This window comes from Streptomyces sp. NPDC043176, from assembly GCF_056436715.1.
The window spans coordinates 280,299-336,370 of sequence record NZ_JBWKCA010000003.1 but is presented as its reverse complement, the minus strand read 5'-3'; the positions used below and the strand labels follow the sequence as shown (position 1 = coordinate 336,370).

The window sequence follows — 56,072 nt, the reverse complement described above, 5'->3', positions numbered from 1 at the left end:
GCCCTCATCTTCACCAAGTACGTCTTCGCCTTCGAGATCACCGGCGCGCTCCTCATCACCGCCGCCGTCGGCGCGATGGTGCTCACCCACCGCGAGCGCACCGAGCGGGCCCGCACCCAGCGCGAGCTCTCCGAGCAGCGCGTGCGGGAAGGCAAGCACCTGCCGCCGCTGCCCGCGCCCGGCGTCTACGCCCGGCACAACGCCGTGGACATCGCCGGTCTGCTGCCCGACGGCACCCCGTCGGAGCTCACCGTCATCTCGACCCTGCGCAAGCGGGGCCAGGTCCGGGACGTGTCCACCGAGGCGATGGCCGACCTCAAGGCCATCGAGCAGCGCTCCGAGGAGCGGCTCGGCCGGGACCGGGACGAAGAGGAGGCCACCCGGTGAATCCCGTCAACTACCTGTACCTCGCGGCCCTGCTGTTCACCATCGGTGCGGCCGGGGTGCTGATCCGGCGCAACGCGATCGTGGTGTTCATGTGCGTCGAGCTCATGCTCAACGCCTGCAACCTCGCGTTCGTCACCTTCTCCCGCATGCACGGCAACCTCGACGGCCAGATCATCGCGTTCTTCACGATGGTCGTCGCCGCCGCGGAGGTCGTCGTCGGGCTCGCGATCATCGTGTCCGTCTTCCGTGCCCGCCACTCGGCCTCGGTCGACGACGCCAGCCTGATGAAGCTGTGAGGGGCTGACCGTGGAAAATCTCATTGCGCTGCTCGTCGGCGTGCCCCTGCTCGGAGCGGCGGTCCTGCTCTGCGGCGGCCGCCGGCTCGACAAGTCCGGGCACTGGCTCGGCACGCTGCTCGCGGCCGTCTCCTTCCTCATCGGCCTGGCGCTCTTCGCCGACATGCTCGGCAAGAGCGCCGACGACCGGGCCATGCACCAGCGGCTCTACACCTGGATCCCCGTCGAGGGCTTCCAGGCGGACGTCGCCTTCCAGCTCGACCAGCTGTCGATGACGTTCGTCCTGCTGATCACCGGGGTCGGCACGCTCATCCACGTGTACTCCATCGGCTACATGGAGCACGACGAGCGCCGCCGCCGCTTCTTCGGCTACCTCAACCTGTTCGTCGCGGCCATGCTCCTGCTGGTCCTCGCCGACAACTACCTGCTGCTGTACTTCGGCTGGGAGGGCGTCGGCCTCGCCTCGTACCTCCTGATCGGCTTCTGGCAGCACAAGCCCGCCGCGGCCACCGCCGCGAAGAAGGCGTTCCTGGTCAACCGGGTCGGCGACATCGGCCTCTCGGTCGCCATCATGATCATGTTCACCACCTTCGGCACCTTCGCCTTCGGCCCGGTCTTCGCGGAGACCGACAAGGCGGGCCAGGGCACGCTGACCGCGATCGGCCTGATGCTGCTCCTCGCGGCCTGCGGCAAGTCGGCCCAGGTGCCGCTGCAGTCCTGGCTCGGGGACGCGATGGAGGGCCCGACCCCGGTCTCGGCCCTCATCCACGCGGCCACCATGGTCACCGCCGGCGTCTACCTGATCGTCCGTTCGGCCGACATCTTCAACGCCGCCCCGGACGCCCAGCTGGTCGTCACCGTGGTCGGCGCCGTCACGCTCCTCTTCGGTGCGATCGTCGGTTGCGCCAAGGACGACATCAAGAAGGCGCTCGCCGGTTCGACGATGTCGCAGATCGGCTACATGATCCTGGCGGCCGGCCTCGGCCCCATCGGCTACGCCTTCGCGATCATGCACCTGGTCACCCACGGCTTCTTCAAGGCCGGTCTGTTCCTCGGCGCCGGTTCGGTCATGCACGGCATGAACGACGAGGTCGACATGCGGAAGTACGGCGGCCTGCGGACGTACATGCCGGTCACCTTCGCCACCTTCGGCCTCGGCTACCTCGCGATCATCGGCTTCCCCGGCCTGTCCGGCTTCTTCTCCAAGGACATGATCATCGAGGCGGCCTTCGCCAAGGGCGGCACCGAGGGCTGGATCCTCGGCTCGGTCACCCTGCTCGGCGCGGCCATCACCGCGTACTACATGACCCGCGTGATGCTCATGACCTTCTTCGGCGAGAAGCGCTGGCAGCCCGACGCCGAGGGGCACGCCCCCCACCCGCACGAGTCGCCCAGGTCCATGACGGTCCCGATGGTCCTGCTGGCCTTCGGCTCGGTCTTCGCGGGCGCCTTCTTCGGGATCGGCGACCGGTTCGTCACCTGGCTGGAGCCGGTGACGAGCTTCGAGCACGGCCACCCGCCGATCGGCGCCGGGGTCATCACCACCGCCACCGTCACCGTCATGGTGATCGGCGTCGGCATCGCCTACCTCCAGTACGGCCGCCGGCCCGTCCCGGTGGTCGCTCCCCGGGGTTCGCTGCTCACCCGCGCCGCCCGCCGCGACCTCCTCCAGGACGACTTCAACCACGCCGTGTTCGTCACGGGCGGCACGCACCTCACCCGCTCGCTCGTGTACGTCGACCACAGCCTGGTCGACGGCGTCGTCAACGGCACCGCGGCCTCCGTCGGCGGACTCTCCGGCCGGCTGCGCAAGCTCCAGAACGGCTACGCCCGCACGTACGCGGTCTCCATGTTCGGAGGTACTGCGGTGCTGATCGCCGCGACCCTGCTGATGAGGGCGGTGTAACTGACATGTCCTTCCCGCTCCTTACGGTCACGGCAGCGGTTCCGGCGGTCGGTGCCATCCTCACCGCCGCCGTCCCCGCCGCCCGCCGCACCGCCGCCAAGTGGCTGGCGCTGCTGGTCTCGCTCGCCACGCTGGTGCTCGCCGGCGTCGTCTTCGCCCGGTTCGAGCCCGGCGGCGAGCGGTACCAGCTCACCGAGTCGCACTCCTGGATCAAGGACTTCGGCGTCCGCTACGAACTGGGCGTGGACGGCATCGGGGTGGCGCTCATCGCGCTCACCGCCCTGCTGATCCCCTTCGTCGTCCTGGCCGGCTGGCACGACGCCGATCCCCTGGAGACGAAGTCCTCCCGCTGGCGCCCGACCCAGGGCTTCTTCGCCCTGATCCTCATGGTCGAGGCGATGGTGATCCTCTCCTTCGAGGCCACCGACGTCTTCCTCTTCTACATCCTCTTCGAAGCCATGCTCATCCCGATGTACTTCCTCATCGGCGGCTTCGGCGACCGCGCCCACTCGGGCTCCGACGAGAACGCGGCGGCCCAGCGCTCGTACGCGGCAGTCAAGTTCCTGCTGTACAACCTGGTCGGCGGCCTCATCATGCTGGCCGCCGTCATCGGGCTCTACGTGGTCGCGGGGAACTTCTCGCTCACGGAGATCGCCGAGGCGCGGGCCAACGGCTCGCTCGACATGGCGACCAACACCGAGCGGTGGCTCTTCCTCGGCTTCTTCTTCGCCTTCGCGGTGAAGGCGCCGCTCTGGCCGCTGCACACCTGGCTGCCGAACGCGATGGGGGAGGCGACCGCCCCGGTCGCCGTCCTCATCACCGCCGTCGTCGACAAGGTCGGCACCTTCGCGATGCTCCGCTTCTGCCTCGGGCTCTTCCCCGAGGCGAGCAAGTGGGCCACTCCGGCGATCGTCGTCCTCGCGCTGATCAGCATCGTCTACGGCGCGCTGCTCGCCGTCGGCCAGCGGGACATCAAGCGCCTGGTGGCCTACGCGTCGATCTCGCACTTCGGCTTCATCATCCTGGGCATCTTCGCGATGACCACCCAGGGCCAGTCCGGAGCCACGCTCTACATGGTCAACCACGGCATCTCGACGGCCGCGCTGATGCTCGTCGCCGGCTTCCTGATCTCCCGGCGCGGCTCGCGGCTCATCGCCGACTACGGGGGCGTGCAGAAGGTCGCCCCGGTGCTCGCCGGCACGTTCCTGATCGGCGGCCTCGCGACCCTGTCGCTGCCCGGACTCGCCCCGTTCGTCAGCGAGTTCCTGGTCCTGGTCGGCACGTACGCCCGGTACCCGGTGGCCGGTGTCATCGCCACCACCGGCATCGTCCTCGCCGCGCTCTACACCCTCGTCCTGTACCAGCGGACGATGACCGGGCCGGTGAAGGAGGAGGTCCGGACGCTGCCGGACCTGCGGCCGCGCGAACTGGCGGTGGTCATCCCGCTCATCGCCCTGCTGATCTTCCTCGGGATCTTCCCGAAGCCGCTGACGGATGTCGTCAACCCGGCGGTGCAGCACACCATGTCCGACGTCCAGCAGAAGGACCCGCAGCCCGAAGTGGAGGCCGCCAAGTGAGTTCCATGGCTGTCCACAGCTTGTGGACGACAGCGGCCGACCCGCTGACCAAGATCCCGGCCCCGCACATCGAGTACACGCAGCTCGCGCCCGTGCTCATCGTGATCGGCGCCGCGATCCTCAGCGTCCTCGTCGAGGCCTTCGTGCCCCGCAAGGGCCGCTACCTCGGCCAGGTCTTCCTGTCCGTCCTCGCCCTCGCCGCCGCCTTCGCCGCCGTCGTCGGCCTGGCGGCGGGCGGCTACGGCTCCACCAAGGCCCACATCGCGGCCATGGGCGCCATCGCCGTCGACGGTCCCGCCCTCTTCCTCCAGGGCACCATTCTCCTCGCCTCGATCGTCGCGATCTTCACCTTCGCCGAGCGCAGGCTCGACCCGGCCGACCACGGCCACAAGGTCGACTCCTTCGCCGCCGAGGCCGCCGCGGTCCCCGGCAGCGAGCAGGAGAAGGCGGCCGTCAAGGCGGGCTTCACCACCACCGAGGTCTTCCCGCTCGCGCTGTTCGCGATCGCCGGCATGCTGGTCTTCCCGGCGGCCAACGACCTCCTGACGCTGTTCGTCGCCCTGGAGGTCTTCTCCCTCCCGCTGTACCTGCTCTGCGCCGTCGCACGCCGCAAGCGGCTGATGTCGCAGGAGGCGGCCGTCAAGTACTTCCTGCTCGGCGCCTTCTCGTCGGCCTTCCTGCTCTTCGGGATCGCCCTGCTCTACGGCTACGCGGGCTCCGTCTCGTACGCCACCATCGCCGACGTCGTGGACGGCACGGTCGCCTCCGTCGACCCGGCGCTCGCCGACACCATGGGCAACGACGCGCTGCTCCTCATCGGCTTCGCCATGGTCCTCATGGGGCTGCTCTTCAAGGTCGGCGCCGTGCCGTTCCACATGTGGACCCCGGACGTCTACCAGGGCGCCCCGACCCCCGTCACCGGCTTCATGGCCGCCGCGACCAAGGTCGCCGCGTTCGGCGCGCTGCTCCGCCTGCTGTACGTGGTGCTGCCGGGCCTCACCTGGGACTGGCGGCCGGTCATGTGGGGCGTCGCGATCGTCACCATGCTGGGCGGTGCGATCGTCGCCATCACCCAGACCGACATCAAGCGGCTCCTGGCGTACTCGTCGATCGCGCACGCGGGCTTCCTGCTCGCCGGCGTCATCGCGGCCACGCCGACGGGCATCTCGTCCGTCCTCTTCTACCTGGGGGCGTACTCCTTCGTGACGATCGGCGCGTTCGCCGTCGTCACCCTCGTCAGGGACGCGGGCGGCGAGGCCACCCACCTCTCCAAGTGGGCCGGCCTCGGACGGCGTTCGCCGCTGGTCGCGGCGGTCTTCGCGGTCTTCCTGCTCGCCTTCGCCGGCATTCCGCTGACCTCCGGGTTCTCCGGCAAGTTCGCGGTCTTCAAGGCGGCGGCGGAGGGCGGCGCGGGCGCGCTCGTCGTGGTCGGTGTGATCTCCTCGGCGATCGCCGCGTTCTTCTACATCCGGGTGATCGTGCTCATGTTCTTCAGCGAGCCGAAGGCGGACGGCCCCACGGTCGCCGTGCCGTCGGCGCTGACGACGCTCACCATCACCGTGGGCGTGGCGGTCACGCTGGTGCTCGGCCTCGCGCCGCAGTACTTCCTCGACCTGGCGAACCAGGCGAGCGTGTTCGTCCGGTAGCGGCGGTCGTCCGCGTGAGGGGCCCGGCTCGCTGCGAGCCGGGCCCCTCCGTCGTGTCCGGGGGGCAGGTCGCCTCCGGGCCGTAGCGGGCGAGGAGACCGTCCGGATGCTTCCCGGAGAGCCGGACGTGCCGCACGCGGGGGTGACCCGTCGGAGGTGCCGTGCCATCGTGGAGACCGCCCCGAATGGTCTGTACCAGTAGTCGAGAGGGAAGCGGCACGATGCGTGGCACCACCGTCTTACCCGGCACCCCCTGCGCCGCCCCGAAGGCCGGCGAGCCGCCCATGCACCGCCTGGAGATCCGGCTGCCCGACGACGTGCCCTTCGCCGCCGGCAGCTTCGACGCCGTCGGCCCGCTGTCCCGGGCCGCGTTCCCGCACCGGCACACCTTCCACGAGATCGTCCACGTCACCTCCGGCACCGGCACCCACGTGGTCGACCTGGCCCGCCTGCCGCTGAGCCCGCCCCACCTGGGCGTCATCCTGCCCGGCCAGGTGCACCGCTGGGAGGACGCCCGGGGCCTGGACGGCACCGTCGTCCTCTTCGCCGAGGACTTCCTCCTCGACCACCCCGGCGACCGGGAGCTCCTCCGCCGCCTCGGCGAGCGCCCCTGGCACACCCTCGACGGCCCCACGCACGCGCGTACCGCCCGCCTGATGGCCGAACTCGTCGAGGAGTACCGGCACGGCGCCGACGGCTTCGCGACCGTGCTGCGGTCCCTGCTGCACGTCCTCCTGGTCCGTACGGCACGGCTGCCGGGCCACGGGGCGGACGACGCACCGGCCTCCGGCCCGCCGCGGGGCAGGACCGCGGCCGTCGCCGAGGAGTTCGCCCGCCTGACCGCCCGGACCGGAGCGGACGGCAGGACCGTACGCGAGTGCGCCGAGCTGATCGGCGTCACCCCCGGTTACCTCACCGAGGCCGTCCGGGCGGCCACCGGCCGCACCCCCGGCGACCTGCTGCGCGCGGCCCGCACCCGCGAGGCCCAACGGCTCCTGGTCGGAACCCGCCTGTCGATCCGTCAGGTGGCGTCCAGGGTCGGCTTCGACGATCCCGCCTACTTCTGCCGCTTCTTCCGCCGCGAGACCGGACGGAGCCCCGGGGACTTCCGAAAACACCACGACCGCCGCGCTCCGTCCCTCGAAGGCGACGGCCCCCGCGCCTAGGTTCGTGCCGATCCCGCAGCCCCCCACCTCCGAGGAGCAGGCATGGACAACGAGACCGGCACCGGGCACGTCACCCGCAAGGCGGTGCTGCGCGCCGCGTTCGCGGCCGGCATCGCGGCCCCCGCGGTCCTCATGGGCGTCCCCGCGCTCGCCCGCACCCTGACCACGGCCGACGCGCCGCCCGCGCTCACCCCCGCGTGCGACGACGGCGACGACCCCACCCCGCCGCAGACCGAGGGCCCGTACTTCAAGCCCCACTCGCCGCTGCGGACCAGCCTGGTGGACGCCGGCACCCCCGGCGTCCGGCTCACCGTCAGCGGCTACGTCTTCGGTCGTGCCTGCAAGCCGGTGTCCGGCGTCCTGCTGGACTTCTGGCAGGCCGACACCAACGGCGCCTACGACAACACCGGATTCCGCTTCCGCGGCCACCAGTTCACCGACGCGGGCGGCGCCTTCGGGCTGACCACGATCGTGCCCGGCCTCTACCCCGGCCGCACCCGGCACCTCCACGTCAAGCTCCAGGCCCCCGGCCGGCCGGTGCTCACCACCCAGCTGTACTTCCCGAACGAGCCCCGCAACAACACCGACACCCTCTTCGACCCGCGGCTGCTCATGACCGTCCGGGACACGGGCGGCGGCCGGGAGGCCGCCTTCGACTTCGTCCTCGACGTGCCGCAGGACCCGGGGCCGACCCCGACGCCCACGGGCGCCCCCGGCGGCACCTGGGCCGCCGGGACCGCCTACCGGGCGGGCGACACCGTCACGTACGGCGGCCTGGGCTATGCGTGCCTCCAGGCGCACACGGCCCAGGCCGGCTGGGAGCCGCCGAACGTCCCCGCCCTCTGGCGGGTCCGGTAGCTACGCGGACGGAAGGATCCGGCCCCGGACCTCGCCCAGCGCCACGCGGGTGCCGTCCGGGCCCGGAGCCCAGGCCGTCAGGACGACCTCGTCGCCGTCCTCCAGGAACGTCCGCTTGCCGCCGGACAGTTCGAGCGCGTCCCGGCCGTTCCAGGTGAGCTCCAGGAGCGAGCCGCGCTGGTTCGCCCCGGGCCCGGAGACGGTGCCGGAGCCGTACAGGTCACCGGTCCGCAGCGAGGCGCCGTTGACCGTCATGTGGGCCAGCTGCTGGGCCGCCGTCCAGTACATGGAGGAGAACGGCGGCTCGGAGACGACCTCGCCGTTGATCTCCACCGTGATCCGCAGGTCGAAGCCGCCCTGCTCCTCCGCGTCCGCGTCGTCCAGGTAGGGGAGCAGCGGCAGGTCCCGAGCGGGCGGCGCGGTCCGGGCGGCGTCCAGCGCCTCCAGGGGCGTCACCCAGGCCGAGACCGAGGTCTGGAACGACTTGCCGAGGAACGGGCCGAGCGGCACGTACTCCCAGGCCTGCACGTCCCGCGCCGACCAGTCGTTGAGCAGCGTCAGACCGAAGACGTGCTCCCGGAAGTCGCCGAGTGCCACCGGACGGCCGAGCTCCGAGGGGGTGCCGACGAGGAAGCCGACCTCCGCCTCGATGTCCAGCTTGATCGACGGGCCGAACACCGGGGCCGGGTCGGACGGCGCCTTGCGCTGGCCCGAGGGGCGTACGACGTCGGTGCCGGAGACCACGACCGTGCCCGCGCGACCGTGGTAACCGATCGGCAGGTGCTTCCAGTTGGGGGTCAGCGCGTCGCCGTCCGGGCGGAAGATCCGGCCGACGTTCGTCGCGTGGTGCTCGCTCGCGTAGAAGTCGACGTAGTCCGCGACCTCGTACGGCAGGTGCAGCGTCACCGCGTCCAGCGGGTGCAGCAGCGGCTCGACGTCCGCCCGGTGCGCGGGCACGGTCACCCACGCCGTGAGGGCCCGGCGCACATCGCGCCAGGCGGTCCGCCCGGCCGCCAGCAGCGGGTTCAGGGACGGCTGCGCGAGCAGGCTCGCGTACGGGGAGCCGAGGGCGTGGGCCGCGGCGCCCGCGTCCAGCACGTACCCGCCGATCCGGACGCCGAGCCGGCGCCGGCCGGGCTCGTCGGCGGTGGAGAAGACGCCGTACGGGAGGTTGTGCGGGCCGAAGGGATCGCCCTCGGCCAGGTCGAGCGGGCTGTGCTCGGACATCGGTGCGTGCCTCGCTTTCCAGGTGTGTGGGGGACACGTTACGGGCCGGGCCGCCGGGCGCGGATGACATGGATCACACGGAAACCGCGGCCTCCGTGGGCAACTGTGCCCCTTCGTCCCGTATATGCCCGAGGTGCGTGGTGAACCAGGCCGTGAGCTGCGGAAACAGGAACCCGACGAGGTCTCCCGAGCCCTACGATCGCGGTGGCGTCGCGCCGCGTGAAGTCCCCGCAGGCGCACGCCCGCCACCACACTTCGCACTCTTTCTCTGACCAGGAAAAGGTCCGCAACGTGAAGATCCGCCGTATTCTCGCGACCGCCGTGGCCGCCGCCGTGACCACCCCGGTGGTGTTCCTCTTTGCCGCCCCCGCGTTCGCCGACACCAAGCCGGCCGCGCCGCAGTCGCAGAAGCCCTCGTCCCACGAGGACGACATCGACGACGAGATGCCGTCCATCGACGAGCTGAAGGCCGCCGTCGCCGCGGCGCAGAAGGAGTACGACGAGGCCGTCGCGGACCTCGCCAAGGCCAAGGACGACGTGAAGGCCCTCGACAAGGCCGACCACCCGCTCGTGGTGAAGGTCGCCGAGGCCAAGGCGGCCGCCGCCGCGGCCGCGGCGGCCGGGACCGCCGCCGACACGAAGCTGGCCGAGGCCGTGCAGGCCGAGAAGGACGTGCAGGCGAGGCCCGACGCCACCGAGCAGGAGAAGGCGACCGCCGCCGCCGCCGTCACCGCCGCCAAGACCGCCGCCGGCGAGGCCGCCACGGCCAGGACCGCCGCCGACGCGAAGGTGACGGAGGCCGCGGCCGCCCTCACCGCCGCCAAGGACGCCGCCTCCCGCGTGGTCAAGCTCGCCGAGAAGGTGAAGAAGACCGCCAAGCAGGACCTCGACGACGCCAAGGAGGCCCTGGAGGTCGCCGAGGAGATCGAGGCGGAGTGCAAGGTGGACGACGCCGTCAAGCTCACGCTGACCGGCCCGAAGACCGTCACCGCCGGTGAGGCCGCCGTCTTCTCGCTGCGCCTCACCAACAGGTCCGACCACGCCCTGGACGTCGTCGACGCCTTCGCGAACGCCGTGCGCCTGCCCCAGCCCGGCGAGGACATCGACGACGAGACGGCCCTCGAAGGCCGCCTCATCCCGATCGAGTGGTCGTCCTCCGACGTCCTGGAGTGGACGCCGATCACCGAGAAGTTCGAGTCCATCGAGGTCGGCAAGCTCGCCAAGGGCGCCTCGTACGACGTGAAGCTGCGCCTCACGGTCGACGCCGAGGCGCCCGCCGGCCGGGGTGTCGCCTTCGCCTACGCCGAGTACGAGGACGCCGACGGCGCGTGCGGCATGAGCGCGGACTACCCGGACGTCGACTTCGCCATCGTCGCCGCCGACAAGGGCGCCAAGCCGACGCCGACCCCGTCGACCTCGACCCCGTCGCCGAGCGCCACCACCGGCGGCAACCACACCACCCAGCAGGGCGGTTACTCGAACACCCCGGTGAAGGGCTCCCTCGCCGCCACCGGCGCGAACGACGCCCTGCCGCAGCTCGGCCTCGCCGCCGGCGCCGCCGTCGTGCTCGGTGCCGGCGCGCTGGTCGTCGCCCGCCGCCGCAAGGCCGGCGCGGACGCGTAGGCAGCCGCGTGAGGAAGGGCCCGCACCCCGGGGAGGGGTGCGGGCCCTTCCGCGCGTTCAGCCCGCCGTGCGCGGGATCCGTTTCTCCCAGGTGCGGTGGAAGACGACCTCGCCGCCCTCCTTGCAGACCAGCTCGTTCACGGTGAAGAAGGCGTCCGCGTCGCAGGAGATCTCCGAGCGGGTGTCGACGGTGCAGTCCCAGGCGGGTTCGGGCCGGTGCAGCCGGATCGACCACTCCGAGCGGGTACGGGCGGACAGCGGGCCGCTCTCGTCGATCGTGTACGTCTCCACGGCGTCCTCGGTGTACTCCAGGCCGTCGGGGTACACGCGCGTGCCGCCGTACTTCGGGTCGACGTCGAGCCGCCACTCGCCCTTGGCGACGTCCCGGACCACCACCCGCTCGGGGCGCGGCTCCTCCAGGGTGCTCGGGAAGACGACGCCGAGCGGCTCGGACTGCTCCGGCTCCTCCCACTCGACGGCGTCCTCGGTGTGCGCGCGCACCGGCAGGGTGAGGCCGGAGCCCGCCGGGTCGAGGGTGAAGCCCGCCGCGTCCGGCTGCGGCCAGATCCACGGCCAGTACGTGGAGGAGACGGCGAGACGGACCCGGTGGCCGGGCGGGAAGGTGTGCCCGATGCCGTTCAGCTCGAAGACGAAGCTCTCCGTCTCGCCGATCTGGGCCTCCACGGCCCGGTCGCGGCCGTAGCGGGCGGAGAAGTTCAGCGCGCCGCGGGTGACGAGGGTGGAGGAGCCGTCCGGGGCGATGTCGCAGAGCCGGGCGATCACCTGCCCGGTGGGGGCGTCCGTGCGCAGGACCAGGCTGACGGACGGGCGGCCGAGGATCTCGATCGGGTCGCCGTCCTCGGGCACGGGGAAGTCGAAGCACGCCGAGTGGGCGTCCTCGTCGCGCTGGTCGGGCGGCAGGTCGGCGTCGTTGCCGAAGGGGAAGAAGCGGCCCGCGTCCAGCCCGGTCTGCTGGGGCGAGTCGACGACCACGGGCGCGCCCTGGAAGCCGTACGTGACGGGGGTGACGTGGGGGGAGGGCCAGGAGGGGTCGGCGACCCAGCGGCCGGGGAGCTCCTCGTAGACGGTGGCGGGCCGGTGCGACCCGCTGATCCAGGAGCGCAGCAGCGGCTCGGCCATCACGTCGTTCGCGACGCCCCTGAGGTGGTGGTCCCACCAGCGCAGGGTCTCCTGGAGGAAGCCGATGGCGGGGCCCGGCGGCAGGCCGCGGTCCGGGTACTGGTGGGACCAGGGGCCGATGATCCCGCGCACCCGGTCCTGGGGGAGGTGCCGGGCGAGCCGCAGGACGGTGTCCCGGTACGGGTCGTGCCAGCCGCCCACGGCGAGGACGGCGGCGCGGATCGCCCCGTAGTCCTCGCAGACGCTGCCGTGCCTCCAGTACGCGTCCCTGGTCTGGTGGCCGAGCCAGGTGTGGACGAGGGGCTCGACGGCCTCCAGGCGCTTCAGCCACATCGCGCGCCACTCCTCGCCGGCGTACCGGGGGTCCGGGGGGCGGGCGACGAAGGCGAGCATGGTGGCGGCCCAGGCGTGCATGTCGACGCCGAGGACCGAGCCGCCCATGTAGTGGACGTCGTTGTCGTAGCGGTCGTCGGTGGAGCAGACGGTGACGACGGCCTTGAGGGGCTCGGGGGCGAGGGCGGCGATCTGGAGCGCGTTGCAGCCGCCCCAGGCGATGCCGAACATGCCGACCTTCCCGGTGCACCAGGGCTGTTCGGCGAGCCAGTTCACCACCGCCACGCCGTCGGCGAGCTCGACGGCGTCGTACTCGTCGCCGGGCAGGCCCTCGCTGTTGCCGTGGCCGCGGACGTCGACGCGCACGGAGGCGTAGCCGTGTCCCGCGTACCAGGGGTGGCGCTGCCGGTCGCGGGGCGCGGTCCAGTCGGTGAGGCGGTGCGGCAGGTACTCCAGAAGGGCCGGTACGGGGTCGTCGGTGACCGGGCGCCACACGCGCGCGTACAGCCGGGTGCCGTCCGGGAGGGGGATGCGGACGTCCTCGTGGCGGGTCTCGTACGGGAAGTCGGTACGGATCTTCATCACGGCTCCCTGGTGGACGGGCGGTGTCGATCACTGTTCGGGATGTAACGCCTACTTCTGGCTATATCGGCTGATCACGAACATACCGGGGGTGACGGGAAGGCGCCCACGGTGATCGAAAGGTGACCGGATACGCTGGCTTGAGTGCATCCGGCGACACATCGACAATCCATGTGATCGTCAGCAGGCGTCAGCAGACAGGAGACCCCCTCGTGACCGTCGTCGGGCCGTTCGGTCTTAGCGTGCGGGACCAGGCTCTTGAGGCCGATGTCCAGACCGGTTTGGCGGCTGTGGAGGCGGGCCTCCTGGACGCCACCAAGAGCGATGTCCCCTTCATCACCGAGGCCGCGCAGCACCTCGTGCTCGCCGGCGGCAAGCGGTTCCGCCCGCTGCTCGTGATGCTCGCCGCCCAGTTCGGCGACCCCTACGCGCCGGGCGTCGTGCCGTCCGCCGTGGTCGTCGAGCTCACCCACCTGGCCACGCTCTACCACGACGACGTCATGGACGAGGCCGACGTCCGGCGCGGCGTCGACAGCGCCAACACCCGCTGGGGCAACTCGATCGCCGTCCTCACGGGTGACTTCCTCTTCGCCCGCGCCTCGCACACGCTCGCGGATCTCGGCCCCGAGGCCGTACGGATCCAGTCCGAGGCGTTCGAACGCCTCGTGACCGGCCAGATCCTCGAGACGGCCGGTCCGACGGACGGCCGCGACCCCGTCGACCACTACCTCGACGTCCTCGGCGGCAAGACCGGCTCCCTCGTCGCCGTCTCCTGCCGCTTCGGCGCCATGATGTCCGGCGCCGACGACAGCGTCGTCGACACCCTCACCCAGTACGGCGAGCGGCTCGGCGTCGCCTTCCAGCTCGCCGACGACGTCCTCGACATCGCCTCCGACTCCCACGAGTCCGGCAAGACCCCCGGCACCGACCTCCGCGAGGGCATCCCGACCCTGCCCGTCCTGCACCTGCGGGCCGCGGCCGCCGCCCACGGACGCCCCGAGGACGTCGAGCTCGTCGCGCTCGTCGACGGCGACCTCACCGACGACGACCGGCACGCCGAGGTCCTCCGCCGGCTGCGCGCCCACCCCGCCCTGGAGCAGGCCCGCCGCGACACCGTCCGGTACGCCGAGGAGGCCCGCGCCATGCTCGCGCCCCTCCCCGACGGCTACGCCAAGGCGGCCCTGGCCGAGATGTGCGACGCCGTGGTCCACCGCGCGGGGTAGCGCGTCTCAGGGTCGGGTCATCCCGAAGCAGTACGCCAGGTTGATCCCGGGGGCTGACGATTCCGCGCTCCCGGTTTGGTCTGATGGGGACATCGACCACACCAGGGCGCACGGAGGTAGCGGAGACCATGGCAGCGAACGAAGCCCGTAGCGAGACCCGTCGCAAGGCGAGCCGGTACGTCGTCCCGGTCGCGGTGGCGGGGGTGGCCGCGGCGACCATCGGCCTCGTCCCGGCGCTCGCGGCGTCCGGCGACCCGGACCTGCCGGAGATCACGGCCCAGCAGCTCATCGAGAAGATCGCCGCCTCGGACACCCAGACCCTGTCCGGCACGGTCAGGATCTCCACCGACCTCGGCCTGCCGTCCCTCGGCGGCCTGGCCGGCCTCGGCGGCGGCTCGGGCTCCGGCTCGGCCGACCCCACGGAGAAGCTCACCGAGCTCGTCTCCGGCACCCACACGCTGCGCGTCGCGGCGGACGGCCCCGAGCGCCAGCGGCTCACCCTGCTCGACGGCTCCGACGAGTACAGCCTGATCCACAACGGCGACGACGTCTGGGGCTACGACAGCAAGTCGAACGAGGTCTTCCACGAGAAGGACGCGTCCGGCGCCCCCGAGGCGGACGCGCAGCTCCCCGGCACGCCCAAGGAGCTCGCGGACGAGGTCCTGAAGGCCGCCGGCGACACCACCTCCATCACCGTCGGCGGGACGGCGAAGGTGGCCGGCCGGGACGCGTACCAGCTGGTGATCAAGCCGAAGCAGGCCGGTTCCACGGTCGAGTCGGTGAAGATCGCGGTGGACGCGGCGAACGGCACCCCGCTGAAGTTCACCCTCTCCTCGGTCCAGGGCGGCAAGCCGGTCGTCGACGCGGGCTTCACGAAGGTCGACTTCGCCAAGCCGGCCGCCTCGGAGTTCACCTTCAAGGCGCCGGAGGGCGCGAAGGTGACCGAGGGCGCGGCGGAGAAGGGCGCGGGCGCCGCCGCTCCGGGCGAACTGCCGGAGGGCTTCGAGGGCTTCGAAGGTGTCCTCCCCGGCCTCGGCGGTGGCGAGGGCAACGGGGTGAACGTCATCGGCGAGGGCTGGACGACGATCGCGAAGCTCGACACGGGCGCGCCGGCGCCCAGGACCGACGGAGCGCCGAAGGAGGTCCAGGGCTTCCTGGACTCCCTCGGCGACAAGGTCACCGGAAAGTTCGGCTCCGGCACCGTCTTCAAGACGAAGCTGGTGAACGCGCTCCTCACCGACGACGGCAAGGTCTACGTCGGCGCGGTCACCCAGGACGCGCTGGTGGCCGCGGCCGACGCCGGCAAGTAGCGGCCGGGTTGGGACCCCGGGCGGGTCGGGGGCGATGGTCACCGACCCACCCGGGAGCTTTCGCGTTACGGGAACGTCAGCTTGAAGTTGTTGATGTAGCCCGTGTCGATCGAGGCCTTGTCCTGGACGCGGAGCTTCCAGGCGCCGTTGGCGACCTCGGAGGAGGCGTTCACGGTGAACGTCTGCTGGATGTTGTCGGCGCTGCCGCCGGAGCGGTTGGAGAGGCTGTAGACCGAGCCGTCGGGGGCGATGAGGTCGACGACGAGGTCACCGCGGTAGGTGTGGACGATGTCCACGCCGACGGCGAGGTTGCTCGGGGCGTTGCCGGTGCGGCCGGTGACGTTGACCGTCGAGGTGACCGCGACGCCGTTGTCCGGGATGGAGACGTCGGCGGAGTTCTCGAAGACCGTGCCGGTCGGCGGCGTCGTGGTCGTCCCGGACAGCGTCCAGATCGCGTGCGCGACGGCGTCGCTGTTGCGGTCGAGGGCGGTGTCGTTGATGTTCGCCGTCGTGTCGCACGACGAGTGGTAGCAGCGGTCGAAGGCCTGACCGGAGGTGCCGCCCCACTTCTGGGCCTGCGCGGACGTCTTGATGTAGTCGGCGCCGGTGAACAGGCCGCCGACGGGGATGCCCACGTTCTTGAACGGGGCGTGGTCGGAGCGGCCGTCGCCCTCGGTCTCGATCTCCGTGGGGATGCCGAGCCCGGCGAAGTAGTCCTTGAAGGTCTGCTCGATCGTCGGGTCGTCGTCGTAGACGAAGTAGCCCGGGTTGGGCGAGCCGATCATGTCGAAGTTCAGGTATCCCTTGATCTTCGAACGCTCGGTGCTCGGCAGGTTGTTGACGTAGTACTTCGAGCCGATGAGGCCGAGCTCCTCCGCGCCCCACCAGCCGAACCGCAGGTGCTTGGTGGGCTGGTAGCCGGCGCGGGACACGGCGAGGGCCGTCTCCAGGACGGCGGCGGAGCCGGATCCGTTGTCGTTGATCCCGGGCCCCGAGGAGACCGAGTCGAGGTGCGAACCGGCCATCAGGACCTGGTTCGGGTCACCGCCCGGCCAGTCGGCTATCAGGTTGTAGCCGGTGGCGCCGCTGGAGGTGAAGGTCTGCAGGGTGGTGGTGTAGCCGGCGGCGTCCAGCTTGGCCTTCACGAAGTCGATCGACGCCTTGTAGCCGGTACGGCCGTGGGCGCGGTTGCCGCCGTTGGCGGTGGCGATCGACTGGAGGTCCGCCAAGTGCTGCTTGACGTTGGCCAGCGGGATGTCGGGCGCGGCGGCGGCCGCCTGCGACCCGGCGGAGGCGGTCCCGGTGAGACCGCCGAGTGCGAGCGCCGCGAGGGCGGCGAGCGCGGTGACACGTCTGGGCACGGAGATGTTCATCTGTGGGGGCTCCGGATTCCGAACGGGGATGGGACGGAACGTGCGAGACGCCTCGGGCTTGGGTGCCTCGAGGCGCTGGAGCTGTGCGAGTGCGTGTGCGGTGTTCAGTTGTTCTGATGTGCGTGCTGAATGTTCAGCGACAGTTTGACTCCGCGTCAAGAGCGGAAACCGGTCAGCCCCGTTCGCTCACCGAACAGGTCATGGTCATGACCTACTCTGCTGTCCGTGGACGGAATAGACCTCGGAAACGGAATCGTCGGCGCCATCCTGGGAGTCGTCTTCGCGACCCTCTTCCAGCAGTGGACGCAGGACCTGTGGTTCAGGGCCCGCCGCCGCTCCGCCGGCGTCGTCCGCAGCCTCACCTACCGGCAGGAACAGGGCCGCGCCTGGGCCACCTTCTCCCTCGGCCCGCTGCACACCCCCGCCCTCATCGTCGAGGGCGACGGCGACCGGGCCATCGCCGCCGAGTCCGTCCACGTCCAGGTCCTCGACGGCGAGGTCGAGCTGCCGGAGGAGATGGCGGGCTGGCGCGCCGAGATCGAGGCCGAGGAGAACCGGGCCGCCGAGGCCGGCGAGCGCCGGCCCGTCTGGAACGGACCCAGGTACGCCGTCGAGTCCCTGGAGGTCAGCCGTACCGCCCTCGACGAGCAGTCCGAGGTCCACCTGCGGCTGAAGCCCACCGACTACTACACCTTCCTCGCCGCCCAGCAGCTCGACCGGCGCCTCCCGGACGGCACCACCCCGCGCGGCCGCTACCTCGACCCGGACGCGCCGCTGACCGCGCCCGGGTTCCTCCAGTGCAGCTTCGCCACCAACGTCGCCGTCGTCACCGCCGACCACCTGCTGGTCGTGAGCCGTCGCAGCGAGCGCGTCCGCATGGCCCCGGGGCTCTGGAACTCCTCCGTCAACGAGGGGCTCTCGCGGCACATCGACTCCGCCGGGCGCAACGCCCCCGACCTGCACGCCGTCGCCCGCCGGGGCATGCGCGAGGAGCTGTCGATCGAGCCGCACGAGTACTCGCTCGCGCTGCTCGCGTTCGTCCTCGACGTCGGCAAGCGCCACTGGAGCGCCCACTTCTACGCGCGCCTGAACGACCTGACGGGCGACCAGCTCCAGGCGCGCATGAGCAGGGGCGTCGCCGACCGGTGGGAGCACGACACGATCGAGTACGTCCCCTTCCGCACCACCGACGTCACGCGCTACCTGCTGTCCCCGGAACGCCGCCACCGCTGGGCCCCGCTGGCCCCGTCCCTCTTCCACCTGGCCCTGGTCCACGTGCACGGCCGGGCGTCGGTCGAACGGGCGGAGGCGCAGGTCGTGCGGCGGGCCTAGGGGGTGCGGGGCGGGTCAGTGGACGCAGAACTCGTTGCCCTCGGGGTCGGCCATGACGATCCAGGAGCCGGAGGGTTCGTCGACGCGGCGGAGGACCTTCGCGCCGAGGGTCCCGAGGCGGTCGACCTCCGCGTCGCGGGTGCCGGGCGCCGGGTGGAGGTCGAGGTGGAGACGGTTCTTGGTGGTCTTCGGCTCCGGGACCCGCTGGATGAGCAGGCGTCGTCCCAGGCCGCCGCCCGTCACCGGGTCGTGCGGGTCGTCCGGATGGCGGACGGCGGCGAGGTCGCGCCAGCCGAGCCGGCTGTGGTCCGTGTCCTCGTGGAGGGTGAGCGTCGCCTCGGTGGGGGCGGCCCCGAGGTCCAGGAGGCGCCGGATGTGGGCGTCGTGGTCCTCCTCCAGATAGCCGAGGGCGGCCGCCCAGAAGGAGGCCTGTGCGTGCGGGTCGGCGGCGTCGAGTACGAGCTTCCAGTGCATCGCTGTCATAGGCCTCGTTATAACGGACGCCGGGGTCGGGGTCGGGGCAACCCGGGCCCGCACGAGGCGAACCGACGCCCGGGCAGACGGGGGACGGCGGGGCCGACGGGGATGGAACGGGGCGGCGTCCGTGTTCGCCAGGACGTAGGGTCGGCTCCCGGAGCCGCCGGTGCACATGCCCCCAAGGAGCGCACGTACATGCAGATCGCCGTACTGGGAACGGGCGAGGTCGGTCGTCGCCTCGCCACCAAGCTCGTCTCGCTCGGCCACGAGGTCACGATGGGCTCCCGCACCGCGGACAACGCCGAGGCGGTGAAGTGGGCGGAGGAGCACGGCGGCGGGCACGGCACGTTCGCCGACGCCGCCGCGTCGGCCGAGCTGGTGGTGAACGCGACCGGCGGGCTCGTCTCGCTCGCCGTCCTCCAGGCCGCGGGCGCCGACAACCTGCGGGGCAAGGTCCTCGTCGACGTCTCCAACGGGCTCGACTTCTCCGAGGGCTTCCCGCCCAAGGTGGTCTCGCCCGACGGCCACAGCATCGCCGAGCAGCTCCAGAAGGCGTTCCCGGAGACGCGCGTCGTCAAGACGCTCAACACCATGACCAACACGGTGATGGTCGAGCCCGGCCGGGTCCCCGGTGCCCACAACGTCTTCGTCGGCGGCGACGACGAGGCGGCGAAGACCGTCGTCACCGGCCTGCTGGGCTCCTTCGGCTGGCCGGCCGAGCGGATCATCGACCTCGGCGACCTGTCGAGCGCCCGCGCCACCGAACAGCTGATGCCGCTCTGGCTGCGGCTCTACGGCGTGCTCGGCACCGGCGACTTCAACTTCGCGGTCTCCGTCGCCGGCTCCTGAACGACCAGGTGGTCCAGGAGGCCGTCGGGCACCGGGTACGGCTCCTCGCGGGGGAGCAGCCGGGCCGCGGCCTCCGTGTCGCCGGCCCGCACGAGGCCGTGGACCTCGTGCGCCAGCGCGGTCACGTCGGTGACCGCGACCGTCCACTCGTCCGCGTACGCGCGGGAGGCCTCGCCCGAGAGCCCGAGCTGGAGCGACCGGTACGGCAGCGGCCGCAGGCGCAGGTCGCGCTCCGGGTCCCACTGGACGCGCGCGGGCGCCTCGCCCAGCCGCCGCTTCCAGGTGGCCTGGTCGGCGTGGAAGCCGCGGACGTAGTGCGACAGGCAGGCGTTCCGCAGCGCCCAGGCGAAGCCGTCGCGGGTGATCTCCACGGCGAGGACCGTCTCCTGGCCCTCCTTCGTCCCCCAGCCGGAGCGGTACATCATCCACAGGAACGAGGGCTTGATCCACGTCATCCGGTCCCGCTTCCAGGCGGCCGGAAAGCGCCCGTCCCGGGCCGCCGGCAGGCCGATCGCGGGCGGGTAGGCCTGGTAGACGGTGACGGTGTCCGGGGTGTGGAGCGCCCGGATCCGGTACTTCGGTTCTTCCATGGACCCCAGGGTGCGGGGCGGGCGACGGCCGGGGCCACCGGATTTCCGGGCCCGACACCGGCCGCGCCCGGCCCGCGTCCGGCTCTCGTACCGGCCTCGGAGGTGCCCGGCGGCTGCGACCAACGTCACGGTGGGGGCGCCTCCGTACGCCCCTAATGTGGAGGGATGAAGGATTCGCCCGGCTGCCCGCTGGTCGGCGTCGTCGCCGCGTACATGCCCCGGCTCTCGGAGACGGCCTCCGACCCGGGGCTCGCGGCCGCCGTCGACCAGCACGCCGCGGCCGTGCGCGAGGCCCTGATCCCGGCCCAGCGGGGCCGCCGGAACCGCGCCCTGCGGCGCGAGGAGCTGGGCGACTACGTCCTGGGGTTCACCGACTGGCTCGCCGAGGCGAGGTGGACCGAGCCCGCCGGCCACGACTTCGCGACCCTGCGCCTCCTGGCCGTCTGCTGGCTGATCCGCGAGCACGACCTGCTGGCCGCCTGAGCCCGCCTGCCGCGGGGTCCGCCCGGGACCGGCCGCGGTCCGTCCGGGACCGGCCGCCTGGCTGGCGGTGCGTCCCCCGGACCGCGGGGGTCAGCTCCCGGCCCGGGCCGGCGGGGCGGGGGCGGCCGGTGCGCCGGCGGTCTCGGCCGCCTCGGCCGCCGCGGTGGCCTTCGCCGCCTCGACCTCGGCCCGGCTGCGCCGGGCCGTGCGCAGGGCGTCCCAGGTGAGGAGGGTCAGGGCCAGCCAGACCAGGGAGAAGCCCGCCCAGCGCTCCACCGGCATCGCCTCGTGGAAGTAGGCGACCCCGAGGAGGAACTGGAAGGTCGGCGCCAGGTACTGGAGGAGGCCGAGCGTCGACAGCGGTACGCGGATGGCCGCCGCCCCGAAGCAGATCAGCGGCAGCGCCGTGACGACGCCGGTGGCGACGAGCAGCGCCGTGTGACCGCCGCCGTGGGCGCCGAAGGCGAGGGTGCCCTGGGTGCCGAGCCAGATCAGGTAGCCGAGCGCGGGCAGGAACTGCACGGCGGTCTCGGCGGCGAGCGACTCCAGACCGCCGATGTTGACCTTCTTCTTCACCAGGCCGTAGACCGCGAAGGAGAAGGCGAGGGTGAGCGAGATCCACGGCGGACGCCCGTACCCGATCGCGAGGACGAGCACGGCCGAGAAGCCGACGCCGACGGCCGCCCACTGCGCCGGGCGCAGCCGTTCCTTCAGGACGAGGACGCCGAGGGCGATGGTGACGAGCGGGTTGATGAAGTAGCCGAGGGAGGCCTCGACGACGTGGCCCGTGTTGACGGACCAGATGTAGAGGCCCCAGTTCACCGTGATGACGGTGGCGGCCAGGGTGATCATGCCGAGCTTGCGCGGGCTGCCCGCGAGCTCCCGGATCCAGCCCCAGCGGCGGAGCGCGAGCAGCGCGAGGCCGACGAAGACCAGCGACCACACCATCCGGTGGGCGAGGATCTCGATCGCCCCGGCGGGCTTCAGGAGCGGCCAGAAGAGCGGGACCAGGCCCCACATCCCGTAGGCGCCGATCCCGTAGAGCAAGCCCGCTCGTCCTTCGTCATCCGTCTTCACCGGACCTCCTGCCCCGCGCCGTGCTGTCCTGTCGAAGGTAGCGCCGCGCGGGGCGGGTTGTCATGCCCGTACCGCGATACGGTCATGACCGCGTTACGCGGAGGCCAGCGCCTCCTTGATCGTCACGGCGATCGGGGTCGTCGGCCGGCCGATCAGCCGGGCCAGGTCGCCGGTACGGCGGGCGAGCGCCCCGCGCTCGACGGCCCGGTCGACGTCCACCAGGATCTCGGCGAAGACCCGCGGCACACCGGCGCCGGTGAGGATCTCCAGGTGGGCCTCGGCGGGGACGTCGCGGTACGCGATCTCCCGGCCGGACTGCGCCGCGACCTCGGCCGCGTACTCGGCCAGCGACCAGGCGGTGTCGCCGCTCAGCTCGTACGCCCTGCCCAGGTGCTCATCGGCCGGACCGGTCAGCACGGCGGCCGCGGCGGCGGCGTAGTCGGCGCGGGCCGCGGAGGCGATCCGGCCCTCGCCGGCGCTGGCGACGACGGCGCCGTGGGCCAGCACCGGGGCGAGGTCGGCGGTGTAGTTCTCCGTGTACCAGCCGTTGCGGAGGAAGGTGTGCGGCAGGCCGGAGGCCAGGATCAGCCGTTCGGTCTCCTTGTGCTCGGCCGCCAGGTCGAAGTCGGCCTCGTCCCCGCCGAGGACGCCGGTGTACGCGAGCTGGGCCACGCCCGCCGCCCGCGCCGCGTCGATCACCGCGGCGTGCTGTGCCACCCGCTGCCCGACCTCGCTGCCCGAGATCAGCAGCACCCGGTCGCCGGCCCGGAAGGCCTCCGGGAGCGTCTCCGGACGGCTGTAGTCCGCGATCCGCAGCTCCACGCCCCGCTCGGCGAGGTCGGCCGCCTTCTCCCGGTTCCTGACGACGGCGGCGACGGACGCGGCGGGTACGGCGGTGAGGAGGGCGTCGATGGCGAGACGGCCGAGCCGGCCGGTGGCTCCGGTGACGACGATGCTCATGGCGGGGTTTCCTTTTCCCGTGGGGTGCGAAGGCGATGCACTCACCGTAGGACGGGCGCTAACCTTTCGTAAGTACCCACTTTCAAGTAAGGTACTGGTATGGAAGTAAGTGGAGTGGACGAACCGAAGAGCCTCCTCGCCGACGTCGACGGCGCCACGTGCCCCGCCCGCCTCGTCCTGGAGCACGTCACCAGCCGCTGGGGCGTCCTGATCCTCATCGCGCTCGGGGAGCGCTCCTACCGCTTCAGCGAGCTCCGCCGGCGCGTCGGACGCGTCAGCGAGAAGATGCTCACCCAGACGCTCCAGACCCTGGAACGCGACGGCTTCGTCCACCGCGAGGCCCGGCCCGTCATCCCGCCGCGCGTCGACTACCGCCTCACCGCCCTCGGCGAGGAGGCCGCCCGCCAGGTCCGGGAACTCGCCCAGTGGACCGACCGTCGCGTCCCCGAGGTCGAGCGGGCCCGTGCCCGCTACGACGAGGCACGTCGCGAGCGTGCCACGGATCGGTCCCAATGATGTTGTAAACGGGGCGAGTTGTCAGTGCGTCGCCGTACGATCGGCTCACCGTTCGGGGGAAACCGTGAGGGACCGTGGGGGAACTGTGGCGTACGGGGACCGAAGACTGCTGCGCGCCTGCTGCACCGTACTGGTGGGCGGGCTGATCGCGACCGGCTGCGCCGGCGCCGGCGACGACGGGCGAAAACCCGATGACAAGGGGAGCACGAGCGCGACACCGGCGCCCACCGGGGCGCCGACCACCGCCCCGACCGCGCTCGACTTCACCCCGGACCCCAAGCGCGCCCCGAAGACCGAGGCCGAGGCCCGGCGCCTCGCCCTCGCCGTCGTCGCCGGACCCGACGCCTGGGCCCCGGGTTACGTCAAGCGCACCCCGTACCTCAGCGACCCGGACTACTGGCCCGTCCTCGGCGCCAACTGCTCCTGGGAGACCGGCACCAAGCCCGCCGGCGTCCTCGCCAGCGTCACCGCCTACAGCGAACTCCCCGCCACCGGCGGCAAGGGTGTCCTGCGGGTCGCCGCCACCGTCACCGTGCACCGCACCGAGGCCGACGCCGACTGGGAGATGGCCTCGACCCTCGAAGAGGCGCTGAACTGCCCCGACCAGAAACTCCGCGAGGGCGAGAGCATCACCGGCCTCATGTCGCTCGGCAACCCCTTCGGCGTCGGCGGCAACGCCACCGCCCACGACTCGATCCGCGAGGGCGGCTCCTACCTCAACGACGCCGTGAAGGGGAAGCAGTTCTACACCTGGTACCAGTCCCGGCTGGGCCAGGTCACCGTCGCCACCGTCGTCAAGGGCGCGCCCGGCTACCAGGAGATGAGCGACGCCACGTCCACCGGCACCTCCCAGGCGCAGATCCAGGCCCTCGTCACCATGCTCGACCGCGCCGAGCGCGAGCTGGAGGTCCAGTCGTGAGCACCACTCCGCAGCCCCGTCCCGAGCCCGGCGCCCTCCAGCCGCTGCTGCCCTCCGACCCGTCGGCGATCGCGGGCTACCGACTGCTCGGCCGCCTCGGCGCCGGCGGCATGGGTGTCGTCTACCTCGGCCGCACCGCCGCCGGCGAACTCGCCGCCGTCAAGGTCACCCACGCCGACCAGGCCGACCAGCCCGACTTCCGGGCCCGCTTCCGCCGCGAGGTCGAGGCCGCCCGCCGGGTCTCCAGCCCCTGGGCCGTCCCCGTCACCGGCGCCGACCCGGACGCCCCGGAACCGTGGATGGCCACCGCCTTCGTCGCCGGCCCGTCCCTCGGCGAGGCCGTCACCGCCCACGGCCCGCTGCCCGAGCGCAGCGTCCGCCTCCTCGGCTGGTCCGTCGCCCGCGCCCTCGCCGCCGTGCACGCGGCCGGACTCGTCCACCGCGACGTCAAGCCCGGCAACGTCCTGCTCGCCGTCGACGGACCGCGCCTCATCGACTTCGGCATCGCCCGCGCCACCGGCGAGACCGCGCTCACCGCCACCGACATGGTCGTCGGCACCCCCGGCTTCCTCGCCCCCGAGCAGGCCGAGGCCCGCACGGACGCCATCGGCCCGCCCGCCGACGTCTTCGCCCTCGGCTGCCTCCTCGCCTACGCGGCGACCGGGCGCCCCCCCTTCGGCACCGGCGCCGTCGACGCCCTCATGTACCGGACCGTCCACGACGAGCCCGACCTCACCGGCGTACCCGACGGACTGCTCGACCTCGTCCGCGCCTGCCTCGCCAAGGACCCCGCCGGACGTCCCACGGCGGCCGAGATCGGCGTCAGGCTCGTCGAGGACAAGCCCGGCGACGGTGCCGAATGGCTGCCCGCACCCGTCGTCCGGACCATCGCCGAACGCTCCGCCCGCATGCTCGCCCTCCCCGAGATCGACGCGACCGAGGCCGGCGGCACCACCGCCCCGGCCGCGCCCGGGAAGAGCCGGCGCGGCTTCCTGCTGCTCGCCTCCGGCGCCGCCGTACTGGCCGCGGGCGGCGGCGCGGCGGCCCTCTGGGCGGGACTCGACGGGGACGAGGACGACGCCAAGGGCGGCGGCGGGAAGGCCGCCCCGACCCGCACCGCCTGGACGATCGGCGTCCTCGCCGACCTGTCCGGGCCCGCCAAGGAGATCGGTCGGGCCCAGGAGCACGGCGCGCGCCTGGCCGTCGAGCAGTTCAACGCCCGCAAGGACAAGCCCTTCACGCTCGGCCTCAAGGTCGTCGACGACCGCGGCGACGCCTCCAGGGCCCTGGAGAGCGCCAAGGCCCTCACCACCGACCCCGGCGTCCTCGCCGTCCTCGGACCCACCACGGACGCCGTCGGCCAGGCCGTCCTGCCCGCCTTCGAGGAGGCCGGCATTCCGCTGATCACGGTCTCGGCCGGATACAACCTGCTCACCTTGCGCGCGGACGCCACACCGAACGAGACGTTCCTGCGCGCCATCCCCAGCCACGTCAGCGCGGGCACCCACCTCTCCTTCGCCGCCACCCTGCTGCCCGCGATCCGCCGCCCCGGGGTCCTGGAGGACCGGACCGACGACCACTACAGCTGGCAGGTCACCGGCGGCGTCCGCTTCGGCTTCGGGCAGGCCGGCATCGCCCCGCACTTCCGGGTCGTCCCCGCCCGCGCCGACGCCGCCGCGTACCGCCGCGTGCTCGGCGAGATGATCGACGCCGGCATGGACGCGTACGTCCACTGCGGCGTCACCGAGACCGCCGTCCTCGCCGCCCGCACCCTCAACCAACTCGGCTTCACCGGACCGAGGTTCACCGGTCAGGCCGTTTTCGGCCAGGAGTTCCTCAAGCAGGGCGGGGCCGACGCCGAGGGCTGGTTCGTCTGCGCGCCCGTCGCCGACCCCGCCACCCAGAAGACGGCCGCCGCGTTCACCGCGGCCCACCGCAAGCGGTACGGAACGGCCCCCGCGTACTACGCGGGCGAGTCGTACGACGTGGTCATGATGACGATCGGGCAGCTGACGGCCCAGGCGAAGGCGGGCGGCAAACCCGCCCGCAAGGGGCTCTGGGCCGCGCTGCGCAAGCAGAAGTACACCGGTGTGATGGGCGGTTACCACTTCAACGAGCAGGGCGACCTGGGCATGGGCGGCACCTTCGTCTTCGCGGTGCAGAACGGCGCGTACAAGCCCATCGGCTCCGCGCCCCTGCTGCCGAACAAGCCCGCGAAGAACGACAAGAAGGCCTGAGCCGTGCAGCCGCTCCGCAAGGCCGATCCGTCCACGATCGCCGGCTACCGGCTCCTCGGGCGGCTCGGCGCCGGCGGCATGGGCGTGGTCTTCCTCGCCCGTACCGCCGGCGGGACGCTCGCCGCGCTCAAGCTCATCCGCGCCGAGCACGCCGCCGACCCCGGCTTCCGGGAGCGGTTCCGCCGCGAGGCCCGCGCCGCCGAGCGCATCACCGGCCGCTGGGTCGTCCGCGTCCTCGATGCCGACCCCGAGGCCCGCGAACCCTGGCTCGCCACCGAGTACGTCCCCGGGCCCTCGCTCGCCGAGGCCGTCGCCCTGCACGGCGCCCTGCCCGAACCGACCGTCCGGGCCCTGGGCGCCCGGCTCGCCTCCGCCCTCGTCGACATGCACGAGGCGGGGCTCGTCCACCGCGACGTCAAGCCCGGCAACGTCCTCCTCGCCCTCGACGGGCCCCGCCTCATCGACTTCGGCATCGCCCGTTCCGCCGGTGCGACCGCCCTGACCGCCACCGACGCGATGATCGGCACCCCCGGCTTCCTCGCCCCGGAACAGGCCCGCGTCGCCGGGGCGGGCGAGGTCGGCCCGGCCAGCGACGTCTTCTCGCTGGGCTGCGTCCTCGCGTACGCGCTCACCGGCGAACGTCCCTTCGGCGCGGGCGCGGTGGCGGCCGTCGTCTACCGCACCGTCCACGAGGAACCCGACCTCGACGACGTGCCCGACACCCTCCTCCCGCTGGTCACCGCCTGCCTCGCCAAGGACCCGGGGGACCGGCCCACGGCCGCCGAGGTGCGGGCGGCCCTGGGCGCGGCCGACGGCCCCGCGGGCGACTGGCTGCCGCCCGGCCTCCCCGCGCTGATCGCCCAGCGCTCCACCCGGGTGCTCGACCTGCCCGTCGCCGAACCGACCCTGCTCACCCAGGAGGAGCGGCCCCCGGGCGTCTCCCGCCGCCGGCTCCTCATGGCCGGCTCCGCCGCCGCCGTCGCGGGCGCCGGCGGCCTCACCGCCTGGCTGCTCACCCGCTCACCGGGCGGCGCGGGCACGGGAACGGGCGGTACCGGCGGCCCCCTCGCCTCCCACACGATCGGCGTCCTCACCGACCTGAGCGGCCCCACCAAGTCCGACGGACGGGGGCAGGAGCGCGGCATCCGGCTGGCCGTGGAGGAGTTCAACGCCCGCGCCGACCGGCCCTTCGACGTGCGGCTCCGGGTCGTGGACGACGGGGGGAGGCCGGAACGGGCGAAGGCCGCCGCGGCGGCGCTTCTCAAGGACCCCCGCCTGGTGGGTGTGCTCGGGCCGACGACCGCGCCGACCGCCGTGGCCGCCGCCAATGAACTCGTGCTCCGGGCCATGTCGCTGGCCAGTGTGATCGCCGACGTCCCGGCCGCTCAGATCAAGGGACAGGAGACCAGGACCACCTACTTCCAGCCGCGGTCCCGGCAGCAGATGATGACCATCCCCTTCGTCCGCTACCTCGCCGAGCGCGACGCCCTCCGGGTCGCCGTCGTGGAGGACCGGGCGGCCGGAGAGTACAGCTGGCTGCTCGCCAAGAACCTGAGGGACTACCCGCCGTCGACGGAGAAGGGCGCGAGGGTGACCTCGCACCCCGTGGAGGCGGACGGCGAGGACTTCGGCCCCGTCGTCCGGGCCGTCCTCGCGACCGATCCCCAGGGCGTCCTGTTCGCGGGGTCCTCGCCGCGCCGGGCCGCCCTGTGTGCCCGGGCCCTCCGCGACCAGGGGTACCGGGGCCCCTGCGGGAGCGTCGAGTACGCGCTCCAGCCGGAGTTCCTCACCGTCGCCGGCCCGGCCGCCGAGGGCTGGTACTTCGGCACGGGGTACGTCGATCCCGACGGGCTCCCCGCGGCGGGGAGGTTCGCGGCCGCCTACCGGAAGCGCTGGGGCCTCTCGGGCACGACGCCCGTCGACCGGTTCGCGACGGAGGCGTACGACCTCGCCCACTGGTTCCTCCAGGCGCTGCGCCTGGCGACCGCCGACAACGCCGAGGAGGTCGCGGCGGGCGTCCGCAACGGTCTGGTGCAGTCCCCGTACCAAGGGCTCACCAAGAAGTACACGAGCCGTACGGACAAGGACAGGCCCGTCGCCCTCGCCGGGCTCTTCCTCTGGCAGGTGAAGGGCGGGGTGCCGCGCTTCCTCGGCAAGTTCGACGAGGCGGCGATGAAGGGCACGTGAAAGGGGCCCGGTCCGTGTCCACGGACCGGGCCCCTTTCACGTGCGCGCGCTAGCCGACGACCGTCCAGGTGTCGTTGCCCGTGAGGAGCCGGCCCAGGTCGCCCTTGCCGTGCTGCTCGACGGCGGTCTCCAGCTGATCGGCCATCAGCGTGTCGTAGACCGGCCGTTCGACGGACCGGAAGACGCCGATGGGGGTCTGGTGGAGGGTGTCGGGGTCGGCGAGGCGGGAGAGGGCGAACGCCGTCGTGGGAGTGGCGGCGTGGGCGTCGTGGACGAGGATCCGCGACTCGGTCGAAGGGGTGACGGTGACGACCTGGAGGTCGCCGGTCACCGGGTCGCGCACGACGCCCTTGGCGTCGTCGGTGCCGAAGCGGATGGGCCGGCCGTGTTCGAGGCGGATGACCGCCTCCTGGGCCTGGTCCCTGTCCTTGAGGACCTCGAAGGCGCCGTCGTTGAAGATGTTGCAGTTCTGGTAGATCTCCACGAGCGCCGTGCCGTCGTGGTCGGCGGCCTGGCGCAGCACCTCGGTGAGGTGCTTGCGGTCGGAGTCGACCGTACGGGCCACGAAGGAGGCCTCGGCGCCGAGGGCGAGGGAGACCGGGTTGAAGGGGGCGTCGAGGGAGCCCATCGGGGTCGACTTGGTGATCTTGCCGACCTCGGACGTGGGGGAGTACTGGCCCTTGGTCAGGCCGTAGATCCGGTTGTTGAAGAGCAGGATCTTGAGGTTGACGTTGCGGCGGAGCGCGTGGATGAGGTGGTTGCCGCCGATGGACAGGGCGTCGCCGTCGCCGGTGACGACCCAGACGGACAGGTCGCGGCGCGAGGTGGCCAGGCCGGTGGCGATCGCCGGGGCGCGGCCGTGGATGGAGTGCATCCCGTAGGTGTTCATGTAGTACGGGAAGCGGGAGGAGCAGCCGATGCCGGAGACGAAGACGATGTTCTCCTTCGCCAGGCCGAGCTCGGGCATGAAGCCCTGGACGGCGGCGAGGACGGCGTAGTCACCGCAGCCCGGACACCAGCGGACCTCCTGGTCGGACTTGAAGTCCTTCATGGTCTGCCGCGCCTCGGCCTTGGGTACCAGGCTGAGCAGGGTCTCCGTGGGCTCAGGCATCGATGGCCTCCTTGAGGGCGGCGGCGAGCTGCTCGGCCTTGAACGGCATGCCGTTGACCTGGGTGTGGCTGCGGGCGTCGACGAGGTACTTCGCCCGGACGAGGGTGGCGAGCTGGCCGAGGTTCATCTCGGGGACGACGACCTTCTCGTACCGCCTCAGGACCTCCCCGAGGTTCTTCGGGAAGGGGTTGAGGTGGCGCAGGTGGGCCTGGGCGATGGGCTTGCCGGCGACCCGGAGGCGGCGGACGGCCGCCGTGATCGGGCCGTACGTGGAGCCCCAGCCGAGGACCAGGGTGCGCGCGCCGTCCGGGTCGTCGACCTCCACGTCGGGGACGTCGATGCCGTCGATCTTGGCCTGGCGGGTGCGGACCATGAACTCGTGGTTGGCCGGGTCGTACGAGATGTTGCCCGTGCCGTCCTGCTTCTCGATGCCGCCGATGCGGTGCTCGAGGCCGGGCGTGCCGGGGACCGCCCAGGGGCGGGCGAGGGTCTCGGGATCCCGCTTGTACGGCCAGAAGACCTCGGTGCCGTCGTCGAGGGTGTGGTTCGGCCCGGTGGCGAACAGGGTCCGCAGGTCGGGGAGCTCCTCGACGTCCGGGACCCGCCAGGGCTCGGAGCCGTTGGCGAGGTAGCCGTCGGAGAGCAGGAAGACCGGGGTGCGGTAGGTCAGCGCGATCCGGGCGGCCTCCAGGGCCGCGTCGAAGCAGTCCGCGGGGGTCCGGGGGGCCACGACCGGGACCGGGGCCTCGCCGTTGCGGCCGTACATGGCCTGGAGGAGGTCGGCCTGCTCGGTCTTGGTGGGCAGACCGGTGGACGGGCCGCCGCGCTGGATGTCGACGACCAGCAGCGGCAGCTCCAGGGAGACGGCCAGGCCGATGGTCTCCGACTTGAGCGCCACGCCGGGGCCGGACGTCGTCGTCACCGCCAGGGAGCCGCCGAAGGCCGCCCCGAGCGCGGCGCCGATGCCGGCGATCTCGTCCTCGGCCTGGAAGGTGCGCACGCCGAAGTTCTTGTGCTTGGACAGCTCGTGCAGGATGTCCGAGGCCGGGGTGATCGGGTACGAGCCGAGGTAGAGCGGCAGGTCCGCCTGGCGGCCGGCGGCGATCAGCCCGTAGGACAGGGCCAGGTTCCCGGAGATGTTGCGGTACGTACCGGTGGGGAAGGCCCGGGTCGCGGGGGCGACCTCGTAGGAGACGGCGAAGTCCTCGGTGGTCTCGCCGAAGTTCCAGCCGGCCCGGAAGGCGGCCACGTTCGCCTCGGCGATCTGCGGCTTCTTCGCGAACTTCTGGCGCAGGAAGGTCTCGGTGCCCTCGGTGGGGCGGTGGTACATCCAGGACAGCAGTCCGAGCGCGAACATGTTCTTGCTGCGCTCGGCCTCCTTCCGGGACAGGCCGAACTCCTTCAGCGCCTCGATCGTCAGCGTCGTCAGCGGCACCGGATGCACGTGGTACGCGTCGAGGGAGCCGTCTTCCAGGGGCGAGGCCGCGTAGCCGACCTTGGCCATGGCGCGCTTGGCGAACTCGTCCGTGTTGACGATGATCTCGCCGCCGCGCGGCACGTCCCCGATGTTGGCCTTCAGCGCGGCGGGGTTCATCGCGACCAGCACGTTCGGGGCGTCGCCCGGCGTCAGGATGTCGTGGTCGGCGAAGTGCAGCTGGAAGGACGAGACACCCGGCAGGGTTCCGGCGGGTGCCCGGATCTCGGCCGGGAAGTTCGGCAGGGTGGAGAGGTCGTTCCCGAAGGACGCCGTCTCCGAGGTGAACCGGTCACCCGTGAGCTGCATGCCGTCACCGGAGTCGCCCGCGAAGCGGATGATCACGCGGTCGAGCCGGCGCACTTCCTTCTCGGTGCCGTGGTGCGACGTCGCCGGGGCGCTGCGCTGCTCCCCGAGCAGGGCCTCACCGGCCTCGCTACTGACCTGGCTGGTCACTGAACTGGACCTCCCTCGCGGCAAGGGGACTCTCCGCCGGAGGCGGGAGAAGTCTCGGGACACGGCCGGTGGATCACCGCCCGTCCCGTGGCCCACCCTACGACGGCAGGGCGGGCCATCCCGGGACTTCTCATATGACGGACCTCTTTTTGAGACGCCCTCTTGCCCTGAATCGTCACGTTCTGTCGCCGCCCGGAGTGTTCTGGAATGTCGTATTCCATCTCATCCCGCGAGTCTGGGACCAGGCTATCTGACAGAGTGTCAGATGATCAGGACTTCAGATACGTCAACACCGCAAGTACCCGTCGATGATCACCGTCACTCGGGGAAAGGCCCAGCTTCAGGAAAATATTGCTGATGTGCTTCTCCACCGCGCCGTCGCTCACCACCAGCGCCTTCGCGATCGCCGAGTTCGTCCGGCCCTCCGCCATCAGGCCCAGGACCTCCCGCTCGCGCGGAGTCAGGTTCGCCAGCACGTCCTGCTGACGGCTCCTCCCCAGCAGCTGCTGCACCACCTCCGGGTCCAGGGCCGTACCGCCCCCCGCGACCCGCACCACCGCGTCCACGAACTCCCGGACCTCCGCGACCCGGTCCTTCAGCAGGTACCCCACACCCCGGCTGGAACCGGCCAGCAGTTCGGTGGCGTACTGCTCCTCCACGTACTGCGACAACACGAGCACACCCAGTCCCGGGTACTCCTTCCGCAGCCGCACCGCCGCCCGCACCCCCTCGTCCGTGTGCGTCGGCGGCATCCGCACGTCCGCCACCACCACGTCCGGCAGCGCACCCTCGCCCGCGAGGCCGGCGACCGTCTCCACCAGCGCCTCGCCGTCGCCCACCCCCGCGACGACCTCGTGCCCCAGATCCGTCAGCAGCCGCGTCAGCCCCTCCCGCAGCAGCACCGAATCCTCCGCGATGACCACCCGCACCCGCTCCACCACGCCCCACATCCCCCATTCCCCATCGCCGACAAGACCCCCAGCATCCCACCGCCCCCACCCCGCCGCGTTGCGGCCCCGCGCCCCGTCCCGTCGCGGGCGGTCCTTCCGCCGGGGCGGAAAGGCCCACCCTCCGGCGTCTACGTCGATCGGGTGCACGGGCGGTGTGGCGCCGGGCCGTTCCGGGCCCGGTCGACTCCGATGGACGGGTGACGGGACGAACGCGCGGCGAAGGACCGGCCCGGAGCGCGTACCTCCGCGAGGTGCGGCGCAGGCGCCGCCGCCGCGGTAGGGGCGCTCCCGATGCCGACGGCCGCGTCCGCTCGCAGTGGCCCGTGCTCGCGGTGGCCGTCCTGCCCGGACTGGCGGCCCTGGTGGCGCTGCTCTTCACCTGGCGGGAGGTACGCGTCGCCGAGCAGGGCCAGCTCACCAACCGGTTCAACGACGCGATCACCAATCTCGGCTCCCCGTCGCTGGACGTGCGCTTCGGCGGCATCTACGCGCTGGAGCGCATCATGCAGGACTCGCCACGCGACCAGCCCAGGATCGTCCTCGTCCTCTCCGCGTACGTCAGGCGTCACGCGAGCGTTCCCGCGACCGGCTTCGTGAAGGAGCCGACGGAACCGCGGCCAGGGCAGAAGACGCCCGCCACCCACCGTCCGCCCACCGACGTCGCGGCCGTGGTGGACGTGCTGGCCCGCCGCTCTCCCGCTCGCGACGGGGACGCGCCGGTGGACTGGAGCGGGGCGGACCTGCGGGGGCTGTTCCTCTCCGCCTGGAACGTCAAGGACATCGCGCAGATCCCTGAGGGCGGGGCCCTCCCTGACGAACGTGCTCCGTTCGGGTACGCGAACGTCCAAGGGGCGGATCTGCGCCACGCCACGCTGTCGGGGGTGGACCTGAGAAGCGCCTTCGCCGCCGAGGCCAATCTGAGCGGGGCGCAACTCCTGCGATCCGACCTCCGGGACGCCGACCTGACGTTCGCGGACCTCTCCGGCGCGAACGTCGTGGACACGAACCTCACCCGCGCGGATCTCAGCGGCGCGATCCTGCGGGAGGCGTCCCTGGCACGACCGGACGCGGTCGTGCGCCTGCATGCGACCGACCTGTCCCGCGCCCTGCTCTGGGACGCGGACCTCACCGGGGCCGACCTCTCCGGGGCGGACCTGACGGAGGCGGTCCTCGTCGATGCCGACCTGACGGGCGCGTCCCTGGTGACCGCCCGCCTGCGCGGTGCGAGATTCAGCACCTTGGACACGTCTCTCCAGGCGAGGATCACTTCCGGCCCCGTCACGGAAAGCGCGAACCTCACCGACGCCGATCTGACGGGAGCCGATCTCAGGGGGGCCGACCTGCGCAAGGCCAACCTGACCGGAGCGATCCTGAACGGAGCCGACCTGACCGACGCGGACCTGCGGGGCGCACGGCTCACAGGCGTGACACTCGACGGCGCCACGACGAAAGGGGCTCGCGGCCTGCCGACCTGAAGCTCGCCTGCGAAGGACGGATCCGGAGCAGGATCGGGTCCCTGGTCCCTGGTTCCTGGACCCAGGGCACGGGGGCCCAGGTGAGAGGGGCTACGAGCGCCAGGGGAGTTCCGTGGTGATGACGGTGGGGCCGCCGAGGGGCGAATCGACGGCGAGGACCCCGTCGACCGCGCCGACCCGCTCGGAGAGCCGCGAGAGGCCGCCCCCGGCCGCCGCCGCCCCGCCGACCCCGTCGTCCCGCACCTGGAGCATGAGGCGGTCGCCGGCGCGCCAGACGTCGACGGAGGCGCGCCGGGCGTGGGCGTGCTCGGTGACGTTGCGGAGGAGTTCGGAGACGGTGAAGTAGGCGATGCCCTCGATGGCGGGGACGGGGCGGGCGGGGAGGTCGACGTCCACCGACACGGGGACGGCGCACCGGGAGGCGACGGCGGAGAGGGCCGCGTCCAGCCCGCGGTCGGTGAGGACGGCGGGGTGGATGCCGCGGGCGAGGTCGCGCAGCTCCCGGAGGGCGAGCTTGACCTCGCCGTGCGCCTCGTCGACGAGGACCGCCGCGGCCTGCGGGTCCCGCGCGAGCTTCTCCTTGGCGAGCCCCAGGTCCATGGCGAGCGCGGCGAGCCGGGCCTGCGCGCCGTCGTGGAGGTCGCGCTCGATGCGCCGCAGGTCGGCCGCGGCGGTGTCGACGACCACACCCCGGTCGGACTCCAGCTCGGTGACGCGGGACGCGAGCCGGGACGGTCCGAGCAGCCCGGAGACGAGGAGCCGGTCGACGGAGACGAGGCCGCGCAGCACCCAGGGCCCGAGGAGCACGAACACGAGCCCGATCAGGCTGGTCACGGCGATCTCGAAGGGCGCGTCGAGGTAGAAGGAGTGGGTGGCGTCGCCGTACAGCTGGATCCCGTCCTGCCCCACCCAGGTGGGGAAGACCCACTGCCACAGCGGGTACGTGAAGAGGCTCCAGCCCCATGTCCACAGCGTCACCGTCACGGAGAACGAGAACACCGCCCACGGCATGTGGAGGATCGCGTACAGCAGGTGCCGCCACGACGCGCCGCTCTTCAGCATCGCCCCCATCCACGAGAACGCACCGCCGGTGCGGCCCCGCACCGGTTCCGGCGCGGCCACGTCGAGACCGAGCAGACCGCGCGCCCGGGCCCGCTCCACCGCGCCGAAGCCCCGGCACATCGCGAGCGCCCCCGCGAGGATCGGTACCCCGAGGAACGTGATCAGCAGCCCGGCCCCCGCCGAGACGAGGGAGACGGACAGCGCGAACCAGCAGACGCTGAGCGGCAGCCCGATCAGCACGTACCCGACGGCGCGCCAGGTGCGCGCCTCGAACGGCGCTCGGATCGCGGCGGGGAGGCGGTGGGAGGCCATCGCGGGGTTCCTTCTCTGTTCGGAGGGAGCGGGGCTCGGAGGCGGCGGGCGGTACGTGTTCCAGGGTTCCGTCCCGCGGCCCGCCGGACCATGAGGCGAGTGGGCCTCCCCAGGCGGGGGTTTTCCCTACCAGGCGGCTACGGGACACCCACGCGCCGCGCTCATGCCTTCGGCCGGGGGCGCCGCCACGGCAGCTCCGCCGTGACCGCGCGCCGCGCTCATGCCTTCGGCCGGGGGCGCCGCCACGGCAGCTCCGCCGTGACCGCGCGCCGGGCTCACGCCTTCGGCCGGGAGCGCCACGGCAGCTCCGCGGTGACCGTCGTCGGGCCGCCCTCCGGGGAGTCGAGGACGAGGAGGCCGTCGACGGCGCCGAGGCGTTCGGCGAGGCCGGCGAGGCCGGTGCCGCCGTCGAAGCGGGCGCCGCCGGCGCCGTCGTCGCGCACCTGGAGGAGGAGCCGGTCGTCGGCCCGCCAGACGTCCACGGAGGCGGAGCGGGCCCGGGCGTGCTTGGAGACGTTCTGGAGGAGTTCGGAGACGGTGAAGTAGGCGATGCCCTCGATGGCCTCGGCCGGCCGCTCCGACAGGTCGACGGACACCTTCACGGGCACCGTGCAGCGCGCGGAGACGGAGGAGAGCGCGGCGCTCAGCCCGCGGTCGGTGAGGACGGCGGGGTGGATGCCGCGGGCGAGGTCGCGCAGCTCCTGGAGGGCGAGCTTGACCTCGCCGTGCGCCTCGTCGACCATCGCCGCGGCCGTCTCCGGGTCGTCGAGGAGCTTCTCCTTCGCCAGGCCGAGGCCCATGGCGAGGGCGACGAGCCGGGCCTGCGCGCCGTCGTGCAGGTCGCGCTCGATGCGCCGCAGGTCGGCCGCGGCGGTGTCGACGACCACGCCCCGGTCGGTCTCCAGCTCGGCGATCCGCCGTTCCAGCTCGTCGGAGGGCGACAGCAGCCCCCGCACCATGCCGCGGTCGGCGTTGGACAGGCCGCGGGCGAGGAACGGCAGCACCGGCCAGAGGACGAACAGCGAGACCAGGGTGACGGTGAACGTCACGATCCCCCACGGCAGCCGGATCAGCCCGTACAGCTGGGTCCGCCAGGCCACCGGGTCCTTCAGCGATCCCCACAGCCACGGGAAGAAGCCGCCGGCACGGGGCAGCGGGGACGGCTCCGGGATCCGCACCCCGAGCAGGCCGCGGGCCCGCGCGCGTTCCGAGCGGCCGATCAGGCGCGCGCCGCCGAGTCCGAGGGCGAGCAGCGGAAGCCCGACGACGGTGACCGAGAGGGCCACGCCGAGCAGGACGCTCACGACCGCGTAGACGAATCCGCCCAGCGCCGTGAACAGGTTGGACAGGAGGTGGGCGACCTCCTTCCAGGTCTCCTTCCCGTAGGCGAGCCGGACCGGCGGACGGGAGGCATCGGCGGAGTCGGTGGACTCGACGTGATCAAGATCGGCGCTCATGGTCCCCAGAGTGCCGGTCGGGGGCCGCGCGATGCCATGGGGGAGGTGGGTGAGGGGGAGGGGGGATAACCCCACCCGCGACTGCTTACGGTCCCTTTAGCAGGGCCTAGACTCGCGTGCGTACAGAAGTGACCCATGAGACACCGAGACCGAGGGGCGGACGTGCGGGAACCGACCGTTGTCGCGGCCGACGCGGCGGACTACTTCCAGACGTACTCCGTCGTCGGCCTGCTCGCCGTCGTCGGCGTGCTCTTCGTCGCCGTGGCGTTCGGCGCCAACCGGCTGCTCAGGCCCGTCGTGCCGACGCCCGAGAAGCTCCTCACGTACGAGTGCGGCGTCGACCCCGTGGGGGAGGGCTGGGCCCACACCCAGGTCCGCTACTACGTGTACGCCTTCCTCTACGTCGTCTTCGCCGTCGACTCGATCTTCCTCTTCCCCTGGGCGACGGTCTTCGCCGCGCCCGGCTACGGCGCCACGACCCTGGTCGAGATGTTCGTCTTCCTCGGCTTCCTGGCCGTGGGGCTGCTCTACGCGTACAAGAAGGGCGTCCTGTCATGGACGTAACACCCCTGCCCTCCCCCGTGCCCGCTCCGAAGCTGGGGCCGCTCGCCCGCCTGGCCCCCGAGCCCATGAAGGTGGTCCTGAACTGGGGCCGCCGCTACAGCCTGTGGGTCTTCAACTTCGGCCTCGCCTGCTGCGCGATCGAGTTCATCGCCGCGTCGATGGCCCGGCACGACTTCATCCGCCTCGGCGTGATCCCGTTCGCGCCCGGCCCGCGCCAGGCCGACCTGATGATCGTCTCCGGCACGGTGACGGACAAGATGGCCCCGGCCGTGAAGCGGCTGTACGAGCAGATGCCCGAGCCGAAGTACGTCATCTCCTTCGGCGCCTGCTCCAACTGCGGCGGCCCCTACTGGGACTCGTACTCCGTCACCAAGGGCGTCGACCAGATCATCCCCGTCGACGTGTACGTGCCCGGCTGCCCGCCCCGCCCCGAAGCGCTGCTCCAGGGCATCCTCAAGCTCCAGGAGAAGATCGCCCGGGAGAACCTGGCCGAGCGGTACGCGACCGCCGCCTCGGTCTCCCAGCTGACCAGCCCCCTGGTCCCGCCGCCGGGAGGCACGGCATGAGCGGGTACGACTCCCTCCCCGGCTCCGTGACGGAGCTGTTCGGCGAGGAGGCCACGGCGGAGCACGCGTACGACCTCCTGACCGTCGACGTCCCGCCGGCCTCCTGGATCACCGCCCTCACCACCGCCCGCGACGCGCTGGGCTGCACCTACTTCGACTGGCTGAGCGCCGTCGACGAGCCGGGCACCGGCTTCCGCGTCTGCGCCCACGTGGTGTCCCTGGCCGGCGGCCGCCCCCGCCGCCTCCTCCTGCGCACGACCGTCCCGCACTCCGCCCCCGCCCTCCCGACGGCCGTCGGGGTGTACGCGGGGGCCGGCTGGCACGAGCGCGAGACCCACGAGATGTTCGGTGTCGACTTCACCGGCCACCCCCACCTCGTCCCCCTCCTCCTCCCCGAGAACTTCGAGGGCCACCCCCTCCGCAAGGACTTCGTCCTCGCGGCCCGGGTCGCGAAGGCGTGGCCGGGCGCGAAGGAGCCGGGCGAGTCCCACGACGGCGGCCCGAAGCGCCGCCAGATGCTTCCGCCGGGCGTCCCGGACCCCAACGAGTGGGGCCCCCTCAAGGGCCAGCTCCCCCCGGCCCCCGCCCGCCCCGCCCGCGCGGCGGCAGGCGAACGCCCCGCCCGCCGCACCCGCACGGCCACAGAAGGCTCCACCGGCCAGTCGGCCGCCCCGGCCCCGTCGACTCCGGATGCCTCCGTGGCTCCCGAAGCCCCGGCGGCCCGCCCGCCGCGCCGCTCCCGCTCCGTCTCCGAGGGCTCGGTGAGCCAGTCGGCCGCCCCGGCCCCGTCGACTCCGGATGCCTCCGTGGCTCCCGAAGCCCCGGCGGCCCGCCCGCCGCGCCGCTCCCGCTCGGCCTCCGACGGCTCGGTGAGCCAGTCGGCCGCCCCGGAGCCGGGCGCGGCCGCTGAGCCGGGCGCGGCCGCTGAGCCGGGCGCGGCCGCTGAGCCGGGCACGGCCGCGGGAGCCGGCGCGGCCGCCGCCCCGCGGACGCGCAGCTCGGACGCCCCCTGGCACCACGCCCGCCCGGCCTTCGACGAGGAGAGCCCCACCCCGCCGCCCGCCACGGAGCCGGCCGAGGGCGGCGGCGCCCCCGCCGCGCCCACGGAGCCGACCGCGGGTGACGGCACCCCGGCCGAGCCCGCCGAGTCGGCCAAGGACGCTGCCCCCGCCGAGCCGGCCCAGGACAGCGACGCCCCCGCCGACCCGGCCAAGGGCGCCGCCGAGTCCACCACCCGGCCCACCGGCCCCGCCAAGCCCACCGGCCCCGCCAAGCCCACCGACCCGACCGAGCCCACCGACCCCGCCGGAGGCGATCCCGCGTGAACGACGCACTCGACGTCGCCGTCCGGCTCCTCATCGTGTTCGCCGTGTTCCTCGTGCTGCCGCTCGTCGTCGGACAGGCGGAGCACAAGGTGATGGCCCACATGCAGGGCCGTCTCGGCCCCATGTACGCCGGTGGCTTCCACGGCTGGGCGCAGCTCGTGGCGGACGGGGTGAAGTTCGCGCAGAAGGAGAACGTCGTCCCGAGGGACGCGGACCGGCGGGTGTTCCAGCTCGCGCCGGCCGTCGCCCTGCTCCCGTACCTGCTGGTGCTCGTCGCGATCCCGATCGGGCCCGGCGAGGGAGCGGTGGGCCGGGTCGTCGACGCGGGCATCTTCTTCGTGCTGGCCGTGATGGGCGTCGGCGTGCTCGGCAGCCTGATGGCGGGCTGGGCGTCGGCGAACAAGTTCTCGCTGCTCGGCGGTCTGCGGACGGCCGCCCAGCTCCTCGCGTACGAGCTCCCGATGCTGCTGGCCGCCGCCTCGGTCGCGATGGCCGCCGGCACGGTCTCCCTGCCCGGCGTCCTGAACGCCTTCGAGTGGTGGTGGGTGCCGTGGCAGATCGTCGGCGCGCTCGTCTTCTTCGTGGCGGGTCTCGCCGAGCTCCAGCGGCCGCCGTTCGACATGCCGGTCGCCGACTCGGAGATCATCTTCGGCGCGTACACCGAGTACACCGGTCTCCGGTTCGCGCTGTTCCTGCTCGCCGAGTACGCGGGCATCGTCGTCCTGTGCGGGCTCACCACCGTCCTGTTCCTCGGCGGCTGGCACGGCCCCTGGGGCGCCGACGGCCTCGGCTGGGTGTGGACCCTCCTGAAGACGGCCGTCCTCGCGTTCGTCGTGATCTGGCTGCGGGTGACCTACCCGCGGCTGCGTGAGGACCAGCTGCAGAAGCTGGCCTGGACGACGCTCGTCCCGCTCGCCCTGGCGCAGATCGCGCTCACCGGCATCGTGAAGGTGGCGATCCAGTAACCATGCCTCCCATCCCCGGCTCCGGCCTCGCCAAGGGCCTCGCCGTCACCCTCCGCACGATGACGAGGAAGACGGTCACCGCGCAGTACCCGGAGGTGCAGCCCGAGCTGCCGCCCCGTACGCGCGGGGTCATCGGCCTGTTCGAGGAGAACTGCACGGTGTGCATGCTGTGCGCCCGTGAGTGCCCCGACTGGTGCATCTACATCGACTCCCACAAGGAGACGGTGCCGGCCGCCGCCCCCGGCGGCCGCGAGCGCAGCCGGAACGTCCTCGACCGCTTCGCCATCGACTTCTCGCTCTGCATGTACTGCGGCATCTGCATCGAGGTGTGCCCCTTCGACGCGCTGTTCTGGTCGCCGGAGTTCGAGTACGCCGAGACCGACATCCACGAGCTCACCCACGAGCGGGACAAGCTCCGCGAGTGGATGTGGACGGTTCCGGAACCGCCCGCGCTCGACCCGGGCGCGGAGGAACCGAAGGAGATCGCCGCGGCCCGCAAGGCCGCGGAGAAGGCCGCCGCCGCGGCCGCCGCGGCCGAGGCCGCCGCCGAGGCCCAGGAGGACCAGCCGTGACCCTCGCCGCCACCGCGCAGCAGACGCAGGGCTTCCTCTCGACCTCGGGCGTCGAGATCACCTTCGTCCTCGTCGGCCTCGTGACCCTCGGCGCGGCCCTCGTCACCGTCACCACCCGGCAGCTCGTGCACGCCGCGCTCTGGCTGGTCGTGGCGCTGGGCGGCCTCGCCGTCGAGTACCTGCTCCTGACCGCCGAGTTCATCGCCTGGGTGCAGGTGCTGATCTACGTCGGCTCCGTCGTCGTCCTCCTCCTCTTCGGGCTCATGCTCACCAAGGCGCCCATCGGCCGCTCCCCGGACGCCGACTCCGGCAACCGGCCGGTGGCCCTCGCGGTCGCGTCGGCCGCCGCGGTCGCCCTGGTCTGGGTGGTCGTCGACGCGTTCCGCACGACGTGGATCGACCTGGACGGCGCCGTCCAGGGCTCGACCGAGGTCACCGGCGCCGTCCTCTTCCGGCACTGGGTGCTGCCCTTCGAGGCCCTCTCGGTCCTCCTCCTCGCGGCGCTGGTCGGCGCGATCGTCCTCTCCCGCAAGAAGGAGCAGGAGCGCTGATGCACCTCGCCTACCCCGCCGTCCTCGCCGCCCTGCTCTTCTGCGTCGGCCTGTACGGCGTCCTCGCCCGCCGCAACGCGATCCTGGTCCTGATGTCCGTCGAGCTGATGCTCAACGCCGTCAACCTCAACCTGGTCGCCTTCGACGTCTGGCTCCGCGACGCCCTGCACGCCGGCCAGGCCCTCACCCTCTTCACCATCGCCGTCGCCGCCGCGGAGATCGGCATCGGTCTCGCGATCATCCTGATGGTCCACCGCAACAACGGGACCTCGGACGTCGACCGGCTCCGCGACACGGCCGAGGGCCCGGACACCCCCGAGGGCCCGGACACCCCCGAGGGCCCGGACGGCCCCGACGGGCAGAGGGAACCCACCGACGAGAAGACCGAGGCCGCCGCGTGACCACGACCACCCTCGCCGTCCTCGTCCCCCTCCTGCCCTTCCTCGGCTCGGCCGCCGGTCTCCTCCTCGGCCGCACCGCGCCCGGTTTCGTCCGTCCGCTCGCGGTGCTGCCGACGCTGGCCGCGGCCGTCCTCGCCGTCCTCGTCGCCGTCCGCCAGGGCGGCGGGAGGCCGATCGACGCCGCCACCCAGCTCACCCCGACCGGCTCGGTCCCCATCGACCTGGCCCTGTACATCGACGGCTTCGCCGCCCTCGTGGCCGTACTCGTCGGCGTCGTCGCGACCTGTGTGCAGATCTACTCGACCGGCTACCTCCGCGAGGACCCGCGCTACCCCTCGTACGCCGGGCTCGTCTCCCTGTTCACCTCCGCGATGCTGCTCGTCGTCTACTCCGGCGACCTGATGGTGCTCCTGGTCGGCTGGGAGATCATGGGCATCTGCTCGTACTTCCTCGTCGGCCACTACTGGGAGACCCCCGAGGCGCGCGCCGCGTCCCTGAAGGCCTTCCTCGTCACCAAGCTCGGCGACGTCCCCTTCCTCATCGGTCTCTTCGCGCTCGCCACCGACGCCGGCACCTTCCGGATCACCGGGGTCCTCGGCGCCGTCGCGAGCGGCGGCCTCGACCACCCCACGGTGATCGCGCTGCTGCTGCTCGCGGGAGTGGCGGGCAAGTCCGCGCTGTTCCCCCTGCACACCTGGCTTCCGGACGCGATGGCCGGCCCCACCCCCGTCTCCGCGCTCATCCACGCTGCGACGATGGTCGCCGCCGGCATCTACTTCACGGCCCGGCTGCTGCCCGTCTTCGCCGCCTCGGCGACCGCCATGACCGTGCTCGCCGTGATGGCGGCGATCACGATGGTCGGCTCGGCGCTGGCCGCGCTCGCGCAGGACGACATCAAGCGGGTCCTCGCCTACTCGACGATCGGCCAGCTCGGCTACATGGCCGGCGCCCTCGCCGTCGGCGACCGCGGTGCGGCCGTCTTCCACCTCCTCTCGCACGCCGCGTTCAAGGCGCTGCTGTTCCTCGCCGCCGGCGCGGTCATCCACGCCGCCGGCACGAACTCGCTCACCGCCATGTCCCGGATGAGCGGCCTCGCCAAGCGCGTCCCCGACGCGTACTGGACGATGACCGTCGCCCTCCTCGCGCTCGCCGCGATCCCGCCCTTCGCCGGCTTCTTCTCCAAGGAGGCCGTCCTGGTGGCCGCCGAGCACACCGCGCTCGGCGAGCGGGACATCGCCCCGGCCGGGGCCGGCTGGACCGTCCTCGTCGCCGGCCTGCTGACCGCCCTGCTCACCGCGGCCTACGCGCTCCGCCTCTGGCTGCGGACCTTCCGCGGCCGGGGCGCCGAGGCCCCGGACCACGGCCGCCAGCCGATCGCGATGACGAGCGTCCTGTGGGTCCTCGCGATCCCCTCCCTCGGCTTCGGACTCACCGCCGGCTACGTCGACGACTGGTTCGACGGGCACGCGCTGACCCCGACCGTGACCACCGCCGTCCTCGGCACCGGTCTCGCCGCCGCGGGCGCCGCCGTCACCTACGCGGTCTGGCGCACCCTCGCCGCGAGGACGCCCGCCGCGGCGCCCGCCCCGCACGTCGCCCACCCCGACGCCGACGCGGGCCGGGTCGAGGCCGAGGCGCTGCACCTGCCGCACCCCGCCGAGGACCCGGCCGACCCCGGCCGCGCCCTCCTGGGGCCGCTGTACGGGCCCGCCGTCTCCGGCTTCCACCTGGACGCCGTCTACCGGGCCGCCTTCGTCCGCCCCGTCCTGGCCGCCGCCTCCCTGGTCCGCTTCCTGGACCGCGAGGTCGTCGACACCTACGTACGCGCCGCGGGCGACTCCGCCAAGGGGCTCGGCTGGCTCGTCCGTCGCGCCCAGACCGGCAACGTGCAGACCTATCTGAGCGCCCTGCTCGCCGGCTCCGTCGTCCTGGCGATCGTCGCCGTCGCCCTCGCCAACGCCGTCGCCGGAGCGTGAGCCGTGATCGATATCAGCGAATCCGTGATGCAGTTCCTTCTGGCGGCGATCGTCGCCGGTCCGCTCGTCGGCGCCGTCGCCGCTCTCCTCCCGGCGCCGCCCGGGTTGAAGGGGACGTCACCCGACCAGGCCGTGCTCCGCCACGGCGTCACCGTCACCGGCGTGATCCTGCTGGCCGCGATCGTCCTCGCGCTCGGCTTCGACCACGACCACCCCTCGACGATGCAGGCCACGACGGACATCAGCTGGATCAGGGCACTCGACGTGCGCATCCACCTCGGTGTCGACGGCATCTCGCTCCCCCTCCTGGTCCTGACCGCGCTGCTGACCTTCCTCTGCGCGCTGTACAGCTACTTCAAGATGCCCGCGGGCCCGTCCCCGAAGGCCTTCGTCGCGCTCCTCCTCGTCCTGGAGTCCGGCACCCTCGCCACCTTCGCCGTCCTCGACCTGGTGCTGTTCTTCCTGGCCTTCGAGATGGTCCTCATCCCGATGTACTTCCTCATCGCCCGCTGGGGCGGCGAGGGCAGGCAGGCCGCCGCCTGGAAGTTCATCCTCTACACGCTGCTCGGCTCCGTCGTCATGCTGCTCGGCCTGCTCCTCATCGGAGTGAAGGCCGGCACCTTCGACATGCTGGCACTCGCCACTGACAACGGCCGCGGCCTGACCACGTCCGTGCAGGTCATCGCCGTTCTCGCGATCGGTCTCGGGCTCGCGGTCAAGACCCCGATGTGGCCGCTGCACAGCTGGCTCCCGGACGCCCACACCGCCGCCCCGACGGTCGGCTCGGTCCTCCTCGCCGGCGTGCTCCTGAAGATGGGCACGTACGGCTTCGTCCGGATCGTGCTGCCGATCGCCCCCGACGGCATGCGGATCTTCGCCCCGTACCTCGCGGCCTTCGCCGTCGCCGGGATCGTCTACGGGTCGCTGGCCTGCCTCGCCCTCGTGAAGCCCGGCAACAAGGGCGATCTCAAGCGCCTCATCGCGTACTCCTCCGTCGGCCACATGGGCTTCGTGCTCCTCGGCATCGCGACGATGACCCCGACGGGCGTCAACGGCGCGCTGTTCGCGAACATCGCCCACGGCCTCGTCACCGGCCTGCTCTTCTTCCTGGTGGGTGCCGTCAAGGACCGGTACGGCACGGCCGACCTCGACACCCTCGCGGGCGCCACCGGCGCCGCCCTCTACGGCCGCGCCCCGCGCCTCGGCGCGCTCCTCGCCTTCGCCGCCGTCGCCTCCCTCGGCCTGCCGGGCCTGGCCGGCTTCTGGGGCGAGATGCTCGCCCTGTTCGGAGCCTTCGAACCCGCCGAGGGCCTCAGCCGCCCCGCCTTCCTCACGTTCATGGCGATCGGCGCGTTCGGCACCCTGCTGACCGCCGCCTACCTCCTCCTCGTCGTGCGCCGCGTCTGCATGGGCGGCACGCGGCCCGCGGGGGAGCCGGCGATCGCCGACGTCCAGGGGTACGAGTTCGCCGCCTGGACCCCGCTCGTCGCCCTCACCGTCCTCGCCGGACTCTGGCCCGCCGTCCTCCTCGGCCTCACCGACCCGGCCGTCCAGAAGCTCCTCGCCGGAGGCACCCAGTGACGTCGTTCGCCAGCGAGTCGCTCGTCCAGTCCGTCGACTGGCTCGCGATCGCGCCCCCGACCCTCACGGCCGTGGTCGCCCTCGTCGTCCTCGTCGCCGACCTCTTCGTCCCGCCGGAGCGCAAGCAGCTCCTCGGCTGGACGGCCGTCGGCGGCCTGACCGCCGCGCTCGCCCTCCTCGTCCCGCTGCGGGCCGGCGACCGCGAGACCTTCTGCCTCACCGCCGACACCCGCCTGTCGGCGTGCAGCTACACCGCCGACCAGTTCACCCTGGTCATCCAGCTGCTCGTCCTCGCCGGCGCGCTCCTGACGGCGCTGCTGTCGCTCTCGGACACCCGCGAGAAGCTCCCGGCCGGCGAGTTCTGGTTCCTGCTGCTGTCCTCGGCCGCCGGCGCCGCCCTGCTGCCCGCCTCCCGCGACCTGGCGACCCTCGTGATCGCCCTGGAGGTGGCCTCGCTGCCGGCCTTCGCGCTCGTCGGCCTCAAGCGCGGCGACCGCATGTCCGGCGAGGCCGCGCTCAAGTTCTTCCTCTCCTCCGTCACCGCGACCGCCGTGACCCTCCTCGGCGCCAGCTTCGTGTACGCGGCGACCGGCACCCTCCACCTCACGGAGATCGCCCAGCGCCTCGACGACGTGCCCGGACAGCTCCAGACGCTCGCCGAGGCGGGCGTCGCGCTCACCCTGGTCGGCTTCGCCTTCAAGACGGCCGCCGTCCCCTTCCACTTCTGGGTGCCCGACACCTACGTGGGCGCGCCGCTGCCCGTCGCCGCCTACCTGTCCGTGGTCGGCAAGGCCGTCGGCTTCACCGGACTCGTCCTGGTGACCGTCGTCGCCTTCCCGTCGTACGCGGACGTGTGGGGCCCGGCGCTCGCCGTCCTCGCCGCGCTCACCATGACCGCGGGCAACGTCGCCGCCCTCCGGCAGGTCTCCACGCGCGCGTGGAGCGCGGTCCGGCTGCTGGCCTGGTCCTCCGTCGCCCAGGCCGGCTACCTCCTGGTGCCGATCGCCGCCGCCGCGTACTCCGGCGACGACCAGATCGGCGCCACCGTCGCGTACGCCCTGATGTACGCCGTCGTGAACCTCGGCGCCTTCGCGGTCGTCGCGCTCGTCGCCCGTTCCCACCCCCGCAACCGGCTCGCGGACTACCGGGGCCTGTACGCGGCCAGCCCCGCCGCGGCCCTCGCCCTCGGGTTCTTCCTCCTGAATCTGGCCGGTTTGCCCCCGGGTATCATCGGCCTCTTCGCCAAGGTGACCGTCTTCTCGGCGGCCGTCGACGCGGGCCTGGGCTGGCTCGCCGTGGTCATGGGCGTCAACGTCGTGATCGCGCTGTACTACTACCTGCGCTGGACGGCCCTGCTCTTCCGCACGCCGGAAGGGGCCGCCGAGCCGGCCCGCCACCGGGCCCCCGTGCCGGTCACCCTGGCGATCGCGCTGACCGCCGCCGCCGGAGTCGTCCTGTCGGGCTACCCCCAGTTCGCCCTCCGCTTCGCGACGACGGCGCTCTTCTGATCCCCCAGAGAAAAACCGAGGAGCAACACCCCGTGCTGAACGGATTCAAGGACTTCATACTTCGCGGGAACGTCATCTCGATGGCCATCGGTCTGGCCGTCGGCTCGGCGTTCACGGCCGTCGTCACCGGCTTCAGCAAGGCCTTCATCACCCCGCTCATCGGTCTCGCCACCGGCTCCGTCGGCGACTTCAGCGAGGCGAGCTTCACGATCAAGGGCGCGGTCTTCCCGTACGGCCTGGCCATCGCCGCGGTCATCGCGTTCGTCATCACGGCCGCCGTCCTGTACTTCCTGATCGTCGTCCCCATGACGAAGATCCAGGACAGGTTCGTCAAGGCGGAGGCCGCCGACCCCAAGTCGGAGAAGCGCGACTGCCCCCGCTGCTTCACCGAGATCCCGGCCATCGCCTCCCGCTGCGCCCACTGCACCAGCGAGGTCGAGCCCGTCGCCCTGGGCCTGAACGGTCTGGACAAGATCCCCGCCGCCCGCTGATCACCCGTACGGCCTACACGGCACCCCCCGCCGGCCGGGGAACCGGAGCCCCCCGCCTGGCGTTGACCAGTACGGGAGGGTCCACTGGACGTGGTGGCCCCCCTGACGGAGTCCGGGGGAGGACCGCCACGAAGCGAAGGGTTCCCCTGCCGCACCACCTGGAGGGCGTACCGTGCACCGCCGGCACAACGGGCTGAGGACCGCCGTACTCCTCGGAGGGCTCTCAGCCCTCATCATCGTCATCGGCAGCTTCTTCGGGCGCACGGGGCTGATCGTCGGCCTCGTGGTGGCGCTCGGCACCAACGCGTACGCGTACTGGAACAGCGACAAGATGGCGCTGCGGGCCATGCGGGCCCGCCCGGTCAGCGAGTTCGAGGCGCCCGCGCTCTACCGGATGGTGCGCGAGCTCTCCACCCAGGCCCGCCAGCCGATGCCCCGGCTCTACATCTCGCCGACCCAGGCGCCGAACGCGTTCGCCACCGGCCGCAACCCGCGCAACGCCGCCGTCTGCTGCACCGAGGGCATCCTCGCGATCCTCGACGAGCGCGAGCTGCGCGGCGTCATCGGCCACGAGCTGAGCCACGTCTACAACCGGGACATCCTGATCTCCTCGGTCGCCGGAGCGCTCGCGTCCGTGGTCATGTTCCTGGTCAACTTCGCCTGGCTCATCCCCGTCGGCCGCTCCAGCGACGACGACGGCCCCGGCCTCCTCGGCTACCTCATGATCGTCATCCTCGGCCCCATCGCCGCCTCGATCATCCAGCTCGCCATCTCCCGCTCCCGCGAGTACGAGGCCGACGCCTCGGGCGCCCAGCTCACCGGCGACCCGCTCGCCCTGGCCGGCGCGCTGCGCAAGCTGGAAGCGGGCACCAAGCAGCTTCCCCTGCCCCCGGAGCCGCGGATCGAGACCGCGAGCCACATGATGATCGCAAACCCTTTCCGTCCCGGACAGGGTCTGTCCAAGATGTTCTCGACCCATCCGCCGATGGCCGAGCGCATCGCCCGGCTCGAACAGATGGCAGGTCGCCGCCCGTGAAGACAATCCTCAACGTCATATGGCTGATCCTGTGCGGATTCTGGATGTTCCTCGGCTACATGCTCGCGGGCGTCCTGCTCTGCATCACGATCATCGGCATCCCGTTCGGACTCGCCGCGTTCCGCATCGGCGTCTACGCCCTCTGGCCGTTCGGACAGACCGTCGTCGACCGCCGTGACGCCGGCGCGCCGTCCCTCGTCGGCAACGTCCTCTGGCTGATCCTCGCCGGCTGGTGGCTCGCCCTCGGCCACATCACCACCGGCATCGCCCTCTGCATCACGATCATCGGCATCCCGCTCGGCATCGCCAACTTCAAGATGGTCCCCGTCTCCCTGCTGCCCCTCGGCAAGGAGATCGTCCCCACGGACCAGGCACACGCCGCGTACGGCTACCAGGCCCCCTGAGGGCCCGTGCGAAACCCGAGGTACGCCCTCCTCTCCGGCCTGTACGCCGTCGCGCTCTGCAAGGACGTCGACGGCCTGTACGGGGAGCCCGTCCCGCCGCCGCGCCCCGTCCACGAGCTCCGCGGCTGCGAACCGCGCGGCGAGCTGGCCAGGGCCGTCACCCAGGCCGTCGTGGAGGGCACGGCCCCGCTCGGCACCCTCCACGTCCGGACCCCCGACGGCCTCGCCTGGCGCTTCACGGGCGTCAGGGTCCTCGGCGCGCGCGGCGACGTCGTGGTCGTCGAGTCGGCCGACGGCCCCCGCCGGTCGTACACCGGCGCCCCCGCCGTCCCCTGCGGAAACCTCGTCCGCGTCTCGCCCCCGGAACCGGCGGAGCGGACCCACACCGACGTCACCTTCGTCGGCTGCTCGCCGCGCGGCGGGCTGCGCGACGCCCTCGCCGCCGGGGCGGCGGAGTTCGAGGCCGTGCGCTACCAGGTACTCGACGCGGTCGGCAGCGTGCACCACGAGGCCGCCGCGGGTCGCATCACCGGCTGGGGCACCTCGCCCCGCGCCCCCGGCCTGGTCGACCTCACCGTGGCCTTCCCCCGGGAGGGACTCGTGCCGCACCCCGTCCGGGAGGTCTGGGAGTTCTGGCGCGACGCCCGCCCCGCCGACCCCGGCACCTGGCGGCGGTTCACCGGCCCGGCGCGCGGCGAGTGGCTGAACCAGGCCGCCCGCCGGGCCGTCGGCGCCCCGGAGATCCTCCCGGGCGCCACGTACCACCTCGACGGCGGCGACGTCGTCGACGAGGACTCTCTTCTCTGCGCCCTGGGGGAGGCCGTGCACGGCCCCGGTCGCGCCCTCGGCGTCGGCGCGCCCCGGGCGATCGGCGAGCTGCTCGCCGGCACCACCCTGGTCTGGCACCGGTCCGACGTGGCCCGCCGCTGCCTCGGCGTCCTGCCCTACGCGGAGGACCGCCCGCCCACCTTCCGGGAGTTCGCCGACGGCCTCACGGCCGCGGGGGTACGGCTCGTCCTCGACTGACGGCCCACGCCACCACCCCGGCCGCGACCACGCCGAACCCGGCCAGGACGGACCCGAGCGGCAGGGCGAAGGCGAGCGTCCCGCACCCCGCGAGCCCCAGCGCGGCCAGCGGCCGGCCGCGGCCGCCGAGGGTCCAGGCGGAGGCGTTCGCGATGCCGTAGTAGACGAGCACGCCGAACGACGAGAAGCCGATCGCGCCCCGCACGTCCGCCGTCGCCGCCACCACGGCCACCACCGCGCCCACCGCGACCTCCGCCCGGTGCGGCACGTGGAAGCGCGGGTGTACGGCGGTGAGCGCGGCCGGCAGATAGCCGTCCCTGGCCATCGCCAGGGTCGTCCGGGACACCCCGAGGATCAGCGAGAGCAGCGAGCCGAGCGCCGCGACCGCCGCGCCCACCGTCACGACCGGCACCAGCCACCCGGCGCCCGCCGCGCGGGCCGCGTCGGCCAGCGGCGCGGGGGAGTGGGCGAGGGCCGCCGGGCCGAGCACGGTGAGCACGCTCACCGCGACGAGCCCGTAGACGGCCAGCGTGATCCCGAGCGCCACCGGCACCGCACGGGGGATCGTGCGGGCCGGGTCCCGGACCTCCTCGCCGAGCGTGGCGATCCGCGCGTACCCCGCGAACGCGAAGAAGAGCAAACCCGCCGCCTGGAGCACCCCACTCGCCGTGAGCTCGCCGCCGGGGGAGAGGCGCGCGATCTCGCCGGCCCCCGCGCACACCACGACCACGGCGGAGAGCACCGCGAGCACCACCGCCACGACGACCCGGGTGACCAGCGCCGACTTCTGAACTCCGCCGTAGTTGACGGCCGTCAGGGCCACCACGGCGGCGACCGCCACCGCGTGCGCCTGCTCCGGCCACACGTACGCCCCGACCGTCAGCGCCATCGCCGCGCACGAGGCCGTCTTGCCGACCACGAACGCCCAGCCCGCCAGATACCCCCAGAACGACCCAAGTCGTTCGCGACCGTAAACATATGTGCCGCCGGAGGCCGGATACCGGGCGGCGAGCCGAGCCGACGCCATGGCATTGGCGTACGCGACGACGGCCGCGGCCCCGAGCGCCCACAGCAGACCGGCCCCCGACCCGGCCGCGTCCGCCGCCGGCCCGAGCGCCACGAAGATCCCGGCGCCCACCATCGAACCGAGCCCGATCACCACCGCGTCGAAGACGCCGAGCGACCGGCGCAGTTCCTCTGTCATGCCCCGCACACTAGGGGGTGCCCCGTCGCCCGGACCGGGCCCCGGTGGGATCACCGCCGAACCCGGTCTCCCGCAGGGTGATGTTCAGCCGTCCCGTGAGCCCGAGCGCCGGCTCGGCCGTCCCCGGGAACACCCGGGGCACCCCGTGGTGGACCCACCGCGACGCCCCGCCGAAGACGAAGAGGTCGCCGGAGGCCAACTCGACGTCCTGGTAGGGCCGCCCGCGGTTCTCCTCGTTCCCGAACCGGAAGACGCACCGGTCCCCGAGGCTCAACGACACCACCGGCGCACCAGTCCGCTCCTCCCGGTCCTGGTGCATCCCCATCCGCGCCCCCGGCGCGTAGAAGTTCACGAGCGCCGTGTCGGGAGCGAAACCGCCGTCCTCCCCGTACGCCTCCACCAGCGCCTCACGGCCCAAGACCGCCAGCCAGTCCGGAAGTTCGACGGCGACGGAGTCGAGATAGCGGTACGGCACCCACCGCCGGCCCAGACACAGCGACCGCACCGACATGACACCCCCGCCCGGCAGCACCGTCTGCCGGTACGGCACCGGCCCCCGCCCCCACTCCCGGCAGGCCTCCACCAGCTCCCGCTGCCGCGCGAGCGACAGCCACCCCGGCACGTGCACGGCCCCGGGCGCGATCACGACCCGCTCGCGGGGAAAGAGCCCCTCGCTCACCCCCCGACCCCTCCGAGCCCGACCACCCCGACCCCTCCGAGCCCGACCGCCCCGACCCCTTCGAGCCCAAGCCCCCCGACCCCTTCGAGGCCGAGCAGCCGCTCCTTGCGCTCAAGGCCCGCCGCGTACCCGCGCAGGCTTCCGTCGGCCCCGATCACCCGGTGGCAGGGCCGCACCACGAGCAGCGGATTGCGCCCGATCGCCGTCCCCACCGCCCGTACCCCGGCCCCGGACGAACCGACCCGGCGGGCGATCTCCCCGTACGACGCGGTCGTCCCGTACGGGATCCCGTCCAGCGCCTCCCAGACCCGCCGCTGGAACGCCGTGCCGGCGTCCGTCGCCAGATCCAGCTCGAACCGGTCCCGGCGCCCGGCGAAGTACTCGCCCAGCTGCCCCGCGACCTCCTCGAACGCCCCGGGCGCGTGCGTCCAGCCGTCCCCGACCTCCACGCCGCCCTTCTGCCCCGGCAGGGACAGCGAGCGCAACACGGCACGGCCCCCTTCGGCGAGCCGCCCGACCAGCAGCATCTCGCCCAGGGGGCCGTCGACGTACGCGTACACGGTCATGGCTCGTTCCTCTCCCCACACGGGTCTCTCACGACCCAGTGTGCGGGGCCCGCCGACCTTCCGACCGGCGGTATTCGGACATGAGCCTCGACGGGTCAGCGGTAGTTCACGAACTGGATCGCGAAGTCGAAGTCCTTGCCCTTGAGCAGCGCCTGCACGGCCTGCAGGTCGTCCCGGCTCTTCGAGCTGACCCGCAGCTCGTCACCCTGCACCTGCGCCTTGACGCCCTTCGGACCCTCGTCCCGGATGGCCTTCGCGACCTTCTTGGCGTTCTCCTGGGAGATGCCCTCCTGCACCGAGGCGAAGAGCTTGTACTCCTTGCCGGACAGCTGCGGGTCACCCTCGACGTCCAGCGACTTCAGCGAGATCCCCCGCTTGATCAGCTTGGACTGGAAGATGTCGAGGATCGCCAGGACGCGCTCCTCGCCGCTCGCCTGCATCAGGATCTTCTCGCCCGACCAGGAGATCGAGGCGTTGGTTCCCTTGAAGTCGTAGCGCTGCGAGATCTCCTTCACGGCCTGGTTGAGGGCGTTGTCGACCTCCTGCCGCTCGACCTTGGACACGATGTCGAAACTGGAGTCGGCCATGACTCGTGGCTCCTTGTTCGGGTGCTGTGGGGTACAGCCCAAAGCCTAGGGCTTCGCCACGCTCCGAACCGCTGATCAATCCGGTGGCGAACCACCCCCCGGGATCAGGTATTGTTTACGTCGTTGCCACGGAACACCGCCGCAAAGCGGGAAACCAACGCAGCAAACCCATGGCGATGTGCCCGAGTGGCCAATGGGAGCGGACTGTAAATCCGTCGGCTTAGCCTACCCAGGTTCGAATCCTGGCGTCGCCACGTGAAGAAGGTCCCCGGTGCTTGCGCCGGGGGCCTTCACTCGTTTCCGGGGACGGGGACGGGTCAGTTGCCGGCGACGTCCTTCACGGCGACGGAGAGCGGGGTGGCGCCCGTGACGAGTTCGAGGGTGAGGCCGGCGGTCGCGGGGGTGTCGAGGAGTTCGGCGAGGGCGGCGGCGACGTCGTCGCGGGGGACGGGGCCGCGGCCCGTGCGGGCCTCCAGCCGGACCAGGCCCGTGCCGGCGTCGTCGGTGAGGGAGCCGGGGCGCAGGATCGTCCAGTCCAGGGCCGTACGGGCGCGGATGTCGTCGTCGGCGGCGCCCTTGGCGCGGAGGTAGGCGTCGAAGACCTCGTCGCCCGGGTGGTTCGCGTCGGCGCCCATCGAGGAGACCACCAGGTAGCGGCGGACGCCCGCCCGTTCCGCCGCGTCGGCGAAGAGCACCGCGGCCGCGCGGTCCACCGTCTCCTTGCGGGCCGCGTCGCTGCCCGGCCCCGCACCGGCCGCGAAGACGGCCGCGTCGGCGCCCTGGAGGACGGCGGCGACCATCTCGACCGACGCCGACTCCAGGTCCAGGACGACGGGCTCGGCTCCCGCCTCCCGCAGGTCGGCGCCCTGCTCCGGTTTGCGGATGATCCCCGCGACCTCGTGTCCGTGCGCCGCGAGCAGCCTCTCCAGGCGCAGGGCGATCCGTCCGTGTCCTCCAGCGATGACGATGCGCATACTCACGACCGTACGACGGGACCGGCCGGAGGGCTCCCCGGCTCGGGCGGACGCTCCGGGCGCGCCTGCCGAGGCAGGTCGAGGGCGGCCGCCGAGTCGCAGTACTCCCGCACCGCGCTGGTCCGCGCCACCACCCGCCCGCGGTGCACCACGATCCGGCTGTACGCCAGGGACAGCACGCCCGACAGGCGTTCGCCGCGCACCGCGAGCAGCTCCGCGGGGAAGCCGGCCTCGACCCGCACCTCCGGCAGCCCCATCGCCGCCCGCGCCTCCGTGCTCACCGCCGCGTACGCCTCCTGGGGCGAGAGGCCGCCGAGCGAGGCGAGCAGATAGGCCGCCTCCAGCGGGTCGCCGCGCCCCACGGGGTTGGACACGTCCCGCAGCGCCCCGCTGCCCGCGGCGACCCGCACGCCGGCCGCGCGCAGCAGCCGGACCGGCGCCGCGCCGCGCGGCTCGGTGCTTCCGCAGCCGCCCTGCGGCAGGCACACCACGGTCGCGCCGGCTGCCGCGAGCTGGTCCGCCGCCCGTCGGGCCGCGTCGGCGGGGAGCCGGCCGAGTCCGGCGCACGGGCCGATCGTGACCCCGGGCCGCAGTCCGCCGGCCATCGCCGCGAGCCGCGCGAGGCGGGCCGGGTCGTCGGCGTCGGTGTGCAGGTCGACGGGGACGCCGTGCTCGGCCGCGATCTCCAGGACGGCCTCCGCGTAGCCGGCCGGGTCCGGGTCGAGGTCGGGGCAGCCGCCCACCACGCCGGCGCCCATCTTCACCGCGTCCCGCAGCATGGCGAGCCCGTCCGCGCCGGCCACGCCGGTGAGCAGCCGGGGGACGGCGACGGCCGTGAGGTCGGCGAGGCCGCGCAGCGAGCGCCGCGCCTGGAGCACGGCCTCCAGCGGGCCGAGCCCCTGGACGCCGCCGATCCGGACGTGCGCGCGGAGCGCGGTCGCGCCGTGCCCGAGCTGGAGCAGCGCCGCCTCGGTGGCCCGGCGCTGGACCTCCTCGGGGGCGTACGAGACGGGGCCGGGGGCGTCGGCGGAGAGCGCGGTGTCGGCGTGCGCGTGGGGTTCGGCGGCGGCGGGCAGCAGCAGGTACCCGGTGAGGTCGACCCGTGCGCCGACGGCGGCGAGGCTGCCGGCCGTGCCGACCGCCTCGATGCGGCCGCCGGCGAGGCGGACGTCCACGGTCCGTCCGTCGGTGAGCCGGGCGTGGCAGAGCAGGAGCGAGGTCGAGTCGGCGGTGGTGGCGGCCCCGTCCTCGGGCGGCTGGGGCTGCTTGCTGTCGGCTGACATCGGGCTCCTCAAGGCTCCTCAAGGTCAAGATCACGAAGCGTGGGGCCGAGCCTAGGGGTGCTCGGAGCCGCCTTCGAGGAGGTGCGCAAAAGTCGTACCGACGAGTCCACGAGTGGCCTACGTGACGCCTGGTGAGGGCCGTCGTGAGGGCGGGGGGAAACGGATTTGGGTGATGGGCCGGAGACCGTGTAATGTCTTCCTCGCTCGCCCCAATAGCTCAGTCGGTAGAGCGTCTCCATGGTAAGGAGAAGGTCTACGGTTCGATTCCGTATTGGGGCTCTGGTGAGAGGGATCCCGCCTTCGGGTGGGATCCGGATCATCAAAGCGGTGTAGCTCAGTCGGTAGAGCAAGCGGCTCATAATCGCTGTGTCACCGGTTCAAGTCCGGTCACCGCTACACACGGTAGCCGATTGTGGGGTCGGTCCTGCGATCGGCTACTCTTTCATGCGTTAATCCATCCTATCCGTCCGTCAAGGAGCACTCACGTGGCTGCCACCGACGTCCGCCCGAAGATCACGCTGGCCTGCGTGGAGTGCAAGGAGCGGAACTACATCACCAAGAAGAACCGGCGTAACAACCCGGACCGTCTTGAGATGAAGAAGCACTGCCCCCGCTGCAACTCGCACACCGCGCACCGCGAGACGCGCTAACCAGGCTCGTACACGAGGCCGTCCCCGCCAGGGGGCGGCCTCGTGTCGTTTATCGCAACAGATCCAGCAGGAGGTATCGAGTCCATGGCGCTCGACCAGTCCTTCGTGGGCCGGACCTATCCGCCCACCGCGCCCTACGAGGTCGGCCGGGAGAAGATCCGCGAATTCGCCGAGGCGATCGGTGACGCGAATGCCGCGTACACCGACCAGGAGACGGCCAAGGAACTCGGTCACCCCGATGTGATCGCTCCGCCCACCTTCGTGTTCGCCATCACCTTCAAGGCCGCCGGCCAGGTGATCGAGGACCCGCAGCTGGGCCTCGACTACAGCCGGGTCGTCCACGGCGACCAGAAGTTCGCCTACACCCGGCCCGTACGCGCCGGGGACCGGCTCTCGGTCACCTCCACCATCGAGGCGATCAAGTCCCTCGCCGGCAACGACATCCTGGACATCCGCGGCGAGGTCCACGACGCCTCCGGCGAGCACGTCGTGACCGCCTGGACCAAGCTCGTCTCCCGCGCACCCGAGGGGGCCTGACCATGACCGCGAAGATCGCCTACGACGAGGTCGAGGTCGGCACCGAGCTGCCCGC

Annotated in this window: 53 protein-coding genes and 3 tRNA genes (2 of these 56 cut by a window edge); 38 read left to right on the top strand and 18 right to left on the bottom strand. The window is 72.6% G+C overall.

Going from position 1 to position 56,072, the window contains the following annotated elements:
- From AC067A_RS06575 to AC067A_RS06545, 7 genes are all read left to right on the top strand, one after another.
- Positions 1 to 387 carry the final stretch of an NADH-quinone oxidoreductase subunit J gene (locus tag AC067A_RS06575; RefSeq protein WP_478615360.1) on the top strand. The gene continues 441 nt to the left of window position 1, outside the view, so the window shows 387 of its 828 coding nt (coding positions 442–828); its start codon lies beyond the left edge, outside the window; it ends in the stop codon at positions 385 to 387.
- Complete coding sequence (gene nuoK, locus AC067A_RS06570) at positions 384 to 683, top strand: NADH-quinone oxidoreductase subunit NuoK (protein ID WP_017239464.1); 300 nt, start codon at positions 384 to 386, stop codon at positions 681 to 683. Before AC067A_RS06575 ends, nuoK (AC067A_RS06570) begins: the two co-directional genes overlap by 4 nt.
- A gap of 10 nt (positions 684 to 693) precedes the next feature.
- Entirely contained in the window at positions 694 to 2,589 is a 1,896-nt protein-coding gene (gene nuoL, locus AC067A_RS06565) for an NADH-quinone oxidoreductase subunit L (RefSeq protein ID WP_478615357.1), read from the top strand.
- Between the two features lie 5 nt (positions 2,590 to 2,594).
- Positions 2,595 to 4,166: an NADH-quinone oxidoreductase subunit M gene (locus tag AC067A_RS06560; RefSeq protein WP_478615355.1), complete on the top strand. Its 1,572-nt coding sequence runs from the start codon at positions 2,595 to 2,597 to the stop codon at positions 4,164 to 4,166.
- Entirely contained in the window at positions 4,163 to 5,812 is a 1,650-nt protein-coding gene (gene nuoN / locus AC067A_RS06555; protein WP_478615352.1) for an NADH-quinone oxidoreductase subunit NuoN, read from the top strand. Before AC067A_RS06560 ends, nuoN begins: the two co-directional genes overlap by 4 nt.
- A gap of 221 nt (positions 5,813 to 6,033) precedes the next feature.
- Positions 6,034 to 6,978 carry a helix-turn-helix domain-containing protein gene (locus AC067A_RS06550; RefSeq protein WP_478615349.1) on the top strand — a complete coding sequence of 315 codons (945 nt, stop codon included), beginning with the start codon at positions 6,034 to 6,036 and terminating at the stop codon, positions 6,976 to 6,978.
- A gap of 42 nt (positions 6,979 to 7,020) precedes the next feature.
- Positions 7,021 to 7,836 carry a dioxygenase family protein gene (locus AC067A_RS06545; RefSeq protein WP_478615346.1) on the top strand — a complete coding sequence of 272 codons (816 nt, stop codon included), beginning with the start codon at positions 7,021 to 7,023 and terminating at the stop codon, positions 7,834 to 7,836.
- On the opposite strand, the gene fahA is transcribed toward AC067A_RS06545, so the two are convergent.
- Positions 7,837 to 9,063: a fumarylacetoacetase gene (fahA, locus tag AC067A_RS06540; RefSeq protein ID WP_478615344.1), complete on the bottom strand. Its 1,227-nt coding sequence runs from the start codon at positions 9,061 to 9,063 to the stop codon at positions 7,837 to 7,839.
- Between the two features lie 291 nt (positions 9,064 to 9,354).
- Here fahA and AC067A_RS06535 point away from each other — a divergent pair, with 291 nt between their 5' ends.
- Positions 9,355 to 10,686 carry a peptidase gene (locus AC067A_RS06535; protein ID WP_478615341.1) on the top strand — a complete coding sequence of 444 codons (1,332 nt, stop codon included), beginning with the start codon at positions 9,355 to 9,357 and terminating at the stop codon, positions 10,684 to 10,686.
- Positions 10,687 to 10,743: 57 nt separating this feature from the next.
- Here the strand turns inward: AC067A_RS06535 and AC067A_RS06530 are convergent, their stop codons facing one another.
- On the bottom strand, positions 10,744 to 12,741 hold the full coding sequence (locus tag AC067A_RS06530) for a CocE/NonD family hydrolase (RefSeq protein ID WP_478615338.1): 1,998 nt from the start codon (positions 12,739 to 12,741) through the stop codon (positions 10,744 to 10,746).
- A 212-nt stretch (positions 12,742 to 12,953) separates the two neighbouring features.
- On the opposite strand from AC067A_RS06530, the gene AC067A_RS06525 reads away from it, so the two are divergent.
- A complete protein-coding gene (locus tag AC067A_RS06525) occupies positions 12,954 to 13,964 on the top strand; it encodes a polyprenyl synthetase family protein (RefSeq protein ID WP_033202041.1) in 1,011 nt (336 codons plus the stop codon).
- A gap of 128 nt (positions 13,965 to 14,092) precedes the next feature.
- Positions 14,093 to 15,274, top strand: a complete 1,182-nt coding sequence (locus AC067A_RS06520; protein ID WP_478615333.1) for a LolA family protein — start codon at positions 14,093 to 14,095, stop codon at positions 15,272 to 15,274.
- A gap of 65 nt (positions 15,275 to 15,339) precedes the next feature.
- Here the strand turns inward: AC067A_RS06520 and AC067A_RS06515 are convergent, their stop codons facing one another.
- Positions 15,340 to 16,647: a M28 family metallopeptidase gene (locus AC067A_RS06515; RefSeq protein ID WP_478615330.1), complete on the bottom strand. Its 1,308-nt coding sequence runs from the start codon at positions 16,645 to 16,647 to the stop codon at positions 15,340 to 15,342.
- A gap of 225 nt (positions 16,648 to 16,872) precedes the next feature.
- On the opposite strand from AC067A_RS06515, the gene AC067A_RS06510 reads away from it, so the two are divergent.
- On the top strand, positions 16,873 to 17,979 hold the full coding sequence (locus AC067A_RS06510; protein ID WP_478615327.1) for a hypothetical protein: 1,107 nt from the start codon (positions 16,873 to 16,875) through the stop codon (positions 17,977 to 17,979).
- A 15-nt stretch (positions 17,980 to 17,994) separates the two neighbouring features.
- On the opposite strand, the gene AC067A_RS06505 is transcribed toward AC067A_RS06510, so the two are convergent.
- The gene (locus tag AC067A_RS06505) at positions 17,995 to 18,453 is read right to left on the bottom strand and encodes a VOC family protein (protein ID WP_478615651.1); all 459 of its coding nucleotides are present in this window, start codon (positions 18,451 to 18,453) and stop codon (positions 17,995 to 17,997) included.
- A gap of 198 nt (positions 18,454 to 18,651) precedes the next feature.
- Here AC067A_RS06505 and AC067A_RS06500 point away from each other — a divergent pair, with 198 nt between their 5' ends.
- On the top strand, positions 18,652 to 19,305 hold the full coding sequence (locus AC067A_RS06500; protein ID WP_478615325.1) for an NADPH-dependent F420 reductase: 654 nt from the start codon (positions 18,652 to 18,654) through the stop codon (positions 19,303 to 19,305).
- On the opposite strand, the gene AC067A_RS06495 is transcribed toward AC067A_RS06500, so the two are convergent.
- Complete coding sequence (locus AC067A_RS06495) at positions 19,248 to 19,895, bottom strand: DUF4291 domain-containing protein (protein WP_478615323.1); 648 nt, start codon at positions 19,893 to 19,895, stop codon at positions 19,248 to 19,250. The two genes, AC067A_RS06500 and AC067A_RS06495, sit on opposite strands and share 58 nt — an antisense overlap.
- A 165-nt stretch (positions 19,896 to 20,060) precedes the next feature.
- Between AC067A_RS06495 and AC067A_RS06490 the strand changes: the two genes are divergently transcribed.
- Positions 20,061 to 20,378 (top strand): DUF6401 family natural product biosynthesis protein, encoded by a 318-nt coding sequence (locus tag AC067A_RS06490; protein WP_478615320.1) that lies wholly within the window; start codon positions 20,061 to 20,063, stop codon positions 20,376 to 20,378.
- A 90-nt stretch (positions 20,379 to 20,468) separates the two neighbouring features.
- On the opposite strand, the gene rarD is transcribed toward AC067A_RS06490, so the two are convergent.
- Positions 20,469 to 21,455 carry an EamA family transporter RarD gene (gene rarD, locus AC067A_RS06485; protein ID WP_478615318.1) on the bottom strand — a complete coding sequence of 329 codons (987 nt, stop codon included), beginning with the start codon at positions 21,453 to 21,455 and terminating at the stop codon, positions 20,469 to 20,471.
- A gap of 93 nt (positions 21,456 to 21,548) precedes the next feature.
- Entirely contained in the window at positions 21,549 to 22,415 is an 867-nt protein-coding gene (locus AC067A_RS06480) for an NmrA family NAD(P)-binding protein (protein WP_478615315.1), read from the bottom strand.
- Between the two features lie 99 nt (positions 22,416 to 22,514).
- On the opposite strand from AC067A_RS06480, the gene AC067A_RS06475 reads away from it, so the two are divergent.
- The 4 genes from AC067A_RS06475 (at position 22,515) to AC067A_RS06460 (ending at position 28,274) form a co-directional block, all read left to right on the top strand.
- Positions 22,515 to 22,931 carry a winged helix-turn-helix transcriptional regulator gene (locus AC067A_RS06475; protein WP_478615313.1) on the top strand — a complete coding sequence of 139 codons (417 nt, stop codon included), beginning with the start codon at positions 22,515 to 22,517 and terminating at the stop codon, positions 22,929 to 22,931.
- 85 nt (positions 22,932 to 23,016) lie between these two features.
- Positions 23,017 to 23,850: a hypothetical protein gene (locus tag AC067A_RS06470; RefSeq protein WP_478615310.1), complete on the top strand. Its 834-nt coding sequence runs from the start codon at positions 23,017 to 23,019 to the stop codon at positions 23,848 to 23,850.
- Positions 23,847 to 26,087, top strand: a complete 2,241-nt coding sequence (locus AC067A_RS06465) for a bifunctional serine/threonine-protein kinase/ABC transporter substrate-binding protein (RefSeq protein WP_478615307.1) — start codon at positions 23,847 to 23,849, stop codon at positions 26,085 to 26,087. The genes AC067A_RS06470 and AC067A_RS06465 overlap by 4 nt, the downstream gene beginning before the upstream one ends.
- A gap of 3 nt (positions 26,088 to 26,090) precedes the next feature.
- Positions 26,091 to 28,274, top strand: coding sequence for a bifunctional serine/threonine-protein kinase/ABC transporter substrate-binding protein (locus AC067A_RS06460; RefSeq protein WP_478615304.1), 2,184 nt, complete (start codon positions 26,091 to 26,093; stop codon positions 28,272 to 28,274).
- A 49-nt stretch (positions 28,275 to 28,323) separates the two neighbouring features.
- Here AC067A_RS06460 and AC067A_RS06455 read toward each other — a convergent pair whose 3' ends face one another.
- The 3 genes from AC067A_RS06455 to AC067A_RS06445 all read right to left on the bottom strand — a co-directional run bounded on the left by AC067A_RS06455 (position 28,324) and on the right by AC067A_RS06445 (position 32,244).
- A complete protein-coding gene (locus tag AC067A_RS06455) occupies positions 28,324 to 29,385 on the bottom strand; it encodes a 2-oxoacid:ferredoxin oxidoreductase subunit beta (protein ID WP_478615301.1) in 1,062 nt (353 codons plus the stop codon).
- The gene (locus AC067A_RS06450) at positions 29,378 to 31,315 is read right to left on the bottom strand and encodes a 2-oxoacid:acceptor oxidoreductase subunit alpha (protein ID WP_478615298.1); all 1,938 of its coding nucleotides are present in this window, start codon (positions 31,313 to 31,315) and stop codon (positions 29,378 to 29,380) included. The genes AC067A_RS06455 and AC067A_RS06450 overlap by 8 nt, the downstream gene beginning before the upstream one ends.
- Before the next feature lie 269 nt (positions 31,316 to 31,584).
- The gene (locus AC067A_RS06445; RefSeq protein ID WP_478615649.1) at positions 31,585 to 32,244 is read right to left on the bottom strand and encodes a LuxR C-terminal-related transcriptional regulator; all 660 of its coding nucleotides are present in this window, start codon (positions 32,242 to 32,244) and stop codon (positions 31,585 to 31,587) included.
- A 218-nt stretch (positions 32,245 to 32,462) separates the two neighbouring features.
- On the opposite strand from AC067A_RS06445, the gene AC067A_RS06440 reads away from it, so the two are divergent.
- Entirely contained in the window at positions 32,463 to 33,740 is a 1,278-nt protein-coding gene (locus AC067A_RS06440; RefSeq protein WP_478615296.1) for a pentapeptide repeat-containing protein, read from the top strand.
- A 90-nt stretch (positions 33,741 to 33,830) separates the two neighbouring features.
- Here the strand turns inward: AC067A_RS06440 and AC067A_RS06435 are convergent, their stop codons facing one another.
- Both AC067A_RS06435 and AC067A_RS06430 read right to left on the bottom strand, forming a co-directional pair.
- Positions 33,831 to 35,114 carry a sensor histidine kinase gene (locus AC067A_RS06435; RefSeq protein ID WP_478615293.1) on the bottom strand — a complete coding sequence of 428 codons (1,284 nt, stop codon included), beginning with the start codon at positions 35,112 to 35,114 and terminating at the stop codon, positions 33,831 to 33,833.
- A gap of 275 nt (positions 35,115 to 35,389) precedes the next feature.
- Positions 35,390 to 36,571, bottom strand: coding sequence for a sensor histidine kinase (locus AC067A_RS06430; protein ID WP_478615290.1), 1,182 nt, complete (start codon positions 36,569 to 36,571; stop codon positions 35,390 to 35,392).
- Between the two features lie 135 nt (positions 36,572 to 36,706).
- Between AC067A_RS06430 and AC067A_RS06425 the strand changes: the two genes are divergently transcribed.
- The 14 genes from AC067A_RS06425 (at position 36,707) to AC067A_RS06360 (ending at position 49,537) form a co-directional block, all read left to right on the top strand.
- Positions 36,707 to 37,135 (top strand): NADH-quinone oxidoreductase subunit A, encoded by a 429-nt coding sequence (locus AC067A_RS06425; RefSeq protein WP_017239492.1) that lies wholly within the window; start codon positions 36,707 to 36,709, stop codon positions 37,133 to 37,135.
- Entirely contained in the window at positions 37,126 to 37,701 is a 576-nt protein-coding gene (locus AC067A_RS06420; RefSeq protein ID WP_017239493.1) for an NADH-quinone oxidoreductase subunit B, read from the top strand. The genes AC067A_RS06425 and AC067A_RS06420 overlap by 10 nt, the downstream gene beginning before the upstream one ends.
- The gene (locus tag AC067A_RS06415) at positions 37,698 to 39,026 is read left to right on the top strand and encodes an NADH-quinone oxidoreductase subunit C (RefSeq protein ID WP_478615287.1); all 1,329 of its coding nucleotides are present in this window, start codon (positions 37,698 to 37,700) and stop codon (positions 39,024 to 39,026) included. The genes AC067A_RS06420 and AC067A_RS06415 overlap by 4 nt, the downstream gene beginning before the upstream one ends.
- Entirely contained in the window at positions 39,023 to 39,991 is a 969-nt protein-coding gene (locus tag AC067A_RS06410) for a complex I subunit 1/NuoH family protein (protein WP_478615284.1), read from the top strand. The genes AC067A_RS06415 and AC067A_RS06410 overlap by 4 nt, the downstream gene beginning before the upstream one ends.
- Positions 39,992 to 39,993: 2 nt before the next feature.
- Positions 39,994 to 40,563, top strand: a complete 570-nt coding sequence (locus AC067A_RS06405; RefSeq protein WP_478615280.1) for a NuoI/complex I 23 kDa subunit family protein — start codon at positions 39,994 to 39,996, stop codon at positions 40,561 to 40,563.
- Positions 40,560 to 41,114: an NADH-quinone oxidoreductase subunit J family protein gene (locus tag AC067A_RS06400; protein WP_478615277.1), complete on the top strand. Its 555-nt coding sequence runs from the start codon at positions 40,560 to 40,562 to the stop codon at positions 41,112 to 41,114. The genes AC067A_RS06405 and AC067A_RS06400 overlap by 4 nt, the downstream gene beginning before the upstream one ends.
- Entirely contained in the window at positions 41,114 to 41,515 is a 402-nt protein-coding gene (nuoK, locus tag AC067A_RS06395; RefSeq protein WP_478615274.1) for an NADH-quinone oxidoreductase subunit NuoK, read from the top strand. Before AC067A_RS06400 ends, nuoK (AC067A_RS06395) begins: the two co-directional genes overlap by 1 nt.
- Positions 41,512 to 43,491, top strand: coding sequence for an NADH-quinone oxidoreductase subunit 5 family protein (locus AC067A_RS06390; protein ID WP_478615271.1), 1,980 nt, complete (start codon positions 41,512 to 41,514; stop codon positions 43,489 to 43,491). The genes nuoK (AC067A_RS06395) and AC067A_RS06390 overlap by 4 nt, the downstream gene beginning before the upstream one ends.
- A 27-nt stretch (positions 43,492 to 43,518) precedes the next feature.
- Positions 43,519 to 45,072 (top strand): complex I subunit 4 family protein, encoded by a 1,554-nt coding sequence (locus AC067A_RS06385; RefSeq protein WP_478615646.1) that lies wholly within the window; start codon positions 43,519 to 43,521, stop codon positions 45,070 to 45,072.
- Positions 45,069 to 46,580: an NADH-quinone oxidoreductase subunit N gene (locus AC067A_RS06380; protein WP_478615268.1), complete on the top strand. Its 1,512-nt coding sequence runs from the start codon at positions 45,069 to 45,071 to the stop codon at positions 46,578 to 46,580. The genes AC067A_RS06385 and AC067A_RS06380 overlap by 4 nt, the downstream gene beginning before the upstream one ends.
- A gap of 32 nt (positions 46,581 to 46,612) precedes the next feature.
- On the top strand, positions 46,613 to 47,071 hold the full coding sequence (gene mscL, locus AC067A_RS06375; RefSeq protein ID WP_478615265.1) for a large conductance mechanosensitive channel protein MscL: 459 nt from the start codon (positions 46,613 to 46,615) through the stop codon (positions 47,069 to 47,071).
- A gap of 172 nt (positions 47,072 to 47,243) precedes the next feature.
- Positions 47,244 to 48,107, top strand: a complete 864-nt coding sequence (gene htpX / locus AC067A_RS06370) for a zinc metalloprotease HtpX (RefSeq protein ID WP_478615263.1) — start codon at positions 47,244 to 47,246, stop codon at positions 48,105 to 48,107.
- Complete coding sequence (locus tag AC067A_RS06365) at positions 48,104 to 48,511, top strand: YccF domain-containing protein (protein WP_478615260.1); 408 nt, start codon at positions 48,104 to 48,106, stop codon at positions 48,509 to 48,511. The genes htpX and AC067A_RS06365 overlap by 4 nt, the downstream gene beginning before the upstream one ends.
- Before the next feature lie 6 nt (positions 48,512 to 48,517).
- Positions 48,518 to 49,537 (top strand): barstar family protein, encoded by a 1,020-nt coding sequence (locus AC067A_RS06360; RefSeq protein WP_478615257.1) that lies wholly within the window; start codon positions 48,518 to 48,520, stop codon positions 49,535 to 49,537.
- Here AC067A_RS06360 and AC067A_RS06355 read toward each other — a convergent pair.
- From AC067A_RS06355 to AC067A_RS06340, 4 genes are all read right to left on the bottom strand, one after another.
- Entirely contained in the window at positions 49,503 to 50,741 is a 1,239-nt protein-coding gene (locus AC067A_RS06355) for an APC family permease (RefSeq protein WP_478615254.1), read from the bottom strand. The two genes, AC067A_RS06360 and AC067A_RS06355, sit on opposite strands and share 35 nt — an antisense overlap.
- A 10-nt stretch (positions 50,742 to 50,751) precedes the next feature.
- Positions 50,752 to 51,420, bottom strand: a complete 669-nt coding sequence (locus AC067A_RS06350; protein WP_478615251.1) for an alpha-ketoglutarate-dependent dioxygenase AlkB family protein — start codon at positions 51,418 to 51,420, stop codon at positions 50,752 to 50,754.
- Positions 51,417 to 51,986 carry a methylated-DNA--[protein]-cysteine S-methyltransferase gene (locus AC067A_RS06345; RefSeq protein WP_478615248.1) on the bottom strand — a complete coding sequence of 190 codons (570 nt, stop codon included), beginning with the start codon at positions 51,984 to 51,986 and terminating at the stop codon, positions 51,417 to 51,419. Before AC067A_RS06345 ends, AC067A_RS06350 begins: the two co-directional genes overlap by 4 nt.
- A 95-nt stretch (positions 51,987 to 52,081) precedes the next feature.
- On the bottom strand, positions 52,082 to 52,573 hold the full coding sequence (locus AC067A_RS06340; protein WP_478615245.1) for a YajQ family cyclic di-GMP-binding protein: 492 nt from the start codon (positions 52,571 to 52,573) through the stop codon (positions 52,082 to 52,084).
- Positions 52,574 to 52,745: 172 nt separating this feature from the next.
- Here AC067A_RS06340 and AC067A_RS06335 point away from each other — a divergent pair.
- A tRNA-Tyr gene (locus AC067A_RS06335) sits at positions 52,746 to 52,827 on the top strand.
- A gap of 63 nt (positions 52,828 to 52,890) precedes the next feature.
- On the opposite strand, the gene AC067A_RS06330 is transcribed toward AC067A_RS06335, so the two are convergent.
- Both AC067A_RS06330 and AC067A_RS06325 read right to left on the bottom strand, forming a co-directional pair.
- Positions 52,891 to 53,547: an SDR family oxidoreductase gene (locus AC067A_RS06330; RefSeq protein ID WP_478615242.1), complete on the bottom strand. Its 657-nt coding sequence runs from the start codon at positions 53,545 to 53,547 to the stop codon at positions 52,891 to 52,893.
- Between the two features lie 2 nt (positions 53,548 to 53,549).
- The gene (locus AC067A_RS06325; RefSeq protein WP_478615240.1) at positions 53,550 to 54,830 is read right to left on the bottom strand and encodes an amidohydrolase family protein; all 1,281 of its coding nucleotides are present in this window, start codon (positions 54,828 to 54,830) and stop codon (positions 53,550 to 53,552) included.
- A gap of 206 nt (positions 54,831 to 55,036) precedes the next feature.
- On the opposite strand from AC067A_RS06325, the gene AC067A_RS06320 reads away from it, so the two are divergent.
- The 5 genes from AC067A_RS06320 to AC067A_RS06300 form a co-directional block, all read left to right on the top strand.
- Positions 55,037 to 55,109: transfer RNA gene (locus AC067A_RS06320), tRNA-Thr, on the top strand.
- A 44-nt stretch (positions 55,110 to 55,153) separates the two neighbouring features.
- Positions 55,154 to 55,226 (top strand) — tRNA-Met (locus tag AC067A_RS06315).
- A gap of 89 nt (positions 55,227 to 55,315) precedes the next feature.
- Positions 55,316 to 55,480 (top strand): 50S ribosomal protein L33, encoded by a 165-nt coding sequence (rpmG, locus tag AC067A_RS06310; RefSeq protein ID WP_003956487.1) that lies wholly within the window; start codon positions 55,316 to 55,318, stop codon positions 55,478 to 55,480.
- A gap of 84 nt (positions 55,481 to 55,564) precedes the next feature.
- Positions 55,565 to 56,017: an FAS1-like dehydratase domain-containing protein gene (locus AC067A_RS06305; protein WP_478615238.1), complete on the top strand. Its 453-nt coding sequence runs from the start codon at positions 55,565 to 55,567 to the stop codon at positions 56,015 to 56,017.
- 2 nt (positions 56,018 to 56,019) lie between these two features.
- A protein-coding gene (locus tag AC067A_RS06300; protein ID WP_478615235.1) for a MaoC family dehydratase crosses the window boundary here: on the top strand, positions 56,020 to 56,072 show its 5' end (the start). 376 nt of this gene lie beyond the right edge of the window; the window shows 53 of its 429 coding nt (coding positions 1–53); the start codon lies at positions 56,020 to 56,022; its stop codon lies beyond the right edge, outside the window.

Bases quoted from the DNA above. Each gene is read 5' to 3' on its own strand.
- AC067A_RS06560 (WP_478615355.1), top strand. From the start codon at position 2,595: ATGTCCTTCCCGCTCCTTACGGTCACGGCAGCGGTTCCGGCGGTCGGT.
- AC067A_RS06550 (WP_478615349.1), top strand. From the start codon at position 6,034: ATGCGTGGCACCACCGTCTTACCCGGCACCCCCTGCGCCGCCCCGAAG.
- AC067A_RS06545 (WP_478615346.1), top strand. From the start codon at position 7,021: ATGGACAACGAGACCGGCACCGGGCACGTCACCCGCAAGGCGGTGCTG.
- fahA (WP_478615344.1), bottom strand. From the start codon at position 9,063: ATGTCCGAGCACAGCCCGCTCGACCTGGCCGAGGGCGATCCCTTCGGC.
- AC067A_RS06530 (WP_478615338.1), bottom strand. From the start codon at position 12,741: ATGAAGATCCGTACCGACTTCCCGTACGAGACCCGCCACGAGGACGTC.
- AC067A_RS06520 (WP_478615333.1), top strand. From the start codon at position 14,093: ATGGCAGCGAACGAAGCCCGTAGCGAGACCCGTCGCAAGGCGAGCCGG.
- AC067A_RS06515 (WP_478615330.1), bottom strand. From the start codon at position 16,647: ATGAACATCTCCGTGCCCAGACGTGTCACCGCGCTCGCCGCCCTCGCG.
- AC067A_RS06505 (WP_478615651.1), bottom strand. From the start codon at position 18,453: ATGCACTGGAAGCTCGTACTCGACGCCGCCGACCCGCACGCACAGGCC.
- AC067A_RS06500 (WP_478615325.1), top strand. From the start codon at position 18,652: ATGCAGATCGCCGTACTGGGAACGGGCGAGGTCGGTCGTCGCCTCGCC.
- AC067A_RS06495 (WP_478615323.1), bottom strand. From the start codon at position 19,895: ATGGAAGAACCGAAGTACCGGATCCGGGCGCTCCACACCCCGGACACC.
- AC067A_RS06490 (WP_478615320.1), top strand. From the start codon at position 20,061: ATGAAGGATTCGCCCGGCTGCCCGCTGGTCGGCGTCGTCGCCGCGTAC.
- AC067A_RS06480 (WP_478615315.1), bottom strand. From the start codon at position 22,415: ATGAGCATCGTCGTCACCGGAGCCACCGGCCGGCTCGGCCGTCTCGCC.
- AC067A_RS06475 (WP_478615313.1), top strand. From the start codon at position 22,515: ATGGAAGTAAGTGGAGTGGACGAACCGAAGAGCCTCCTCGCCGACGTC.
- AC067A_RS06455 (WP_478615301.1), bottom strand. From the start codon at position 29,385: ATGCCTGAGCCCACGGAGACCCTGCTCAGCCTGGTACCCAAGGCCGAG.
- AC067A_RS06435 (WP_478615293.1), bottom strand. From the start codon at position 35,114: ATGGCCTCCCACCGCCTCCCCGCCGCGATCCGAGCGCCGTTCGAGGCG.
- AC067A_RS06430 (WP_478615290.1), bottom strand. From the start codon at position 36,571: ATGAGCGCCGATCTTGATCACGTCGAGTCCACCGACTCCGCCGATGCC.
- AC067A_RS06425 (WP_017239492.1), top strand. From the start codon at position 36,707: ATGAGACACCGAGACCGAGGGGCGGACGTGCGGGAACCGACCGTTGTC.
- AC067A_RS06420 (WP_017239493.1), top strand. From the start codon at position 37,126: ATGGACGTAACACCCCTGCCCTCCCCCGTGCCCGCTCCGAAGCTGGGG.
- AC067A_RS06415 (WP_478615287.1), top strand. From the start codon at position 37,698: ATGAGCGGGTACGACTCCCTCCCCGGCTCCGTGACGGAGCTGTTCGGC.
- AC067A_RS06405 (WP_478615280.1), top strand. From the start codon at position 39,994: ATGCCTCCCATCCCCGGCTCCGGCCTCGCCAAGGGCCTCGCCGTCACC.
- nuoK (WP_478615274.1), top strand. From the start codon at position 41,114: ATGCACCTCGCCTACCCCGCCGTCCTCGCCGCCCTGCTCTTCTGCGTC.
- AC067A_RS06385 (WP_478615646.1), top strand. From the start codon at position 43,519: ATGCAGTTCCTTCTGGCGGCGATCGTCGCCGGTCCGCTCGTCGGCGCC.
- AC067A_RS06355 (WP_478615254.1), bottom strand. From the start codon at position 50,741: ATGACAGAGGAACTGCGCCGGTCGCTCGGCGTCTTCGACGCGGTGGTG.
- AC067A_RS06345 (WP_478615248.1), bottom strand. From the start codon at position 51,986: ATGACCGTGTACGCGTACGTCGACGGCCCCCTGGGCGAGATGCTGCTG.
- AC067A_RS06340 (WP_478615245.1), bottom strand. From the start codon at position 52,573: ATGGCCGACTCCAGTTTCGACATCGTGTCCAAGGTCGAGCGGCAGGAG.
- AC067A_RS06330 (WP_478615242.1), bottom strand. From the start codon at position 53,547: ATGCGCATCGTCATCGCTGGAGGACACGGACGGATCGCCCTGCGCCTG.
- AC067A_RS06325 (WP_478615240.1), bottom strand. From the start codon at position 54,830: ATGTCAGCCGACAGCAAGCAGCCCCAGCCGCCCGAGGACGGGGCCGCC.
- AC067A_RS06305 (WP_478615238.1), top strand. From the start codon at position 55,565: ATGGCGCTCGACCAGTCCTTCGTGGGCCGGACCTATCCGCCCACCGCG.